This window comes from Streptomyces sp. NPDC005962 (genome assembly GCF_040629205.1).
Classification (GTDB): domain Bacteria; phylum Actinomycetota; class Actinomycetes; order Streptomycetales; family Streptomycetaceae; genus Streptomyces.
The window spans coordinates 1-56,396 of record NZ_JBEXVE010000024.1 but is presented as its reverse complement, the minus strand read 5'-3'; the positions used below and the strand labels follow the sequence as shown (position 1 = coordinate 56,396).

At 69.3% G+C, this 56,396-nt stretch carries 57 protein-coding genes (1 of these 57 running past the window's edge); 15 read left to right on the top strand and 42 right to left on the bottom strand.

All coding sequences use genetic code 11. The features are described from left to right. Nucleotides 1–276, top strand: partial view of a hypothetical protein gene (locus tag ABZ370_RS31440; RefSeq protein WP_358627463.1) — the end only. The gene continues 975 nt to the left of window position 1, outside the view; only the last 276 of its 1,251 coding nucleotides appear in the window; its start codon lies beyond the left edge, outside the window; its stop codon occupies nt 274–276. Between the two features lie 100 nt (nt 277–376). On the opposite strand, the gene ABZ370_RS31435 is transcribed toward ABZ370_RS31440, so the two are convergent. Genes ABZ370_RS31435 through ABZ370_RS31420 form a run of 4 tightly spaced genes read right to left on the bottom strand, consistent with a single transcriptional unit; the run spans nt 377 to nt 6,439 of the window. Then, complete coding sequence (locus ABZ370_RS31435; protein WP_358627461.1) at nt 377–2,560, bottom strand: TniQ family protein; 2,184 nt, start codon at nt 2,558–2,560, stop codon at nt 377–379. Then, nucleotides 2,557–3,675 (bottom strand): TniB family NTP-binding protein, encoded by a 1,119-nt coding sequence (locus ABZ370_RS31430; protein WP_358627458.1) that lies wholly within the window; start codon nt 3,673–3,675, stop codon nt 2,557–2,559. Before ABZ370_RS31430 ends, ABZ370_RS31435 begins: the two co-directional genes overlap by 4 nt. After that, nucleotides 3,672–5,798 (bottom strand): helix-turn-helix domain-containing protein, encoded by a 2,127-nt coding sequence (locus ABZ370_RS31425; protein ID WP_358627456.1) that lies wholly within the window; start codon nt 5,796–5,798, stop codon nt 3,672–3,674. The genes ABZ370_RS31430 and ABZ370_RS31425 overlap by 4 nt, the downstream gene beginning before the upstream one ends. Then, nucleotides 5,795–6,439: a TnsA-like heteromeric transposase endonuclease subunit gene (locus tag ABZ370_RS31420; protein WP_358627723.1), complete on the bottom strand. Its 645-nt coding sequence runs from the start codon at nt 6,437–6,439 to the stop codon at nt 5,795–5,797. Before ABZ370_RS31420 ends, ABZ370_RS31425 begins: the two co-directional genes overlap by 4 nt. Before the next feature lie 390 nt (nt 6,440–6,829). Here ABZ370_RS31420 and ABZ370_RS31415 point away from each other — a divergent pair, with 390 nt between their 5' ends. From ABZ370_RS31415 to ABZ370_RS31405, 3 genes are all read left to right on the top strand, one after another. Further along, a complete protein-coding gene (locus tag ABZ370_RS31415) occupies nt 6,830–7,183 on the top strand; it encodes a DUF317 domain-containing protein (protein ID WP_358627453.1) in 354 nt (117 codons plus the stop codon). A 102-nt stretch (nt 7,184–7,285) separates the two neighbouring features. Next, entirely contained in the window at nt 7,286–7,576 is a 291-nt protein-coding gene (locus ABZ370_RS31410) for a hypothetical protein (protein WP_358627450.1), read from the top strand. A 14-nt stretch (nt 7,577–7,590) separates the two neighbouring features. Then, entirely contained in the window at nt 7,591–8,412 is an 822-nt protein-coding gene (locus ABZ370_RS31405; RefSeq protein WP_358627447.1) for a DUF317 domain-containing protein, read from the top strand. Nucleotides 8,413–9,147: 735 nt separating this feature from the next. On the opposite strand, the gene ABZ370_RS31400 is transcribed toward ABZ370_RS31405, so the two are convergent. The 12 genes from ABZ370_RS31400 to ABZ370_RS31345 all read right to left on the bottom strand — a co-directional run bounded on the left by ABZ370_RS31400 (nt 9,148) and on the right by ABZ370_RS31345 (nt 19,217). Continuing rightward, a complete protein-coding gene (locus tag ABZ370_RS31400) occupies nt 9,148–9,843 on the bottom strand; it encodes a hypothetical protein (RefSeq protein WP_358627445.1) in 696 nt (231 codons plus the stop codon). 79 nt (nt 9,844–9,922) lie between these two features. Further along, on the bottom strand, nt 9,923–10,366 hold the full coding sequence (locus ABZ370_RS31395; RefSeq protein WP_358627442.1) for a hypothetical protein: 444 nt from the start codon (nt 10,364–10,366) through the stop codon (nt 9,923–9,925). Nucleotides 10,367–10,852: 486 nt separating this feature from the next. After that, entirely contained in the window at nt 10,853–12,016 is a 1,164-nt protein-coding gene (locus ABZ370_RS31390; RefSeq protein ID WP_358627439.1) for a sigma-70 family RNA polymerase sigma factor, read from the bottom strand. After that, nucleotides 12,009–12,212: a hypothetical protein gene (locus ABZ370_RS31385; RefSeq protein ID WP_358627436.1), complete on the bottom strand. Its 204-nt coding sequence runs from the start codon at nt 12,210–12,212 to the stop codon at nt 12,009–12,011. The genes ABZ370_RS31390 and ABZ370_RS31385 overlap by 8 nt, the downstream gene beginning before the upstream one ends. Nucleotides 12,213–12,416: 204 nt before the next feature. After that, complete coding sequence (locus tag ABZ370_RS31380; protein ID WP_358627433.1) at nt 12,417–14,144, bottom strand: mobilization protein; 1,728 nt, start codon at nt 14,142–14,144, stop codon at nt 12,417–12,419. Further along, nucleotides 14,141–14,722, bottom strand: coding sequence for a hypothetical protein (locus ABZ370_RS31375; RefSeq protein ID WP_358627430.1), 582 nt, complete (start codon nt 14,720–14,722; stop codon nt 14,141–14,143). The genes ABZ370_RS31380 and ABZ370_RS31375 overlap by 4 nt, the downstream gene beginning before the upstream one ends. Before the next feature lie 41 nt (nt 14,723–14,763). Next, a complete protein-coding gene (locus tag ABZ370_RS31370; RefSeq protein ID WP_358627427.1) occupies nt 14,764–14,961 on the bottom strand; it encodes a hypothetical protein in 198 nt (65 codons plus the stop codon). A gap of 90 nt (nt 14,962–15,051) precedes the next feature. Further along, entirely contained in the window at nt 15,052–15,243 is a 192-nt protein-coding gene (locus ABZ370_RS31365) for a hypothetical protein (protein ID WP_358627424.1), read from the bottom strand. After that, nucleotides 15,240–16,826 (bottom strand): hypothetical protein, encoded by a 1,587-nt coding sequence (locus ABZ370_RS31360; protein ID WP_358627421.1) that lies wholly within the window; start codon nt 16,824–16,826, stop codon nt 15,240–15,242. The genes ABZ370_RS31365 and ABZ370_RS31360 overlap by 4 nt, the downstream gene beginning before the upstream one ends. Further along, nucleotides 16,823–17,464, bottom strand: a complete 642-nt coding sequence (locus ABZ370_RS31355; RefSeq protein WP_358627419.1) for a WhiB family transcriptional regulator — start codon at nt 17,462–17,464, stop codon at nt 16,823–16,825. The genes ABZ370_RS31360 and ABZ370_RS31355 overlap by 4 nt, the downstream gene beginning before the upstream one ends. A 161-nt stretch (nt 17,465–17,625) precedes the next feature. Next, entirely contained in the window at nt 17,626–18,324 is a 699-nt protein-coding gene (locus ABZ370_RS31350) for a hypothetical protein (RefSeq protein ID WP_358627416.1), read from the bottom strand. 2 nt (nt 18,325–18,326) lie between these two features. Then, on the bottom strand, nt 18,327–19,217 hold the full coding sequence (locus tag ABZ370_RS31345; protein ID WP_358627413.1) for a helix-turn-helix domain-containing protein: 891 nt from the start codon (nt 19,215–19,217) through the stop codon (nt 18,327–18,329). A 998-nt stretch (nt 19,218–20,215) separates the two neighbouring features. On the opposite strand from ABZ370_RS31345, the gene ABZ370_RS31340 reads away from it, so the two are divergent. The 6 genes from ABZ370_RS31340 (at nt 20,216) to ABZ370_RS31315 (ending at nt 24,570) form a co-directional block, all read left to right on the top strand. Then, nucleotides 20,216–20,659 carry a helix-turn-helix domain-containing protein gene (locus ABZ370_RS31340; protein ID WP_358627410.1) on the top strand — a complete coding sequence of 148 codons (444 nt, stop codon included), beginning with the start codon at nt 20,216–20,218 and terminating at the stop codon, nt 20,657–20,659. A gap of 47 nt (nt 20,660–20,706) precedes the next feature. After that, entirely contained in the window at nt 20,707–21,216 is a 510-nt protein-coding gene (locus ABZ370_RS31335) for an ImmA/IrrE family metallo-endopeptidase (protein ID WP_358627407.1), read from the top strand. A gap of 1 nt (nt 21,217) precedes the next feature. Beyond that, the gene (locus ABZ370_RS31330) at nt 21,218–22,411 is read left to right on the top strand and encodes an MAB_1171c family putative transporter (protein ID WP_358627405.1); all 1,194 of its coding nucleotides are present in this window, start codon (nt 21,218–21,220) and stop codon (nt 22,409–22,411) included. Then, a complete protein-coding gene (locus tag ABZ370_RS31325; protein WP_358627402.1) occupies nt 22,408–23,841 on the top strand; it encodes an amidase family protein in 1,434 nt (477 codons plus the stop codon). Before ABZ370_RS31330 ends, ABZ370_RS31325 begins: the two co-directional genes overlap by 4 nt. 62 nt (nt 23,842–23,903) lie before the next feature. After that, the gene (locus ABZ370_RS31320; RefSeq protein WP_358627399.1) at nt 23,904–24,035 is read left to right on the top strand and encodes a hypothetical protein; all 132 of its coding nucleotides are present in this window, start codon (nt 23,904–23,906) and stop codon (nt 24,033–24,035) included. Nucleotides 24,036–24,144: 109 nt separating this feature from the next. Beyond that, the gene (locus ABZ370_RS31315; RefSeq protein WP_358627396.1) at nt 24,145–24,570 is read left to right on the top strand and encodes a hypothetical protein; all 426 of its coding nucleotides are present in this window, start codon (nt 24,145–24,147) and stop codon (nt 24,568–24,570) included. 700 nt (nt 24,571–25,270) lie between these two features. Here ABZ370_RS31315 and ABZ370_RS31310 read toward each other — a convergent pair. The 19 genes from ABZ370_RS31310 to ABZ370_RS31220 form a co-directional block, all read right to left on the bottom strand. Continuing rightward, nucleotides 25,271–25,954, bottom strand: a complete 684-nt coding sequence (locus ABZ370_RS31310; RefSeq protein ID WP_358627393.1) for a 2'-5' RNA ligase family protein — start codon at nt 25,952–25,954, stop codon at nt 25,271–25,273. Then, complete coding sequence (locus tag ABZ370_RS31305) at nt 25,954–26,778, bottom strand: endonuclease/exonuclease/phosphatase family protein (RefSeq protein WP_358627720.1); 825 nt, start codon at nt 26,776–26,778, stop codon at nt 25,954–25,956. Before ABZ370_RS31305 ends, ABZ370_RS31310 begins: the two co-directional genes overlap by 1 nt. A 131-nt stretch (nt 26,779–26,909) precedes the next feature. Next, nucleotides 26,910–28,016 (bottom strand): NUDIX domain-containing protein, encoded by a 1,107-nt coding sequence (locus ABZ370_RS31300; RefSeq protein WP_358627390.1) that lies wholly within the window; start codon nt 28,014–28,016, stop codon nt 26,910–26,912. Nucleotides 28,017–28,178: 162 nt separating this feature from the next. Continuing rightward, nucleotides 28,179–28,616 (bottom strand): GFA family protein, encoded by a 438-nt coding sequence (locus ABZ370_RS31295; RefSeq protein WP_358627387.1) that lies wholly within the window; start codon nt 28,614–28,616, stop codon nt 28,179–28,181. Further along, nucleotides 28,613–29,809: a methyltransferase gene (locus tag ABZ370_RS31290; RefSeq protein WP_358627384.1), complete on the bottom strand. Its 1,197-nt coding sequence runs from the start codon at nt 29,807–29,809 to the stop codon at nt 28,613–28,615. The genes ABZ370_RS31295 and ABZ370_RS31290 overlap by 4 nt, the downstream gene beginning before the upstream one ends. A gap of 86 nt (nt 29,810–29,895) precedes the next feature. After that, nucleotides 29,896–31,491 (bottom strand): NUDIX domain-containing protein, encoded by a 1,596-nt coding sequence (locus ABZ370_RS31285; protein ID WP_358627381.1) that lies wholly within the window; start codon nt 31,489–31,491, stop codon nt 29,896–29,898. Further along, nucleotides 31,488–33,350, bottom strand: a complete 1,863-nt coding sequence (locus ABZ370_RS31280; protein ID WP_358627717.1) for an ABC transporter ATP-binding protein — start codon at nt 33,348–33,350, stop codon at nt 31,488–31,490. Before ABZ370_RS31280 ends, ABZ370_RS31285 begins: the two co-directional genes overlap by 4 nt. Nucleotides 33,351–33,946: 596 nt before the next feature. Continuing rightward, a complete protein-coding gene (locus ABZ370_RS31275; RefSeq protein ID WP_358627378.1) occupies nt 33,947–34,861 on the bottom strand; it encodes an endonuclease/exonuclease/phosphatase family protein in 915 nt (304 codons plus the stop codon). Between the two features lie 94 nt (nt 34,862–34,955). Further along, the gene (locus ABZ370_RS31270) at nt 34,956–35,801 is read right to left on the bottom strand and encodes a protein phosphatase 2C domain-containing protein (RefSeq protein ID WP_358627375.1); all 846 of its coding nucleotides are present in this window, start codon (nt 35,799–35,801) and stop codon (nt 34,956–34,958) included. Nucleotides 35,802–35,860: 59 nt separating this feature from the next. Next, entirely contained in the window at nt 35,861–36,205 is a 345-nt protein-coding gene (locus tag ABZ370_RS31265; RefSeq protein WP_358627372.1) for a helix-turn-helix domain-containing protein, read from the bottom strand. A 22-nt stretch (nt 36,206–36,227) separates the two neighbouring features. Next, nucleotides 36,228–36,701, bottom strand: a complete 474-nt coding sequence (locus ABZ370_RS31260) for a hypothetical protein (RefSeq protein WP_358627369.1) — start codon at nt 36,699–36,701, stop codon at nt 36,228–36,230. Next, on the bottom strand, nt 36,688–37,269 hold the full coding sequence (locus tag ABZ370_RS31255; protein WP_358627366.1) for a hypothetical protein: 582 nt from the start codon (nt 37,267–37,269) through the stop codon (nt 36,688–36,690). The genes ABZ370_RS31260 and ABZ370_RS31255 overlap by 14 nt, the downstream gene beginning before the upstream one ends. Before the next feature lie 50 nt (nt 37,270–37,319). Next, complete coding sequence (locus ABZ370_RS31250) at nt 37,320–37,889, bottom strand: hypothetical protein (RefSeq protein ID WP_358627363.1); 570 nt, start codon at nt 37,887–37,889, stop codon at nt 37,320–37,322. Between the two features lie 53 nt (nt 37,890–37,942). Continuing rightward, nucleotides 37,943–39,208, bottom strand: coding sequence for a cytochrome P450 (locus tag ABZ370_RS31245; protein WP_358627361.1), 1,266 nt, complete (start codon nt 39,206–39,208; stop codon nt 37,943–37,945). A gap of 15 nt (nt 39,209–39,223) precedes the next feature. Then, a complete protein-coding gene (locus tag ABZ370_RS31240; RefSeq protein ID WP_358627358.1) occupies nt 39,224–39,811 on the bottom strand; it encodes an ATP/GTP-binding protein in 588 nt (195 codons plus the stop codon). Beyond that, on the bottom strand, nt 39,798–40,163 hold the full coding sequence (locus ABZ370_RS31235) for a DUF742 domain-containing protein (protein ID WP_358627355.1): 366 nt from the start codon (nt 40,161–40,163) through the stop codon (nt 39,798–39,800). The genes ABZ370_RS31240 and ABZ370_RS31235 overlap by 14 nt, the downstream gene beginning before the upstream one ends. Continuing rightward, the gene (locus ABZ370_RS31230) at nt 40,163–40,600 is read right to left on the bottom strand and encodes a roadblock/LC7 domain-containing protein (protein WP_358627352.1); all 438 of its coding nucleotides are present in this window, start codon (nt 40,598–40,600) and stop codon (nt 40,163–40,165) included. Before ABZ370_RS31230 ends, ABZ370_RS31235 begins: the two co-directional genes overlap by 1 nt. After that, nucleotides 40,597–42,963 carry a nitrate- and nitrite sensing domain-containing protein gene (locus ABZ370_RS31225; RefSeq protein WP_358627349.1) on the bottom strand — a complete coding sequence of 789 codons (2,367 nt, stop codon included), beginning with the start codon at nt 42,961–42,963 and terminating at the stop codon, nt 40,597–40,599. Before ABZ370_RS31225 ends, ABZ370_RS31230 begins: the two co-directional genes overlap by 4 nt. 243 nt (nt 42,964–43,206) lie before the next feature. After that, nucleotides 43,207–43,653, bottom strand: a complete 447-nt coding sequence (locus tag ABZ370_RS31220) for a DUF6415 family natural product biosynthesis protein (RefSeq protein ID WP_358627715.1) — start codon at nt 43,651–43,653, stop codon at nt 43,207–43,209. 411 nt (nt 43,654–44,064) lie between these two features. On the opposite strand from ABZ370_RS31220, the gene ABZ370_RS31215 reads away from it, so the two are divergent. Beyond that, a complete protein-coding gene (locus ABZ370_RS31215) occupies nt 44,065–45,459 on the top strand; it encodes a Tat pathway signal protein (protein WP_358627346.1) in 1,395 nt (464 codons plus the stop codon). Nucleotides 45,460–45,534: 75 nt separating this feature from the next. After that, entirely contained in the window at nt 45,535–46,029 is a 495-nt protein-coding gene (locus tag ABZ370_RS31210) for a TrmO family methyltransferase (RefSeq protein WP_358627343.1), read from the top strand. A gap of 179 nt (nt 46,030–46,208) precedes the next feature. Here the strand turns inward: ABZ370_RS31210 and ABZ370_RS31205 are convergent, their stop codons facing one another. Beyond that, nucleotides 46,209–46,637 carry an ATP-binding protein gene (locus ABZ370_RS31205; RefSeq protein ID WP_358627340.1) on the bottom strand — a complete coding sequence of 143 codons (429 nt, stop codon included), beginning with the start codon at nt 46,635–46,637 and terminating at the stop codon, nt 46,209–46,211. A gap of 483 nt (nt 46,638–47,120) precedes the next feature. On the opposite strand from ABZ370_RS31205, the gene ABZ370_RS31200 reads away from it, so the two are divergent. Both ABZ370_RS31200 and ABZ370_RS31195 read left to right on the top strand, forming a co-directional pair. After that, on the top strand, nt 47,121–47,987 hold the full coding sequence (locus tag ABZ370_RS31200) for a helix-turn-helix transcriptional regulator (RefSeq protein WP_358627337.1): 867 nt from the start codon (nt 47,121–47,123) through the stop codon (nt 47,985–47,987). Beyond that, nucleotides 47,984–48,226 (top strand): DUF397 domain-containing protein, encoded by a 243-nt coding sequence (locus ABZ370_RS31195; RefSeq protein WP_358627334.1) that lies wholly within the window; start codon nt 47,984–47,986, stop codon nt 48,224–48,226. Before ABZ370_RS31200 ends, ABZ370_RS31195 begins: the two co-directional genes overlap by 4 nt. A 331-nt stretch (nt 48,227–48,557) precedes the next feature. Here the strand turns inward: ABZ370_RS31195 and ABZ370_RS31190 are convergent, their stop codons facing one another. Then, nucleotides 48,558–49,841 carry an O-antigen ligase family protein gene (locus ABZ370_RS31190; RefSeq protein WP_358627331.1) on the bottom strand — a complete coding sequence of 428 codons (1,284 nt, stop codon included), beginning with the start codon at nt 49,839–49,841 and terminating at the stop codon, nt 48,558–48,560. A gap of 226 nt (nt 49,842–50,067) precedes the next feature. Between ABZ370_RS31190 and ABZ370_RS31185 the strand changes: the two genes are divergently transcribed. Continuing rightward, nucleotides 50,068–50,460 (top strand): gamma-glutamylcyclotransferase family protein, encoded by a 393-nt coding sequence (locus ABZ370_RS31185; RefSeq protein WP_358627328.1) that lies wholly within the window; start codon nt 50,068–50,070, stop codon nt 50,458–50,460. Between the two features lie 295 nt (nt 50,461–50,755). Here the strand turns inward: ABZ370_RS31185 and ABZ370_RS31180 are convergent, their stop codons facing one another. The 5 genes from ABZ370_RS31180 to ABZ370_RS31160 all read right to left on the bottom strand — a co-directional run bounded on the left by ABZ370_RS31180 (nt 50,756) and on the right by ABZ370_RS31160 (nt 56,201). Further along, complete coding sequence (locus ABZ370_RS31180) at nt 50,756–51,853, bottom strand: methyltransferase domain-containing protein (protein ID WP_358627325.1); 1,098 nt, start codon at nt 51,851–51,853, stop codon at nt 50,756–50,758. Between the two features lie 502 nt (nt 51,854–52,355). After that, nucleotides 52,356–53,390, bottom strand: a complete 1,035-nt coding sequence (locus tag ABZ370_RS31175) for a sporulation protein (protein ID WP_358627322.1) — start codon at nt 53,388–53,390, stop codon at nt 52,356–52,358. A gap of 318 nt (nt 53,391–53,708) precedes the next feature. Next, on the bottom strand, nt 53,709–54,455 hold the full coding sequence (locus ABZ370_RS31170; RefSeq protein ID WP_358627319.1) for an ABC transporter: 747 nt from the start codon (nt 54,453–54,455) through the stop codon (nt 53,709–53,711). A 7-nt stretch (nt 54,456–54,462) separates the two neighbouring features. Then, nucleotides 54,463–54,996, bottom strand: a complete 534-nt coding sequence (locus tag ABZ370_RS31165) for an NUDIX hydrolase (RefSeq protein ID WP_358627316.1) — start codon at nt 54,994–54,996, stop codon at nt 54,463–54,465. A gap of 161 nt (nt 54,997–55,157) precedes the next feature. Further along, on the bottom strand, nt 55,158–56,201 hold the full coding sequence (locus ABZ370_RS31160) for a serine hydrolase domain-containing protein (protein WP_358627313.1): 1,044 nt from the start codon (nt 56,199–56,201) through the stop codon (nt 55,158–55,160). Nucleotides 56,202–56,396: the final 195 nt, after the last annotated feature.

Here is a 56,396-nt window from a genome sequence, read left to right as displayed (position 1 = left end):
GATCGGTTCCTTACGGCTGTCGACGACCGGGAGAATGCGCACTGGCGCATACACCGGGACAAGCCTTGGTTCGACGAGTGGTTCACCAACCGGCCAGCAGACATTGCGGACACCACGGAATTTCGTCGGCTGCTCCTTGCCGGGCCCGACCTGCTGTCCGAGGAGGCCGCCGAATGGTGCGTGGATGGCGCCATCCGCTACGTCTGCCAGGACGACCACGCGAACGACTGCTGGCGTTGCGGTATCCCGCTGGCAACGGAGTCCCCCAACGAGTGAATGTGTGCACCAGCATAGAATGGGCGTCACACAACTATGCCGAAGCCCTGCGTTCCGCGCTGCCACGGAGACCGGCAGCGTTGCCTGACCATCGCTCGGCTCACTTCCGTCTCGGTCGGCCTGGACGGGAGCCGGCGGGGCGCAGTTGGGTGCCGTTCTTGAGGAGTGCGAGGCGGATGGTTGCGAGGGTGGTCTCCTCCAGGTCGGCGATGGCCTGGAGGGAGAGGCGGTCGCGTTCGTACCACTGGCGCCACTGTGCTGTCCGGGTGGCGGTGTGCTGGGTGCGGCGGAAGCGGGGTGGGCTCCAGTCGACGGGGTGCTCGGAGAGCAGGTGGACGACATGTGCGGTGGTCGTCTCCAGGGTGCGGGCGAGCTGGGCAATGGAGAAGTCGCTGCCGGGTACGGCCTGGTGGAGCCGTTCAGGGCTGATGCTGTGTGGGTCGGGCCCGGGCAGATGGAGGCCGTGCAGCGCACGGTCGGGGAGCTGGGGCGTCCACTGGACGGGCTCGTCGATGCCGTGTTCGTCGAGGAGACGTCGTGCGGTGTGGTGGAGGAGTTCGGCCTCGGCGGGCAGGATCCGCCAGCGGAAGCGCTGGTAGTGCTGGCGTTGAGCGGAGGTGGAGGGCGCGATGTCGGGGTGGGCGAGGTGGGCGGGTGAGCCGGTCAGGGTGTGGAAAAGCCAGCGCTCGGCGTGTACTGGGTTGGGGCTGGGGTTCGAGCGCAGCCGCCGCTGCAGCTCCAACCATGCTCGCGCGTCGATGAATTGGGGGCGGGTGGTGAACAGTGCGCGTCGGCGTGCGTAGTCGATCGGGGCGCCGTGCGCGTCGAGGTGGTCGGCGAGCAGGATGAGCGTGCGCAGGATGTCGGCGCTGTGCGGGTGGCGGGTGAGGGTGGCGAGGAACGTGGACACGTTGTGGCTGCTGACGGTGGTGCCGGTCAGGCGAACCTCCGCGCGAATCGGGGTGGTGTTCCCGGCCAGCAGGCAGGCGACGGCGAGGAGTTCGTCGGCGCGTTGGGCGGCGGGCCTGCCGCTGGCGTGCCGTGGAGTGAGCCGCAGCGTCCACTCCGGCCACAGGCCGGTCGGCAACAGGCGGGCTCTGGCGTTGTGGTCGGCCGGGGGCCGGGTGGAGTCGACGTCGGTCCGGTGACGTAGGCGTGCCACCGGCATCAGCTTGGTCTCCCTGCTGCACCGCAGCGCGGCTTCGAGCGCGGGCGAGATCGCGACGCCGGGGGCGACGACGTTGCCGGGGTACAGCGGCTTGCCGGAGGCGGCCATCCGGTCGGTCAGCCACTGCGCGGCCCGGGCCGCGGAGCGGATGTTCGCGGCGCGCAGGATACGGATCGCCGCCGTGACCGCCACGGCCGTCTCGGCGGCGTCGCCGGGAGCGGCATAGCTGTGCAGGTCACCGTGGCGGGCGTCCGGTGCCCGCGGGGAGCCTGCGGGCAGCGGGTCGGCGCGGTAGCGCTCCACACGGTCCAGGACATCGGGCGGCGCGAGCGGGCGAAGGTCGGTCGGGGTTGCGTGGTTGAGGACGAGTACTCCCAGGCTCTTCGTATCGCGCAGGACCATGTTCAACGGCGCGCCACCGGACCCGTACAGCGGCCAGTGCACCGGGCGGCTGGGGGTGGTGAGGGCGGTGTCGATGAGGCGTTGGGTTTCGGCCAGGGGTCCGTCGGCCGGGATCGCGGTGGCGGGGGTATCGGTGAGGGGGTGGTGGCAGCGAGGTGGCCGTGGTCCGCTGTCGGGGGCGGCGCTGGAGCACTGTCCCGGACGGGGTGTGTCCCGTCGGGGGTGGGAGCGCAGGCGGGGGATGCGGTGGCAGGCCGGGCAGCGGTCGGCCAGCAGGACGTGGTGGCGGGTGCAGGCGAAGGACCAGCTCAGCCGCCAGGTCACGGGCCAGCGCCCACCGGTGTCGGCCAGGCATGAGGGGCAGAACCGGGATCCGGCCCGTCCCCACAGCACCCGCCGGTTCACTCGCCGGTGCCGGGGCAGGATGTCCACCGCGTGCCCGTCGAAGGGCTGCAAGGTCATTGCCGTGAGCACGTCTTCGGCGATCCCGGTGACCTCGGTGATGGCCGCCCGTTCGTCCCGGGTGAGGCGGATGGTCCAGGCCGGCAGGACCAGGGCGGCCCTGGCCGTCTCCCGGTTGGGGAGGCCGAGCGCGCTGAGCACGTCGGTGAACGGGCAGGTCAGGCGTGCGGCGGTGAACTCCAGCCAGGAGTCCAGGGCTTCACCGGGCTGCGGTGCGCACCGGATCGGCAGGGCCCGCCGTCCGGTGCTCATCCGGCGGCCCGATCCCTTCGCGGACGGCTGGTGGCCCTCCCCGCCGCCAGGGCGTATTCGAGTTCGCGGCGGGCCTGTTCGGCGGCCTCGTCGTTCCTGACGCGGTCGAGGAGATCACGGGTGAGGCGTTCGGTGCCGGTGCGCTGGGCCCGCTGGCAGCCGCGGTTGACCAGGGTCATCAAGGAGCCGATGTGCCCGGTCGACCGGGCGAAGAGGTAGTCGGACAGGTCGTCGGCGAGCATGCCGGGATACGTGTCGGCCAGGACGATGCGCTGTTCCAGGGCCAACAGCAGCCGCCGCCAGTGAGCACGGCCCTGGTCGGTGTCGATGGTGAAGGGCGGCATGTCGAGGCGGGTGGTGCGCCGGCCGGTCTGCGCCACAACGATGTCACCGCTCGCCTCGCCCTCGCTGAACAGGCCCTTGTCCGCGAGTCCCACGCCGACCTTGAGGAGGGTGACGGGGAACTCGTTGGCGATCCACTTGAGGTGGTTGCTTACCTCGATGCCGCTGGTCTTGCGCCACTTCAGGAAGTGCAGGTCGTCCAGGATCAGCAGGCGAACCTCGCAGGACACCACGCAGTCCAGGGCCTGCAGACCGAGCTGGGCGGCCGTGGAGTTCTGACGTCCGGGATGGCCGAAGAACTCCAGCATGGCCCGATTGAGGTCCTTCATGCCGGTGTTGCCCGTCAGGCCCACCCGGCACACCGGCCACCGCTCATGCCCCTGCACGGTGAAGCTGCCGTGCTCGGCGATCTCCCGGCGGTGGAATGCGCGGGCGAAGGCGAGCACCGCCGTGGTCTTGCCCAGCCCCGGGAATGCGTCGACGGCCACAGCCCCCTTCGCCTTGTCGCCGTCCTGGAGGTTGCTGTCCACGATGTCCCACAAGTCTTCGTGCAGCGAAGCCAGTTGAGGAGTACGGATCGGACCCAGATTGGCGTGCCACTCCCGGCGCGCACGGTCGTAGGCGCTTCGCGCCGCCGTGTCCAGGGCTCCGATCTCGCTGCGGTTGAGCGTTCCGGGCTGGATGCGGCGCGGTGCGTCGGCGAACGCCTGGAAGTCCTCCTTCCGTGACAGAGCCAGATTCCCAGGATCCGGTCGGCTCGCCGGGGCACTCACACGTCCTCCAGAGCGTCGGTGTAGAAGTCGTCTTCGCCGGCGGGCCCGAGGTCGGCCTCGTCGTCATCACCCGCGTCAAGAGGCTGCTCGGCGACTGGAGGTTCGGCCGGCCGCGGGTCCTGGCCCAGCGCCCGGCGGACGGAGGGCAGGGCGGCGGTCTCCGGATCGCCGGTGCGGGGCAGGTCGAGGGCGGCCTGCTCGCGGGACAGGCGCAGGGCGATGCGCCGCTCCGTGAGCGTGGTGCCCAGCCCCAGGTTCCAGCGCTCCAGCAGGTCGGCGACGGCCAGCCGGTCGTCGGGATACCGGTACTTCGCGGAGGCCAGCTTCCGGGCGAAGACCAGGGCGTCCTCACTCAACGGCATCCCCGCCACCGGCGCATGCTCCCAGGTCAGGGTGTGCCAGAGGCGGGTTGCCGGGTCGCGGAAGTAGATACGGGTGATGTCGTCCGGGTCGACCTGGAACGGCCAGCTGTTCTTCACCGGCCCCTCGTACGGGCTGCGGATGCCGGGAGCGGGCAGACCGGGGCCGCGGTAGCGGCGGCGGTCGATCTCCACACTGTAGTGCTGGACCGTGCGCCATTTCGTCGCCAGGAACTCGAAGGCGAGCTCCGGATCCCGGGGCACCACGATGTAGCCGGCCCTCGCCATCCCGTGCTCGAACATCTGCGCAGGCGACATCCGCAAACCCGGCACACCAGGATCGACCAGACCGGCATGGGGACGGCAGTGGTAGACCACCGCGATCCACTCCCGGACGATCTCCTCCAACTCGTCGAGGAAGAAGAACGCGTCGGCCTCGGGAAGCTCGCCGCGCGCGTGGATGTCGGGACCCTTGTAGCCGGGCAGCACCTCCAGCAGACCCTCACGCAGGGTCCGGAAGAACCGCTCCACCGGCCCCTTGTCGCGTCCCGTCCGCAGCCGGGCCGGCTGGATCGAGATCCCCATCCGGCGGCACACGCTGGTCAGATGCTCCGACACATACACTCTGCCGTGATCCACCACCAAGGTCTCCGGCACCAGCGCCGGCGAGGCCAGCCCCTCACCGGCGGCGCCTTCGAGATCGACCAGGACCGTGCGCGGAACACCGTGCTCGGGCCACACCGCGCCGCGCGGCCAGTCCGCTCCCGCCGGACGCGGCCGGAAGCACTGGAACAGCACCGCGCTGACATCTACCGCCTTCGTCGACACCGGCGTCACCCGGATCCCCGTGACGCAGCGGGTGTACCAGTCCATCGCCACCGTCAGCTCGGCCTGCACCCACCGCAGCGTCAGCGGATCACACGCGAACACGTCCAACCGCGTGGTGTCCATCAACACGTACTCACCTGGACGCGTGGGACGCAGCTTCCCGTACGGCCCCTCGGACCTGTCGGCGATGTCCCGGTTCCGCTTGGTACTCAGCCGGAACAGCGGATGCCGACGCTCCAGCTCCTCCAGAATCCGGTAGGCCGTTGCCCGGCTCGGCAGACGAACCGCATCGGGGCCATGGCGGGCAATGACGCGGGCTCGGGTGCGCTCAATGACCAACTTGCGCGACGGCTTCGACTCGCCGGTGTGCTCGACCATGACTTCCAGAGCCGTATCCACCCAGCGTTCGTCGGCCTTCGCCGCTGCCCCGCCCGAGCGTTTCCTCTTCGCTGCCAGCCCGGCTTCGCCATGCCGTCGAAAGTCCGCGACCCATTGCTTGACCGTGCGGACGTGCACCCCGAGTTCCAGCGCCTTCGCCGCGTACTTGGGTTCCACTGGGCCGCCGGGCGCATAGTCACGCCGGGGTTCACCCTCGCCCGCCAGCTCCGGGCTCCCCGAGCGGAACCCGGTGAGCACCTCGCGGACGTGCTCCGCCCGTTCACGAACCTGGCGCCGTTCGCCTTCCCGCAGTTGGTCCAGAACCACGGAAGCGATCTCCTCGTCATCATCCGCCGAGGGACCGGGTTGTTCGGGAATCAAGACCGCGCGTTCGGAGAACATAAGCTCCCTCAGCGCCAAGCGCAGAAGGCGTCCCCTCCTGTCCTTGAGGACGACCTCGTTGCCTGCCGTTGTCGCTGTCATCTCCACCACCTCGACGATCTCGCCGTCGTAGCGGAATCGCGTACCGACTCCCGCCCGGGCCCCAGCCCTGCTCACGTCGTCCGCCTCAACAGCGCCGAAGCGCTCAGCGGTCGGCTGAGGTCTGTCCGCAGGTCGTGAGACCACAGCAGGTGGCAGACAGCAGCGCGAACACAGAACTCCGGCTGATGAGGGAGAACTCGGGGTACGTCACCCAGCGCAGTGCCGTCGAGGTCCGCCTGGCGGAGTTCGTCGAGAAGGCCAGACGGGAAGAGTTGGTGTCGCCGATAGCCGGCCAGGAAGCGGAGGTTCTCCAGTTCCACTGCCGCCGGTTCGCTCCAGACCTCGTACCGCCACCCCCTGGACTCGACCGCCTCCCTGGTCCAGCTGAAGGTGAACGCCACCTCGGGCTTGGTCAGCCGCCGGTACGGCTTGACGTCCACCAACACTGGCCCTTGGCTGGTGATCAGCAGATAGTCCGGGATGTGCTTGCGGATCTCTACCGTGCCTACGGTTTTCATCAAGAACGGTTGGGCCACAATCACGCGCACGAGCGGATCGAAATCCGCGAAGAGAAGCCTCGCCAATTCCAGCCGAGACTCGTAGATCACATGGTCACGCATCGTTGCCGACCAGTAACTACCGGAATGGTGCTTCTGCCCCCGGTACCAGCGAAACGTTCGCCACGACGTCGCTGACCTCAGTAGATCGAGGGACACTGCTGTCCACGGCAGGTCCTTGAGAACCTTGCCCCCATGTAAGCGGACGCTGACTGCTACGGCAGGACTGTCCACGGCGTACCCCTCAACGTGGGTGATGCCTTATACAGCCACGATGGTCGCTCACAGCGAGGCAGGCGGACAGAACCGGCCCTCATCGCTCAAAAGAGTGAGTCCGCTGAACTGTGGATCTCAGCACGGCGCCATAAGTGGTGCTGATATGTAGTCAGCACGGAGAATATGGCGCGGTTTTTGAGAACCTACAAGCTGACAACGGACAGTTCGCCGGGGGCAGACAGGACAGATCGCGGAAAGACTGGCCAACGCGGGCGGGGGCATGTCAACGTAGACGACCTTGCAAGAAACTCCAGGTCAGAGAGGTGATTGCCCGTGACTGTAGTGCCAGTGAGCCCCGGTTTCTCCACCACTATCGAGGCCCTGCGGCTTCGGGAATGGCAACTCGGCCCCGGCCAGCCCACGCTCGTGACAGACCAGTTCTCCGCGGACGACTTCCACCTGATCGTGGACGACCGCGCGGACGTGCACATCAGCTCGAAGGACGGCCGCTTCTACCTCGGCTGGTTTCCGAATGGCCGTCCCGGCACAGACGGCGAGGGATGGACGATCGCCGTCACCGGCACGACCAAGGTGCCCGGCTACCACCTGTCGTTCGACACCGAGACGCCGGCCGACATCGTCGCCGCTGCCGTGGCGCGCGTGCTGGAGACCTCACGTCGCGTGTGACCGTGCAGGATCCACAGGCAGTCCTCGCCTGGAGGACGGCTTGCGGCCGGTCACCGGCCGGTTCCATCGCCCATCGTCTTTCCTCACCCCAGGAGGCTGTTCGTGACATCCCCCGAGATGACCGTTGGCGATCTCATCGACCTGTTGTCCGGCTGCGATCGGAGTGCTCCGGTCCGCCAGGCCATGAACCCGTTCTTTCCGATGGCACACCGGCTGGCGCAGGTCGTGCAGTTTGTGGACGAGACCGGCCAGAGTGTCGTCTACCTCGCCGAAGGGCGGGACGAGGACGCGCAGCTCGGCCATCTGCCGCCCGAGGTCGCCGTCGCCCTGACCTGGCAGGGCCCCGTCCAGGCACCCCCACGACGCCCCCGCCGCCGTGCCGGCGGCAACTAACCCGCACCGAGCCCTTGGAGGCGCCCCTGTACCCCGACTTCCCGCTCGACCCGTCCACTTCGCGTGGCGGCCAGCCCGCGTTCTGGGTCGGCCCCCGGCATCTTGCCGGTGACGATGGGCGCCTCTACGACGCCGTCGCCGACACGCTCTCCGGCCTGGGCTGGACGAGCCTGACGATCGTCCGCGGACGGCACGAGCCGGACGAGGACCCGGAGGACCGCCAGGTCCTGCGCAGCACCGTCCTGCACATCAGCCCCGACGCCCTCCGATGGGCGCAGTGGAGCCTGGCGGACGAGCCGTTCCACCTGGGGGAGCTGCCGATCGCCTGGCAGATCTCCGCCCGCGCGGACACCAGCAGCCCGATCGCTCAGTGGTCGGCCTACTTCACCCCCGATGTCCCTGGCGAGGCCGTGTCCGACTTCCTCCTCGCGCTCGACGCCCGCGACCAGCCCGCCATGCCGCTCGCCGGCCCCGAGCTGGTCCTCGACGCCGTCGCCGCACACGGCTGGCTCCGCGACATCGACCAGCCCCAGGAGGCAGCGACGGACCCGACGTTCACCTCGCACCTCAGCCTCGGCGAGGTGCCACCCCTCATCCAGGACGCCGACCCGCGCGCCCTGACCACCGAAGCAGACGAGGCGGGACCGGCCGGATGGCAGGCATGGGCCGAGCCCGCGCTCGGCGGCCCCTGCCTGTGGGCAGCCTCCTTCGCCGCCAGCGTCCCGCACGACCTCGTGGCCGTCTTCGCCGCAGCCCTCAGCTCGACCGCACCGGTCCTGCGCCGGGTGCTGCCCGAAGCCACTCAGGAGCGCCTCCTGCGCGCCCCGGCCATCTAACGTCCCGTACCCGCCCCCGACGCACACAGCCCGGTACCTCCTAAATGGAGGGCCGGGCTTCTTGCTTCGCCGCCCACGACCGTCGCTGTGCACAAGAGGCTGCCGCTCCCTACAGCTGCGGCCGGACGGTGGGGTGCGGCACGCCGGAATAGGCCAGCAGACCTGCACCCCAGCAAACGGGATGGATACCGGCTCGGGGCGAGACGCTGTCGCCGGTCGGCCGGTCTTCGGCGTTTGCCACCCTGTGACGGCACGATGGAGGATGCGGCAATGCTCTCCAGCCCCGGCGTCCTTGTCGTCCTCGCACTCGTCGTCGCCGTGACCGTCGCGCTGAAAGTCCGTTCACACCGTAAGCGCACGGCTGCTCTCGCGGCACAATGGCAGGCATTCCAGCAGCACCGGAGTTCCGGGCAAGGGCAACTTCTCCAGATCACGAGGGTCTACCAGCACGGACGCCGAGGGTCGAAGGCGGTCGTGACCTGGTGCGACACTGGTCGGCAACAGGATGCCTGGTTCTGGAACTGGCACGTTCCCGTAGGCGCGTACCTACTCGTCAATGCCTCTAGCGGTTATGGGCCTCACAGCCACAACCCGGACGTGCTCTACGTACAGACCAGTCAGGTTCGAGCCTGGGTGCCCGGCCAGGCGGCTCGCGCTGCTCAGCGCGTCGGCCAGTAACGAGCTTCTGCTCCCGACCATGATGGTCGGGAGCAGAAGCTCTGCGCGCGGGCAAGGTCAGCTCGCTGCCGTGGCCTTGGCGAGGGCCTTGCCGAGGTGGCGGTCGACGAGGGCCGGGGAGCCGGAGACGATCAGTAGCAGACAGCCGTCGCGGATCGCGGTCTGCTTGACCACGGTGCTCCGCCTTCCGGTAGAGAACGTCAGGAGCTGGCTCCACTGCTCGTCACCGAGTCCGCGGGGTGCGGGAAGCTTCTGCGAGGCCATGTCGATCGGAGTGCCGCCCGCGACGACCTGATAGGTCGGGCACCCGGTCATGGCGTCGAAGATCCGCTCGATGCCATCGGACAGCTTGTTGGCGCTGTCGCTGTACAGCTCCTCGGAGACCTCCGAGGAACTGCCGCCGTAGGTGAAGGCCGTCTTCGCCTTGCGAGGGAAGGTGGGCGTGCCGCCGGTGGCCGCGTCGCCGCCCAGCTCGTTCAGGGCCGGGCAGCCGACGACGGTGACGTCGTCGTGCTGGGCGGGGCGCTCCGGCTTGCGCAGGTAGCCGCTGCCGAGGTCGCTCCGGTCGAGCAGGCGCGTCTCCAGCGTGGCCGACGAGAGCACGGCGGCCTTCTCGACCGCGCGAGTCGGCTTCCCGGTACGGGCGGAGGGGGCGGTGTCGGGTTTGGTGCCGGTGGTGTCGGTCGTGCAGGCGGGCAGGGAAAGGAGGGCGGCGGTGATGCCGAGGGCGGTGGTGGCGACGCGAACGCGCATGACGGAACTGACCCCTTGGTGCTAGGCGACGGGTGGTCAGTGCGGGCCCGCGGGCCCGGCGAGGTCGTAGGAGTGGGGGTCAGTGCCCGAGGTGGCGCAAGCAGTCCTCGAACGTGGCGTGCGTCGCGTCCGCCGGCCCGCTGTTCCGGTTGAACCAGACGGTGTCGAGGCGGGTCTCCTGCTGCTGGTGGCCGACCCGGCACCGCAGCCAGATCTGGTCGCGGGTGGAGAGGATAAGCCAGTCCCGGTACGACCCGCACTCGGCGCAGGCGGCCATCTCGCCGTCGAGGACGAGGGGCTGTTTCCACGGCATCATCTTGCCGTCGAGCTGGTCGTGGCTCGGCACGCGCAGCTCCGGCGGAAGGAAATCGTCCACCACGGCGGTCGGCTCGATGCGCTCCGGTTCAACCGCCGACGCCCCGAAACCCGGCGGGACCTGGTTCTGCAGCCGCGCCGACAGCTCGGCGAATTGGCGCTGCGCCTCGCTCGGCCCCTTGGTCCGGCGGCGTATCCGGTGAAACACCCTGGCGTCCTCCTTTGCCTCGTCCTGCTCGCTTCATGAGCGTGCCCGAAGTCCCTGGTGGTTTCAATTCACAAAGTCCACAGTCACCTTGGCCGGGTCATAGGGGGGCTCCTCGCTTCTTGGGTGCGGGGATGACGAGTTGGCCACGGCGCGTGTCTCCGCTCGGCGCAGTGACGTTCCCATGGTGTGCCTGAAAACACTTCGTCCCCTGCGGCCGCCCAACTTCGCCACGCCTACTGGCCCGACTCGCCGCATCTGCGCTTCTTGCCGCTGCCCCACTGCACTTGCCGCGTCGGTTGTGCCGTCCCACGGTGCCTTACGGCTTGCACGGCGGGCAGCTTCGTTTGTTGCCCCAGTGGTCCTGGTACACGCTCGGCGATCCTGAGCCGGGTGCCCTAGCTAGGAGTGCTGGGCCTCTACCCGATGCCGGCACTCGTTGCGGCGGATCGTCTGGGAGTGGAAGGACCACTCCGACTCCGTACCAACCTATTTCCTGGAGGGGGCCCTCGGATCCGGCCGTAGAGCTTCCGGTTGGCTGTCCATGGACCGGAGGTAGGTCGTGGCAAGGGAGACCGCGCCCCGCCCATCCGGGTCGACCCTGTCCTTGTCCGCAGTCATTCGGTGGACGCCGCCCATGATGTGAGCGGCTTCGACCGGCCACGCCAAGGAGTCCCCGTGGCCGCAGACCTGGCAGGCCGACGCGGTGTGCCGGGCTTGCGGCGTGAAGGCCGTTTGCCGCAACAGGGCATTCTGCTCATCCTGGGTCAGCCCTGCGGTGTCCATCCGCCGGTGGCAAGCGGGGCACAATCTCGCCACATGGGGCGATCGCCTCCCATTTCTGGCTTGCACGTCAGAAATGCGTTGCCGCAGCGCAAGGCCCCTCCTGCCGCTGAGCTGCATCAGCGCGTACAAGGCATCGACAAGCCGCCGCGCCAGCTGATGGCTTCGGCGTCTAAGGAGCCACACCACGCAGGCGCCGACGGTCAGGGTGACCGCCGTGACCATCCAGTTTTCGGACCACCACTGAGCCGACGGCAGCGCCGGGTCCCTGCGCGGGGCGTCGGCGGGAGTCGTGCGCTGAAGTTCGCCGCCGGTCGCGAGCCCGAGGGCCGTCAGGACACCCACGACCACGGCAGCGATGCTGGCACGAAGTAGGACTATCGCGCGCGTGCTGTGCCGGGCCACGGTACCGGGGTGCTTGCCCATGAGGACGGCCGTCTCGTCCCTGGTGTAGCCCAAGGCGTGGGTCGCCCACACTGCGGTGCGCTGCGGCACTGACAGTCCCCGCACCGCCCGGTGCACTGCCTCTCGGTTGTCCACCAACGCGCTGAAGTCTGCGACGTCCGGGATATAGCAGCACAGCGGGTCTGCGGCCCGCTTCTCGTCCAGGCGCTGGTGCTCTGCGCGGCGCGTGGCCAGGTGGACGATCTCGGTGCGGATCAGCTTGTACAGGTAGGCGCGCGGCTGCCGCACGGCACCCGGGGCTCGCAGCGCCGTGGCGAAGGCGCTGCTGACGATGTCGTCGGCGTCCGCCACCGATGGCGGTACGTTGGCGTCCTGGAGCAGCTGGCGCGCCTTGCCTGTCATCTCGCCCTGGCACTGTGCAAACACTCTGCCTAGCGTCTCCGGGGTCGCCTCCGGCTCAGCCACTCGCCTTCCCCTTCTCCTGCTTCTCCTGATTCCGCCTGCCGGACGGCACCTGGCGTGGGGTCCCGATGGCGTGCTTGGCGCGGATGATCTCGGCCTTGCCTCGGGCTCGGTTCCGGTATGCCACGCTGTCCAGCAGCTTCTTCAGACTCGGGACTAGCAGCAGGACCACCCCCACCACAATGCCAAAGAGCTCCACGACCCAACCTCCTATTCAGACTGCCGACCGTTGAGCGCCCCCGTACCGAGCGACGGCCGATCACCCTGAAGAGCCGCCATCCTGTCGTTCTGATGACACCTCTGCCGAGATTCTTCTTGCGTGTGTGGCTGAGGCCCTGTCATTTCGCATTTGTGAGCCCGTCACCGCGTCGCCGAACAGCACACTTGGTGGTGTCCTTGTGGCTTAGGAGCTACCCGAGCGCATTCGGTTGAGCGGCATTCTTCGATGGGACGGGACAGTACGGTGCGGGGACTGTTCGGCTGCGTTGCCGCCGCTCACCAGGTCGCTGGTGTCGGCAGGCAGGTCCACGGCTCGCCGCAGCCGCCACACCAGGACATCGCTCACGGACTCGGCCGAGTCGAGCTCTCGTTGCCCGGCGGCATCGGCCAGGAGCGGAGCAGCGTCGTGCCCGGCGGCTTCGGCGTCGGCGAGCGTGACGGCGAGCGCGTACCAGCGGGGCTCGGCGAGGATTCGCTCGGCCAACTCCGGCAGCGCCTCGCGCAGCACCGCCGTCTGCCGCTGGCGCAAGGGGCGGCCCAGACGCCGACCGCGTTGGTAGAGCACGCCGAGGGGGTGGGCGGAGGCGGTCTGGTAGGCGGTGCGCAGGTGCTCGGCGGCCCGGGTGGCGGCCTCGGCCTGCTGCGCGTGGTCCTTCTTCGCGTGCCAGTGTGCTGCGGCGGTGATGAGGAAGAACAGCATGTCGATCGCCATCGCGGTGGTGGCACCGTCCTCACCGCGGCCGAGGGCGGGACCCCCGTGGACGAGCTCGCGTGCGACCTGCCGCAGCGCCCGGTCGTGTCCGCGGACGGCGCGGACGTGGGAGCGCGAGGCCCGCTCGAAGGCCGTTGCGGCGTCGCGTAGTTCGTGGCGGATGTGGGCGGCGGACGTCTTCGCGAGGGCGTCCAGGACCTCGCCGGTCGCGGCGATGTGGGCGGCGGCAACCCTGTCGTCGCCATGCTCGACGACGAGCACGGCCTGCCATGCGGCCGATGCCGTCCTGCGGCGGGCGGCGGCCGGAGCGCCCGGCCCCGTACGGACCGCATTCTCCTGCTGGGGAGTCGGATCGTTTTGGGCGTCGGCGGACCAGCGTTCCCGGATGCGGGGCAGCGAGAGGTCGGGGGCGAGGCGCGCGCCGGGGTAGAACACCGGTTCGCCGTCCTTGTTCAGGTCGTCGGGCAGGGCGACCTTGTATCCGAGGAGGTCTCCGGAGGGCGCGACACGTTTGCGGATCAGGAGGCCGGCGGCGGCGAGCCGGTCGAAGAACTCTCCGTCGCTCGTCGCGCCGGTCACCGCGCGTCGTACGGTTTCGCGCAGTTCCTCGCGGGCGGTGCGCTCGCGGCCTTGGCGGTCGGCCTTGTGGCGTTCGGCGCTGGTGGGCCGTTGAGCGGCTGTGCCGTCGCCGGGCGCGACCTGGTGGAGGTCGAGTTCCTTTTCGATGAGTCGGGCTTCGGCCTGGGCGCGGGTGCCGGAGCGGTAGTCGTCGGGGCGGTGGCCGGCCTCGGTGACGAGGGTGGCGATGATGTGGATGTGGTCGTCGGCGTGTCGTAGGGCGGCCCAGCGGCAGCCGGGCTGTCCTTCGCCGGGGTCGATGCCGGTGGCAGCGACGATGCGGCGGGCGATGTCGCCCCACTCCTCGTCGGACAGGGGCCGGTCTCCTGGGTCGGCGCGTACGGAGGTGTGCCACACGTGCTTGGCCGGACGGGCGTGTTTGGCGAGGGCCATCACGGGTTGGTCCAGGAGCTGCTGGAGGTTTTTGAGGGTGGCGTTCGGGTCGCGGCCGGGGTCGGGGGACATGCCGTCGAAGGAGGCCACTAGGTGGGGGTCGGTGTGCTCCTCGTGCTTGCCGGGACCGTAGAGGTAAGCGAGGAGCCCGATGGTCCGGGAGCCCGACTCGTTGACGCTGGGGATCATGAGCCGTGGCGCTCGATCAGCCGTGCGGCGGCTTCGTGCGCGGCGTCGGCGGCACGCCGTACAGCGGCGACGGCCGCTTCGAGCTGGGGAGCGTCCGCACCAGAGTTGAGCGCCTTGACCGCCTGGTTGAGATTGCTCCCGGCCCAGCCGAGCCGACGCCGGCTCTCGAACAGGGCTGTGATCACCTCGCGTTCGTCGGCGATCTCGGCACTGGTGCGGTCGAGGTCGCGGGCGGCGGCGAGCGCGGAACGGGCGAGGAACCCGGCGACGGACAGATTGCACTGGTCGGCGGCGGACTTGATCAGAGCGAACTCTTCTTCGTTGAAACGTGTGGCGGGCTGGCGCAGGCGCTTCTTCTCGGGCGACTGACGCGGGCGCTGGCGGGCGCGAGGAGCGCGCTGTCGGCGTGCGCGGCGCTCAGTCTGCTTCTCCTCCTGCGCCGGCTTCGATCCGCCCTCGGTCGAAGCCTGAAGGACCTGCGCCCCCCGGTGCAGGTCCTCTCCCGCCCCCTCGGGGGCGGGTTCGGCGGAAGCTATGCTTCCGCCCCAACTTGCTCGCCCCGAGACCGAGTTGGACACCTGCTCACCTGGGGTCGGGGCGGGGCTCGGGGCCGGGTTCGTCACTGCCCACAACCCTGAATATCGCGGACGACATCCAGGATGCCGAGGACGAAGTCCACGGCACCCTCCGTCAGGTAATGCATCTGCTCCCCGGAGCGGTCTACAGAGAAGAGGAGCGGTCCGTACGGGAGGAACGTGAGCGGCAGAGCCCAGATCAGGCGGCTGTCGAAGCGGTCGGGTACGGCGGTATGCCGCATGGTGCTTTTCCTTGGAGTATTGCGGTGGCCCGGCGCTGAACCGGGCCACCGATCAGGGGGTCGGGGGCGGTGAGCTGCGGCTTCGTAGATTCAGCCGCACTCGGGGCAGCGCCCGAGGTGGCCGCTGAGCGCCCTGGCCATGCGGGCCTTCGTCGTTGTGGCGTGCTTCGCGCTGGCCTTCGCCGACGGCCTGCCGGCATGCCGCTGGGAGTGGGCGCTTAGGTAGCCGATCTCCCGTTCGTATTCCTCACGGAGGGACGCGAATTGGTGGCAGGTCTTCATCGAGTGGTGCTCCTTGTTTTCGTGGTGGCGTCCTCGCTCCGCAGTTCCTGGAGGACGAGGCTCAGTCGGTCGTTCCGGCCGCCCTTCAGGCCCTCGCGGCGGAGGATCTCCCGCAGCTGGACCCGGGTGACGGACTCGTTGCCGTCCCGTTCGAGCAGGGCGGGGACATGGGGACGGACCTGTTGGACGAGCTGGTCCACCGACTGCTCCGGATCGCGTGGCGGGCGCTGTGTCTGCGGGGTGCGGGGACGGCCGCGCTTCCCCTTGTTCTTCGTCCGGGGCTTCGTGGTCGCCTTCCTGCGGAGGGGGCCCTTGTGTCCCCGGTCCCCGGTGGTCCCGGTCCCCGTGTCGGTGTCGGTCGGTCCCCGGTCCCCGGTAGTCTCGGTCCCCGACTCGGCGGCGTTCGGTCCCCGATGCGTGTCAAGGCCCTGAGCAGGTGCTTCTCGCGTAGTGAGGTCGGTCCCCGTGCCTGCGGCGTCCCCCTCTGCGCCTTCCGGATTGGCGGGACCGGTCCCCGGGACCGCGCCCGATTCTGGGGCGGTCCCCGCTTCGTCGCCTTCGGTCCCCGAGCCCGCCGACGCGTTCGAGTCCGCAGGCTCGGGGGCCGGTCCCCTCGGGGCGCTCGGTCCCCGGTCCCTACCCGACTCGTCGGGACCGTGGGGACCGGCTACGGGGACCGGCGCCTTCGAGGTCGGCTGCGAGGGGGCCGTGGCTGCCGTTGCGGTGCTGTGCGCCGGGGACCAGGGAGAAGGCAGTGGGACCGTGGCGAGCGCGAGTGCGTGCCGACGCGCGGCGAGCTGGTCGAGGAGCTGCGCGCGCTGGGCGGGGTCGGTCCCGACCGAGGCCCTGCCGATCGCCTTCGACAGGCGTCGGGTGAGCCGTCGGCCGCGTTGGCTCCGCTGCTGTTCGGGTGTGCGCTCGGCGAGGCGGGCGGCCAGGGCGACCGCGCGGGTGGTGGCCCGGTTCCGGGTGATCTGCGCGGCGTCGCGGTCCCGCGCGGCGATGCCGAGGCGGGACAGTAGCCGCTCGCGCGCCTCCCGGCCCAGGACGGCGAGCAGCCCGTGGGAGGCGGCGCCCGGGGTGCTGAGGCGCAGTTCGATTCCCATGGCGAGATGCCACAGCATCGCTGCCATGACCGGCCCGACGAAGGCCCGGACCGTGCCGCCGATGGGACCGCTCTCGGCGTAGGCGGGGATCACCTGCACTCCGGTGATCACCCAGACCAGCGTGCCCGGCAGCCCGGGCGCCCCCTGGGCGGCCAGATTCTCCCGGGCCATCAGCGCGGTTGCGAAGAGCGCCAGCTCGGCAGCAGCGAACATGTTGGCGCGCTCGTCCCCGGCCATGTCGAGGTAGTGGCCGGCGAACTGCCAGCTCGTGTCGGCGCTGTAGGCGGTGCAGACGATCGCGGCGATCGCGGCGGTCTTGACCGCCGGACTGCCGAAACGATTCTGCAAATCCGTGTCACGGTGTCGGGTCGCCCAAGCGTTCAGGGCCAGCGCCAGGGCAGTGATGGGGACGCCGATGGCGAGGAGGACGGGCAGGTCCGGGACGGTACCGAGGGACAGACCAGTAGCGCGGGTCATGCGACCTTTCCGAAAGAGGCGTGCGCCGGAGTCGACGCTGCCGGGCGGGATACTGGCTGCTGTGTGCCGGGTACGGCGGGCGAGGGGCCGCCTGTGGTCGGGGTGGCCTTCTTCCGCTTCTTCTTGGGTCGCGGCACGCCGTAGGTGCGGTCGCGGTCGAAGACCTTGTCGGCGGCCTGCCGGAGCAGGTCACGGGCGTGCTTGTGGCTGATCTGCAGGGCTGCGGCGAGCCGGTCGGGCCGCCAGCCGCGCGCGTAGGCGTGGTTGATGACGACCTGCCGCTCGGCTTCGGTGAGATGGACGTCGCGTCCCCGGAAGAAGGCGATCACGCGTTGGTAGTCGAGGCGCTGGGGCAGTCCGTCGTGCCAGGGACGCCGCTCGGCCTCGGTGAGGCCGCCCCACACGCCTTCTTTGATCCCGTTGTCCAGGGCGAAGTTGAGGCAGTCGCCGCGAACGGGGCACCAGCCGCACAGCTCCTTCGCCTCCGCGATGTCCTCGTGATCCCGGGGCCCGGGGAAGAAGACAGCGTCAGCATCCTCGACGTCCATGCCGTAGCACGCTGCGCGGGTGTGCCAGCTGGTGTCTCCGATGCCGCGCAGGCCGGTGGCCGGGGCGTCGTGGGTGGTGATGTGGCGCAAGGGTGGTCTCCGATGTGCTGCCGCGTCGGCTGGCCGGGCGGTGCTCGGCGGGGGCGGCGTCGGGTGCCGGCTGCCACGCGCGGGCGTGCGCCGCAGCCGGGGCGGGACGGTGATGCTGGGTGGCGGTGCACCGGACGGGATGCACGCGCCGGATGCGCCGGTCAGGCCATGGCGGGCTGCTGGACCTGCTGGGCGGCGGCGAGGTCGAGACGGCCGGGATGAGGGGTATCGCGCGGGGCGGTTCCGCGCGCTCCGCCGTCGGGGCCGATCCGGCGGCGACGACACGGCGCGCCGGGCTGGGCCAGACACCACTCGCACCGAACGCTCAGGGCGTCGGGCAGCCCCTGCGCGACGGCGGCCTCACGGGCTGCTCGGGCGGGCCGGTAGGGCGCGAGGGCGGCTCGGGCGGCGGGCGGTATGCAGGAGCCGATCTCCCGCAGCCTCGCCTCCAGCCTCGGGTCGATGCCATCGCGACCGCTGGTGATCGCCCGGGCCTGCGCGGGCGGTGCGGTACCGGCGGCGACGGCGCGGCGGGTGCCGACCAGCTCGGCAGTCCAGGCCACCTGGTCGTCCGGGTCGACGGACGGCGTGGGGTCGGAGTGCCTCGCCAGACGGTCGCGCCGGTAGCTCTCCCAGGGACGGGCCACGTCCGCGGGCAAGATCTGGTACGGCGAGGTGCGGATGTGCCGGCGGGCAGCGACGCGGGCATCCCAGCCGTGCGCGGTGGCCATCGGCACGTCGCACAGCAGCTCGTGCCACTGAGCGACCTGGTCGCGGGCCTCGCCCTGGTCGGTACGGATGGTACGGGGGTCGAGACGGCCGATGTAGGCCAGCAGGGCGGCGATTTCGCGGCGGTCCACGGTCAGCTCTCCGTTCCGGTCGACTCGTCGAGGGCAGCGAGAAGAGCAGCCTGGTGCGCCTCGACGCGGGTCATACCGCGCGCCGCGCGGTGCCCGCCGTCGGGTACGGCATAGAGGTTCGAGCGACCCGGGGGGTGCTCTCGGGCGACCCAGGAGCGCCAGTCGGCAGCCCAGGCATCCGCCGGCCTCGGCTTGAAGTCGGCCCGGTGGGCACGCCACTTCGCGTCGGCGGCGGCGAGGCCCTGCTCGCCGAGGCGATCGAGGTGTCCCTGCTGGCGGGCCCAGGTGTGGGTGGCTGGGTCGACCTGCCACTCGGCAGCCGAGAGGACGGCAGCACCACCACTGCTGCTACTCCGGTTCAAATCCGGTTCACTACGGTTCTGTGTGCCGGTTTTCGGTACATCGCTGTGCCGGTTTCCGGTACGTCGGGGTGCCGGTTTCCGTCGGGACCTGCCGGATTCCGGTACTGCCGGTTTCCGGACCCTCGCTGGTGATTCCGGCACCTCGCGCGGGCGGATTCCGACCCGCCGCAGGGCCGAGATCCGGAGCGCCGGAGTGGCCTCGGGCACCGCCTCCGACACCTGCTCGGCGACCTCGTCGTCCTTAGCGGTCTCTGCCACGGCCTTGGCGGCGAGGGGGAGACGGTAGACGGTGCTGCGTTGGGGGCCGGCGAGGTCGTCGAGCTGCTCCAGCTCACCGGCGTGGACCAGGCGGTCGATGGCGTCGCGCACCGTGGAGACGGAGGCGTTCGTGCGCGTAGCCAGACTGGACAACGAGGCCCAGGAGACGCACTGCTCGTCGGCCACCCGGTCGGCGATCGACAGCAGGACCAGACGCGCGGTTCCCCGGCTGGAGCTGTGCTCCCACACCCACTCGCGTGCCTCGCTGCTCATCGGCCGCTCCTGATGAGCGGGCGGGGCCGGAGGCTCGCCGGGGCCGGGATGGTGTGTTCCGGCTCGGGGCGCTGAGGCGCCGAGGCGGAGGTGGCTGCCGCGCAGGCCAGGAAGGGCCTTTCGCGCAGGGCAGGAGGCATGCGATACTCCCCTGTGCTGTATTGCCACGCTGACGCGCCCCTTGGAAGGACTCAGCGTGGTGATGGTGGGCAACCCCGCCCTTGCCGGGGCGGTATGCCGCTTAGCGTTCGGCGTCCGTGAGTTACCGCTCTCGGGCGCCGTCGCTGTATCGCGGACCTTCTCGGTCCGGTCCGTGCTTGCTGACTCCTCGCTTCCGTCGTCGCGGGCGGGCTGCCCGGGGACGACGAACATACGCACGGACCCGTGTCAAGATCCAGAGTTGGTTCTTAATCTCTGTACTAGTTGCAGAGAGTGACGGGTGGGTCCGACAGCGCTGTCAGGGGTCGTGAGGGTAAACAGAGCGCCCATGAGTATGCGGCGGCCGCAGGCTTCGATGGTCGCGCCGCCGGAAAATGCCTTGCGTCACCCATATGCGGCTTGCGGTGCACAGCAGGTGAGACGCCCGGTGTCCGGGTCAGAAGGCAGGCGGATCCTGCGTGGCCATCGGGCCAATTTCCAGTAAAGCCGCGAAGTGGCGTGAGGCCCGGCGGGCGTGAAGAGGGCTGGCCGGGTGAGACGGCCTGGATGCCTGAAGTTCCCGAGGCATTCAGCCTCTCCGTCCTTTCTGATAACCCGTGAATTAATGGTCCATTAGCTGAGGTGAAGCTGCCCGCCCCGAACTTGTGCACCCGGTCACGTTCGGGAGGTGGCGGGGCGCATGCATACTGATTTGCGCACCCTGTGAGGGCGGATTCGCTAATCCCAGCTGTGCTGTTGAGGGAGACCGTTCCATAAATCGGGTGTAGGCGTCAACTGACGTTAATGGATCTTGTATGGTGGTGAGCTGTAGTTAATCGCTAATCGCAGGGAAAAGGATCATGGGGAACAGGGAAGAGGCTTCCTTTGGTGGCGAAGCAGCCACTTTGAGTTACCGGATCAACCGGCTGTTCGAGATCGTCCATCCGGCCGACCGGGGGCCCTTCAGTAACGCTGAAGTGGCGGCCCGTCTGCAGGAAGCCGGTGGGGAGACCGTGTCGGGCACCTATCTATGGCAGCTGCGCAACGGCAAGCGAGATAATCCGACGAAGCGTCATCTTGAGGCCCTGGCAACGTTTTTCGGGGTCCCGGTCTCTTACTTTTTCGATGATGGCGCGGCGGCCCAAGTCGATCAAGAATTGGCGACTATTCGGAATATGCGCGACGCTGGTGTCGAGCGGGTTGCCTTGCGTGCGGTGGGCCTTTCGGGCAAGAGCATGGAGGCGGTCGTCGCCATGATCGAAAGGGTGCGAGAGCTGGAAGGGCTCCCCTCTGATCCAGAGTGAACACCTGGCACTCCCGGGTGCCGGGGCAACGTCGTTAGGAATGAACCATGTGGCATGCGCATCGGCGGCGCCGTGACTCCCTCGCCGAGTTGAACCTCCCCAAGATCGGAAACATCCGGGAACTCGCGGGGGAGGTGTCCAGTAGAACGGGCAGGGGCGTCCACCTCGAACCCGCCTCGATCGGCTGGACCGCGCCATGCGGCACGTGCTGGGTGACCAAAACAGCGTTCTACGTCTTCTACGACCCGCGCACCAGCCCTATGCACCAAGACCACATCATCGCCCACGAGTTCGCCCACATCCTGCTGGGCCACTACAAGGTCAAGAGGCTTTCGGCCGGGCGGACCAGCGGCCTCACCAGCAATATTGCCCCGAGCACGATCGAGATGATGCTGGGGCGCAGGGGCTACGAGGTCGAGGAGGAGCACGACGCCGAAACCCTCGCCTCGAACCTCCAGAGCAAGATCCTCACTCAAACGCCGCAAGAGGGCCGCCCACCAGCGGATACTGTCCCGGAACGCGTCGCCCGGACCCTGCTGCGCCGCGGGACGAGCTGAGATGAAGGACATCCTCCACCCGATCAGCCTGACAGCCGCAACCCTCGGTTTCCTGTTCCTGCTGCGCGACCTGCGAGCCGGCCGCCGAGACACCGCCCTGGTCGCCCTGGCTGCCGTCTTCCTGCTGTCAGCCTGCAGCTTCGTCTTCGCCATCACCCCGATATGGCGCCGCGTCGATGCCACCTTCGGAACGACGAACCTCTCTGTCCCCCTGTCGATGAGCTGCGTCATCGCCCTGCTGGTCTGCCAGCAGATCGTCCTGGACCACTGGGCCAGACCCGCGGCCACCCGCAACCGTGACCGAGTGTGGCTCGCAGCCGGAGCCGCGGTCGTCACCGGCCTCGTCATCCTGTACCTGTGCCTGACGCCCGCCGTGCAACGGCCGACGGACTTCTCCCTGTACTACGTGCACGACCCCTTCTACGCCGCCTACATGACCCTGTACGTGACGGCCTACACCGTCGGCGAGGTCCTGCTCGCCCGCGCCTGCTGCCGTCTGGCCAACCAGACCAGCCAGCGGTGGGTGACCTACGGGCTGCGCGTGGTCGCCCTTGGCGCCGTTGTCACCCTCGGCTACAGCGCGGTCCGGATCGGCGGCGTTATCGCCGCGCCGTTCGGCGCGACCCTGGCCGGATGGGAAGGTTTCGCCTGGACCTGTGGAGACGCGGGTGCGATGATCACCTTGCTCGGCTGGTTCCTGCCCACCATTGCCGACCAACTGCATCGCGCTGGCGCCCGGGCTCGGATGTACCGGCAGCATCGCCAACTGCGTCCACTGTGGCTCGCCCTCTACCAGGTCGACCCGACCATCAAGCTCAAACCGGAACGCTCCAGTCTCATCGGACGGCTCCGCGCCCGGCCGATTTCGTTTCGCCTCTACCGCCGGGCCGTGGAAATCCGGGACGGCCAGATCAGCATCCGGCCCTACCTCGACGCGGCCGTCCGCGAGCGCTCCGAGCGCGGCCACACGGCCGCCGGACGAAACGGCAACGAACTGCACGCGGCCGTGACCGCCGACCAGATCCGCGCCGCCCTCCATGCTCAGGCTCATGACGCCAACCCACCCCGGCCGACCGAATACGCAGACACCCAGATCGAGGCCCCCGCCTCGCTTGAGGACGTGGACATCCTGTTGGCCATCTCCCGCCACTATGCAGCACGCGAGCACGAGACCCCGTTGGAAGCAGCCAGATGAACTCCCCCGACTACATCCACGCCCCCGCTCACGAGCACCTCCGCGCCTTGGCCGCCCGTGAGATCAGCAGCAGGGAACTCCTCGACCTGCACCTCGGCCGCATCGCGGCGTCTTCCCTCAACGCCGTCATCACCCTGGACGAGGAACGCGCACGTGCCCATGCCCACGCTGCCGACGAACGCCGAGCCCGCAACCAGCCCGGGGGAGTGCTGGACGGGCTGCCGATGACCGTCAAAGACTCCTTCGAGACCCAGGGCATACGCACAACCTGCGGCACGTCCGAACTCGCCGACCACATCCCCCACCAGGACGCGATTGCCATAGCCCGGCTGAAGAACGCGGGCGCCATCATCATGGGCAAGACCAACCTGCCCGCCTACTGCCAGGACCTGCACACGGACAACAGCCTGTTCGGCCCCACGCTCAACCCGCACGATCCCAAGCGCACCGTCGGCGGCTCCTCCGGCGGCCCCGCCGCCGCAGTCGCCGCCCACCTGACCCCCGCCGACCTCGGCAGCGACCTCGCCGGCTCACTTCGGCTTCCGGCTCACTACTGCGGCGTCTACGGCCTGCGCCCCACGCTCGGGCTCGTACCGGCTCGCGGCCACATTCCCCGCCCTCCGGGCTGGATCACCAGCAGCGACATGGTCACCCCCGGCCCCCTGGCCCGGCACCCCCGCGACCTCGACCTACTCCTCGACGCGCTGACGACACCCTCACCCGCCGAGAACAGCCCGTGGCTCGTCAAGCTGCCCACGGCACGCCGCGCAGTCGGCCAGCTCCGCGTGGCGGTATGGGCCGAGGACACAAGCTGCCCCATCGACCGCGACACTGCCGACGCTCTCGCCACCGTCGAGCAGACACTGGCCTCCACCGGCACGAACGTCCGCCGCACCACGGGACCGGTCGGCTTCACCGACTCGCTGCACCTGTTCGAACAACTCCTCCACGCCACCACGACGGCCGCCACCAACGACGAAGCCGGTGCGGCCGAACTCGCAGCAGCACGTGACCTACACGAGGATGAAACGAGCCCAAGGGCCACCTTCCTCCGCCACCGAACACAGACACACCGCTCCTGGCTCCGTGCCAACGAGGAGCGCCTCCGGCTTCGGGAGACGTGGCACCGCTTCTTCGCCGACGCCGAGCACGATGTCCTCATTACCCCCGCCGCTCCCACCGCGGCGATCCCGGCCGGCACTCGCTCTCTCACGGTCGACGGTGTCGAGCGGAGCTTCTTCGACCAGACCGGCTGGGCCAACCTCACCAGCCACGTCGGACTGCCCAGCCTGGTTCTACCCGTCGCACGGAACGAGGAGGGGCTCCCCATTGGCGTGCAGCTTGTGGGGCCGACTTACTCGGACCGGATCTTGCTCGCATTGGCTGAAGATCTGGCATCGCTTCTTGGAGGGACGGCCGGGGGAATCTGACGTCCGCTGGTTTCGTGAACGGCCATCGTCCATGCGTCACGGCGGAAGCGGAGCCACAGGCCATGGCCGAGGACGACGGATCGGCCTGCCCAGAGGTGCTGCACGAGTTGCGCGAGCATGGCTGCGCCGACGGGCGCATCTCGCCCGAAGGACATCTGCGCCGACGCTGCGGCATCCCGCCAGGGTGCCGTTGAGGAAGATCGAGGAAGCGGCGCAGCTGTCCCTTGCACGCCCGGAGCTTCAAGTCCACACCACGTTGGCGGACACGAACGAAGGATGCCACACAGTGATACGGGTCTCACGATGATCGTGGGCTGGGCCCTTCTCGGGGTCCTCGTCGCCTTGGTCAACGCGGCCGTCGGACGCGGAGTCATACGCGCGGCCCGGGTAATGATCAGGCAGGATCTGGTGGCGCTAGGCGAGATGCAGGAGTTCGCTGGAGCACTGGCGAAGTTGACCACCACTGTCTACGCCTTCGCGCCGCCTCTACTCAAGGAGCGGACATCTTGGATTGGCTGGCTGTGGTGGCGCACCCGGATTGGGCCGGACGGGAAGACCGAGCGGGACATGGGCTGGGCCCTGACGTACCGGCGGGCGCGGAAAGCGTCTGGGGCACCTCTCGGCTGGCGATTGCTCAGCGGAAGCGAGCTCGTTGTCGTCCCCAGGGACGCCCAGTTGCTGGCATCGGCCGAGGGGGAGCCGAACGACGCCCCCTCACAGGGGCGTTGAAGCACCAGACACCGGCACTCTCACTCGGCCCGAAACCTCCGGCCCACCGCTCGCGTCTTGCCTGAGACCAGCGGTGCCGTGCATCACTTCCTGACCGCCTACCTGGACCAGCAACGCAACCTTCTCGCCGCCACCGCCGATGACCACCCCCAAGCACTCGCCCTGATCACCGATCCCGAGCTTCGCCGACGCCGACACGATGTCCACACCGAGGCCCTCAGCCTCTCAACCGACGTCCGCACGGCATGCGGTGCCTACGCGGGCGAGTATCCCTCCTCCACGCTGGGCGTACGGGTGCTCGCCGTGCGGACGTCGGTTGAGCTCCGGCCGGCTCACGAGAACGAACCCGTGGTGCCGGCGAAGTCCGTCGCGGGGCGGGTGAATCCCCTTAAGTTCGTCCAGGAGCTGAGCAGGCGGTCCGCCTTTGACCTTGACGCCTTCTGCATGATGCGCTCGCGCCACCTAGCATGCACGCCACCGTGTCTCGCCGATTCACCGCCGGGCACCGGGGGGTGCCCTGCGCCGACACCCGCGCGTTCTCATGTTGCTGAGGGAGTATCCGGAGTTCCGGCCGACCGAGGTCGATGGAGGCGTGGAACCGTTCCCCGGGGGAGGCAGGAAGTGGCCATGCCCCCGAGGGCACCCGGTTACGCAAAGGGGATAGCCACGGGCTGGACGCGCGTGGGCCTGGGCATCGCCCTCAAGGCCGGATCAGCTCAGAGCCTCGCAAATGCAGGATGTGCTTGCGCTCGAAGGTGTAGGTGCTGCGCTGTGGGTGCTGCTGCTCCCATACCAGCCACACCTTGTTGATCTGGGCCAGCGCGCGGCCACAGAGGATGCTTTTGCCGATCTTCGAGGCGAACTTGTCCGAACGGGCTGCCAGCTCCGGGGTGTCAGTGTCCTGCACCCCGTACCCGCAGGACATGTGGCACCAGAAGACCTCCTCGGCTGGCGGCAGCGCCATCCCGGCTGCCTCCAATCCTGCACGCACCCGCCGGTTGAGTTCCGCCGGGCCCGCCTGCGGCCAGATGTCCACAACGCTGGCGGAGCCGACTGCCCGGGCCGGACCGATCTCGATGTCGAACGGCGCCATCCCCTCCAGCTCCCGCTGGATCAGGCCGGCGGCGAGGGCCAACTGCTCATCGTCCACCCGCGCGCCCTTAGTGTTGAACTGGCGGACGGACTGGATCGTCATGTGGACGTCCTCGTCAGCGATCGGCGCGATCACGTCCGGGAAACTGTCCACGACCTGACGCAGCCGACCGAAATACCCCATGACCTGGGGCTGGTCCTGGGGGAGCCATAACACGTGAGGCTTGACCCAGTCCTTGTCCGGCCCCTCCTGGCTGCCCCACAGCCGACTCGGGCCCATGAAGCGCCGCATCACCGCTCTCCGCTGATCTTGCTGGGTACGAAGTCCGCGTAGACCGGGAGGTGGTCGGATGCTTCCTTGGCGGCGGCACTGAGATGAGCCTGGTAGCCGGTCAGCGCGGGCGCGACGGATCGGCTGGCCAGGATCAGGTCGATGCGCCTGGGCCCCCATGGGTCGGGGTCACCGCGACCGTCCTCCCAGCGCCCGACCGTCGGCTCCCACGGAGCACCGAGATGTGCAGCGGCATCGACCATGTATCCCTTGCGCAGCAGCGCCTCGGTTGGCCGACGGGCCGCCAGCTGCGTCGTCCCGATCGTTCCAACCCGCACCTGGGACTCCATGTCGTCATGGTGCATGTCGGTATACGGCTCGGTGTCGTAGTACCGGCGACCGCCTCGACCGTCGTTGACCTGGGCGGCGGAGAGGATCGGTTCCCTGGCGCCGACGTCGAAGCTGGCCGTGGTACAGCCGTGCCAGTAGTCCGGCGCGCCGAAGGGGCGGTAAGAGCCCTCGACCAGTTCCACGGTGTCGGGGTTCCACATCAGAGCCGTCCACCACGGCCGGTGCCAGTTCGCGGCCATGGCGGTGCCGTGCGGGTGGCCGTCGCTCGCCTCCACGCTGGTGGTCAGGCCGCACTGCTCGGCCAGGTCCTTGATGAGCGAGGCGGCTTCGTCGTCCCAGGAATCGCGGCTGGTGGTGTTCTCGTCGATGACGACTTCCTGGAGGGCGAGGATGTCCGGCGAGATCTCCCGGATGGCGGTGGCTTGGGTGTTCCAGGAGCTGGTGCCTCGGGTGGCGGGTGTGAGCTTGTAGGCGTTGAGGTTGGCGAGACGCATCGTCCGCACGATCCCCTCCTTGTCATGGACGGCTGTTCGCTGGGCAGAGCGCCGAAGTCGCCCCGCCGGGGTGGTGGGTCGATCTGGCGGTGGCGGGCGGGCAGTGTCCCGGACCACGGGCGTTTCCACGGTCACGTTGACGGGAGTTCGGTGATCGGCGCCGGAGTGGGGCGGGGGATGCCCCAGCGGTCTTCGGCCAGTCGGGCTGCCAGTTCGGCCTGCTGGTAGCCGGGCTCGCCCCAGCCGAGGAGAGCGGCTGCCTGGTCGGGGGTGGCCAGCAGCCGCGCGAAGGTGCGACCGGTGGCCGGATCCACTGCGGCCGGGCCGACGGAGGTGACGGGGGCGGCCAGCCGGAGGCGGGCGCAGGGCCCGATCCCGCCGTACACCTCACCGGTCGCGTCATAGACCCAGCCCAGGCGCACTGGTTCACCGATCGTCGCTTGGGCCTCCTCCACGGCCTCACGGCACAGCGTGTCCTCGGGCGAGGTGTCGGCGGCCTCAATCGTTCCGCCCGGCAGCGCGGGGAGCCTGTTCTTCGGGTCGACCACCAGGACGACCCGGCCGTCCGGCACGAACAGCCATCCCCACGCCTGCTTCACCTCCAGGCCGGCGGGCACCGGCTCGGCGTGCCAGGGCAACCCCCCGCCGGCCCGCGGCCGCACACGGACGTCGTACCGGTCCAACGGTGGTTCCTCACCCACGTGCCGACCGCCCTCCAGGTGCGCGGTCGTGCCGGACAGCCGCGCCCGCAGCGCGGCGAGGAGGATCCGCGCGTCGACCGGGATCATCCGCTGCTCCACCTGGGTGAAGTCGACGAACTCGAAGCCGGTCAGCTCCTCCGCGGGGGTGCGCACCGCGGCGATCTCCTCATGGGTGAGAGTGCCGCCGTCGAGGATGTAGCGGATTTCGCCAGGTACTCGCATGCCCGGGGTGATGTCGGGGTGATCCGGGGGCAGCCAGTGCACGGCCAGGAGCCGCCCCGGTTCGCGCGTCAGGCCGAGCTCCTCGCTGATCTCGCGTCGGCAGGCATGTGCGGGGCTCTCCCCGGGCTCAGCGGCACCGCCGGGCAGCAGCCACTGCTCACGGTAGGTGGGCTTGACCAGCAGAACGCGGCCGAGCGGGTCGGTGACCAGGGCAGCGGCACTCAACCAGACCGCGTGCTGGGATCGGGCGTACTCAGCCGCCGACATAGGGGGCTGTTTGGGGAGAGCGGGGGCGGTCTCGTGCTCCGCGTCCATCAAGGACTCCTTTTCCACGTGCGGATCTGGGGCATGACGAGTTCCGGCTTGGCCGGGCCCTGCTTCAGGCCGAGCGCGGCCGCTCGCCTGTTAGCCGGGGTGAAGTAGCAACGGCGCCCGGGCAGCAGGACTTTCGCCGAAGCTGGTTGAACGGGTGAGGGGTCACGACGAGGCTGTATGCGGGGCGCGCGGATCGGGGGCGAGGGTGATGGCCATCCACGGCACTCCTTCCTCGCGGAAGGAGTGCCCGACAGGGTCGGTGCCGCTGCGGTCGTCGAGGCTGAAGCCGGTCACCATGATCATGTCCGAGTCGTCGGCGACGGAGACGAGGTGGCTTCCGCAGCGGGGGCAGAAGCCGCGGCGCAGCGTGGGCCAGGTCGCGTACCAGGTGGGCTCGCCACCGGGTCCGGTCCAGACCAGCGTGGCCTTCGGGAAGCCAACCCACAGCACAGCGGGCCCGCCGGAGAGGCGTTTCTCGTGACGGCACGAGCACAGATGCGGATCGTCCGGGACGCCGATCACCTCGTAGGCGATGTAACTGCACTCGCAGCGTCCTGTCCGCACCTCGGACCTCGGAAGGGGCATGTCGGGATAGGTCACGAGACAGCTCCCTCATCGGTCGGGCGGGGGACAGGAAGCTCCCAGGACAGGCGGCCACATTGCGATGCGGCCCGCTGCCCACCGTCTGGATCAAAGGAGAGGCGGTAGCGGTCGGGAGAGCCTCCTGCCCGCCACGGGGCGGCGAGGTCCTGGATCTCTCGCCAGATGTCGCGCGGTCCGTGCGTGATGACGGTCCAGCGCCGAGGGCCCACCGGCTTCACGCGCAGCCACGAACCACAGCCGGGTGCCCCGATCACCAAGTGCTCGGCGCCGAAGTCCCGCACCAGGCCGCCGAGGAGATGGTCTGCCGCCAGCCACAGGCCCCGGTCGGTGTCCGCGGGCAGGGCCAGCGTGCTCCGCTGCGTCCACGCGCCCACCTCGGTGGTGATGCGCTGCCGGAACTCCTCGGTCAGGAAAATCCGCTCCACGCCGTGCCCGGCCCGGTGGGCGAACTCCACGGCCCGCAGCTCCGCTTGGAGTTGCCCGTCGGCGGTTCGCTCGACGACGGCGAGGGCGGGCCACGAGGGGGACGCGGTCGTCACGTGTACGAGCAGCTTGCCGCCGGGGGCGAGTTGCTCGACGAGGGCTGCTGGCACGCGCTCCGCCGTGTACGACACGAAGATCCGGTCGAACACCCGGCCTGGGCAGCCCACTTCGCCCGATCCGTACACCACCTGCGACCGGAAGCCGAGGTCAGCCAGTCGTACCGCTGCCGAGTCGGTCAGGTGCCGGTCCCGGTCGAGGGTGACCACCCCCTGGTCACCGCAGACCTGGCATGCCACCGCGGCGGTCACCCCCGCACCGGTGCCCACGTCCAGCACTCGCTGACCGGGCCGGAGATCCAGCTCCTCCAGCAGCGCGGCGGTCAGGCTCATCACGGTGGACATCGACGTGATCGCCGCGCCCGACCGGGACCCGCGCGCCCGGCCGAGCAGCGGCTCCCCGTCGTGCTGGACGAGCACACTGGCTCCGCCGTACAGCACCTCCAGCAGTGCGGGGCGGTCGCGTGGCGTCGCCCAGTCCAACAGGTCCCACCGCGGCGTCTCGCCCGGGGCGCTGCGCCGTACGTATGCCTGCGGCATCAGCACCTCGCGGGGCAGCACCGACAAGGCATCTCGGACAAGCCCCGGGCCCAGCGCACCCGTTGCCTCCAGCCGGGCGACCATCGCCGCTCGCGCGACGGCCGGACCCACCGCCGCTCCCGGCGGCGCGGCGCCGTCGACCGGACATTCCGTTGGCGGCGTTGCCTGGCCAGCCCGGGCAGGGCCCGTGTTGCTCATCACTCGGCCCAGCCCATTTCTGAATACCGGTGCCCGGTGAGGATTCCGTGGATTGCCTGGCGGGTGTATGGCACGATCTCGGCCGGAAGGTCCTGTGGCTTCCACCACCGCCACTCCACGCACCGGTCGGGCTCCAGGATCTCCGGGGTGCCCGACCAGGAGTGGGCCCGGAAGACGAGCCCGATTCGCGGCCGTGCGACCGGTGAGTCGACGAGGTGAACCAAGTGCACCAACTCGACGTCGCAGGGCTTGATGATCAGTCCGGCCTCTTCCTTGGCCTCGCGCACCAGACAGCTGATCGAGGCTTCCCGCTCGCAGTGCCCGGCCAGAAAGCGCCACGTGTTCCCCGCGTAGGCCGAGTCGGGGTGGCGCAGTCCGAGGAGGACTCGCCCGTGCTCGTCCTGGAGGTAGAGGTGGACACCGACGATGTGCAGCTCGGTACCCTCCGGTGCCTCGTGGCGCAGCAGACGGACGCCGTCCGGTGGGCTGCTGGTCACTGGGTGCTGGGCCGCGTGGCGGCGGATCAGGTCACCGGTTCCCGGGCTCAGGCGCAAACGGTCCAGTGCGTCGGGAGTGAACCATCGCAGCAGCACGCCCGCTTGCAGGTCCACCGTGTCGGGGTCGCCGCTCCAGCGGCCCGCGTAGACCTGGATGGGCACCGCGAGGCCGTCGACGCTCGTCGCCTCCTCCACGGCGTACGGCGCCAGATCCGCCAGCGTCAGGCCAGGGGCCTCTTCGGCGAGCTCGCGCCGCAAGGTCGCCTCCAGGCATCGGTCGCCCATCTCGCGCCCGCCGCCGAGGAGGGCGAATACCCCCGGCTCCCAGATGCCCGGCCAGTTGTCGCGCAGGTGGAGCAGGTAGCGGCCCTGACCGTCGTGGATCACAACGGAGGCGTTGACGGGTTCCGGCCGCCCGTCGAGGCCATGAACTTCGGCGTCCAGGAGTTTGGCGCGCAGTGTCGGAGACCCGACGTCGGAGAACGGAAGCCACTGGGCGCCGGAGACCTCCTCGTCCTGGAGCACGAGCAGCGGCCGCTGCTCGGCTGTCAGGTAGAACGCGAAGCGGAAGTCGTAGTGCTGATGGGCAGGCTCGCCCTTGGCCGGGTTGGCGTCGATGCCGTGGACGTCGATGTCGATTGCCGCGCCGAGGAACTGCGGGGTCAGGCACAGGTGTCCGCTGTCGATTCCGGCTTCCTCGGACACTTCCCGCAGGGCTACAGCCAGGAGGGTCCGGTCGTCCTCCTCGACGTGGCCGCCTGGCGTGAGGAGCTTCCCCGACGCCTTGTGGCCGATGTGCAGCACACGTCGATCCCGGTCGATGACGACCGCGCTACAGGTGACGTGGCCGGGCAGCGTGGCACGGCTGGACGGATCGCCGGGGCCGTCGAGGACGGCCAGCAGCCCTGCCAGGCCCTCCCGCTCACGCGGATGCCGGGCCAGATACGCCTCGGTGGCTGCACGGATGTGGGAGTGGGCGGGCGGAACGTCATCACCTGGGGAGCTCGTGGAACAGGGGGTTGGTCGGTCGAAGGAGTGCGTGGCCGTCGGAGGGGCGTTCTCGGCTGGGGTTCCTGAAGTGGCGTCGGCGCGGCTCATGCTCGTGTCCCGTGTTGCTCGCCGTCCGGGTCGGAGGTGACCTGGTAGGACAGCAGCTGCTGGAACAGGCCCGGTTGCTGGACGAGCTGTGGGTAGGTGCCTTCCTGCACGACCCGGCCGTCGTCGAGGACCACGATCCGGTCGGCCACGGCGACGTTGGTGATGCGGTGGGTCACCAGCAGCACCACCCGGTCGCGTGCCAGGCCCCGCAGCCGCTGGAAGATGCGGAACTCGGCCCGGGGATCGAGGTTCGCGGTCGGTTCGTCGAGGACCAGCAACCCTGCCTCGCGGAAGAACGCCCGCCCCAGAGCGATGCGTTGCCATTGGCCACCGCTCAGCTCCTCCCCGTTGAGCCATTCCCGGGCAAGGAGGGTGTCCAGGCCGGCGCCGAGCTTGTCGACGACTTCGTCGGCGTCGGCGGCCGCGCACGCCTCACGCACCGCCGCGTCGCCGCGCGGCGAGGGCTGTCCGAGGGTGATGTTCTCGCGCACCGTCAGCGGCCAGTGCGCGTAGTTCTGCGGTACCAGGGCCACCTGCTGCCACAACGCCTGCGGATCGGCGTCACCGGTGGGGGTACCATCCCACAGCACCTGCCCGTCGGTGGGCAGGTACAGGCCGCTGACCAGCTTCGACAGCGTCGACTTCCCCGAGCCGTTGAAGCCCACCAGGGCGGTGACCTCGCCGCGACGCAGGGTCAGCGAAACCTCGGACAGCGCGTTCTGATCCTTCCCGGCGTAGCGGTGGGAGACCGACTTGATCTCGATCGTCTCCGGCGGCCGGGGCCGGCATGTGCCTCGACGCATACGGAACCCGCCGGCCTTGTCGAGGAACCCGCTCCAGTCATCCATGTACAGCCCCGTGCGTACGGCGCGCGCCCCGACGCCCACCAGCCCGCGGACCGACTGCCCGACCGTCTGCAAGGCGAAGATGGCCGTCCCGGCGTGCCCGACACTGATGCGGCTGGTGGCCATCAGCCACACCACCGCCCCCCACACGATCGCCGAACCCACGCCTCCGCACAGCGCGCCGACCAGAGACATACGCGCCCCCTTGTCGGCCGCGGCCCGGTCCTCGCGGTTGATCCGGGCGACCGTCTGCCGGTACCGGCCGGACAGGAACGGGGCCATGGTCCCGGCACGGATCTGGTCGGCGGCGTCCTTGGTGTAGATGTTCCAGCGCAGCACCGACAGCATCCTGAGATCGCCGTTGCTGCGAAGGTTCGCCAGGTAGCGCACCCGCGCGGCGCTGACCTGGGCAACGGCCTGCGGCAGGCTCGCCGCCACCAGCAGCGGCAGGAGCACCCAGTGCACTCCAGTCAGCACAACGGCCCCGGCCAGGAAGGACGCCGCCGAAGCGATCAGGTCCTGCCCCTCGTTGATCAGGTCCCCGGTGACCTGCGCCCCGCGGTCGGCGGCCTCCCGGTCGCGGTTGAAGTCAGGCTCGTCGTAGGCACACAGCTCCACCTCGGCACAGGCCGTCAGCAGCATCTGCTCCGCCTCCCGCGACATCAGCGGACCCAGCCGGGAAGACAGCCAGCCAACGGTGATCCCCAAGAGCGCCCGCACCCCGGACGCACCGGCCAGCAGGGCCACCGACGGCCACGCCTCCAGAAGCCGGTGGTAGACGTCTCCGCTGGCCAGCAGCGCCGTCAGGGTGCCGCTGATCGCGACCAGGCCCACAGCCTGCATCACGCCGGTGACCGCCTGACACAGCAGGAGGCCGACGGTCGCCGCCCGGTCGACCCGCCAGGCCAGCGCCAGTGACCGGCGCACCAACTGAGGTAACCGCCGCGCCATGTCGCTCATCCGGATCGAGCGGCCGGCCGCTTCACGGCTGCCCGTCACGTCCACGTACCGCATCTGCGACTCGGCAGCATCTGCCTCCGCGGCGGCGGCCGGCTGGGCTCCAGGAGGGACGGTCGGTCCGTCCTGTGCTCCAGCGGGCGTCGTCACGGGCGGCTGGGGGAGCGGGGCGGAGCGCGGCGCCGGAACGCCACGGTCGCCGGAGGGCGGTCCATCGTGACGGTCGCTCATGCCGCCCACCTCGTATCCGGTCGTGCCGAGCGGCGGCCAGTGGCGTCAACCTTCTGTATGCCGAGGACGAGAAGGGCGGCGTCGGGTTGCCGCCGTTCGAATCCGAGAGGCTGATGCACGAGGGCGAGTGCAGGGTTCATGGCGTCCTCCATGTGGGCGCACGAGGGGTACTGGTGCTCTAAGAACGGAGGCAGACGGGGTGCGGTTACGGCTAGTTGAGGAACAAATGTTCTGGAAGGTGACGGTTCGCTTGCCGCTGTGGGCTTGCTGCGGTCATGCACTTTCGAACGGGGCGCCATCACCCGACCGGGGGGTTGCCGCGCTCGCGGAGTCGGTGCACGGTGGTCGTCGATTTGCAGCACGCCTGGGACCCCCTTGAAGGCGGCGGCGACCGGCTGATGGCCGCGTGGATAGAAGTCGAGTCAGGTCGCCAGGGCGGGGGCGGTGGACTGCTGAAGGATGTCGATCAATCGGCGGGAGTCCAGCGTGACGCGCAGGATGTGGTGGTCGGAGAGAGCCGGGTCGACCTTGATCACCTCGACGTCGGTCAGCGCGGGCAGAAGCTCGGGGGTGGCGTACGCGCGGTCGATCCGGGCATCGGGACCGTGGGTGGGCCAGGCATTGACCGTAGGGGCGACGGCCTTCTCGTACCCCTGGCTGGCCCGGTAGCGGGCGACGTCTTCCAATCCGGCGGTACGCAGGACGTTGTCCGGCCGATCGTCCATGAGGCGGGTGCCGTCCGGGCCGATGTAGGAGCGGTGCAGCCGGTGAGGGCGGTTTTGGATCTCGTCGAGGTTCGGCAGAGCCGGGTCACCGGGCGTCCCGGGGGCCGGGTAGGAGTTGTTGTCCCCGCCCATGAGCGCAGGGAGCGTGACCTGTTGCCCGTCCGCTGTCGACCAGCCCTTGTCAGCCCACGTGGTGAGCCACTCGGCCTCGGTGAGCCGTTGGTCCGAGCTGGCGTACGCCAGGTGGTAGGAGACCATGACCAGGGGCAACGCGCCCCCGCCAGCGGGCAGGTAGCGCAGGGTCAGCCCGGTGGGCGGCATCACCCAGGCCGGGCCGCGGCTGTCCCTCCAGTCCCGGACGATGGCAAGCTTCGTGGCGTCGAAGAACAGGGCCGTGCACGAGCCCTTGCCCAGCTCACCTTCCATCCCCAGTGTTCGCTTCGCATCCGAGAAGATCTGCCGACCGTGGTCACCGGCGTCCCACATCTCCTGGACCAAGGCAACGTCGGGTTTGAGGGATCGGATCGTGCTGTAGCCCTTCTGCCGCCGGGTTCGGTCGCCCTTTCCGTTGTTCTCGAAGTTCCAGAGCACGATCGTCAAGGTGTTGTCCACAGCTGCGTTCCTTCGGTCCGGGACGCTCATGCCCTGATGCAGTGGGGCATGAGGCGTGGTTGATGTCCGGGGTCGAGTTGGTGCGGATTCCAGCTCACCCAGCGGCTGGGAGGGTCACGGAGACGAGCGCCTTGTCGTCGTGGCGGGCTTCCCGGGGCCAGCGCCGACCCTGGTGGTCATCCAGTTCGGCGTCGCGGATCCTGTCCAGAACCAGGGCGGGGCCGTGCGTGCGGCATACGCGGGCCATGTCGGCCCACGACATGAGGCCGTACTCCTCGACCGCGGCGCTCACTCCGTCAGTCATGATCAGAATCGTGGAGAGGGATGCCGCCGACCAGGACCGCACCAGCGCGTGCCGGGCGGCCTCCGGGACGGCCTGGGCCATCCAGTAGCCGCCCTCGCCGCGGTTGAGATGGCGCATCCGGTGGTCACTCAGCCGGGCCAGCAGGTCGCGGTGGTCGGCGTCGAACCCGCCGGGGCCTGTTCGGAGTCGAGCCCGGTATTCCTCATATTCCGGGCAGGTGGCCTTCACGCGAGCTGGACGGTCATCTCGGACTGCCTCGACCACCGTTCCGTCCGCCGCCATCGCGACGACCGTGCAGTCGCCCAGGACGAGCGCGTCGACTGCACCGTCGTGGTGGCGCACCATCGCGACCGAGGCGGTCGAATGTACCGCCTTCACCCCGTGCGGGACGGCCAGTTCACCGATGGCCTCTGCCAGTACCTGCCGCAGGTCGGCGTCCGGAGTGGCGGTGAGAGCCTTCGCCGCCACCTCCCCCAGGTCGTACGCATACCAGCCGCCGGACGGCGTCGCGTCGTACACGTGGGACTCACCGTCCAGCACGATGACGGCTCCCGGTGTATCGAAGATCTTGTCCTCGGACGGCTTGGTCCCGCCAGCTACGTTCACTTTGCATACGACCATTTCGTGACTGGTCATGGTGCTCCTGGTTCGGTGTGCGCTCCACCGTGCTGGTGGTTCGGGGATTCGCGATCGCGTCATGTGAGACGGTGCGGTCGGGGCCCGGGGGCGGGGCCCTGGTTACCGGCGGCGGGTACGCCGAGCGCTGATGGCGACACCTTCGGCGCGTAACCCCTGGGGCGCATCGGGACGCCGCGCTTGCGCAGGGTCCGGTGGATGCATCCGTAGGAACGGCCAGACTTCTCGATGATGAAGCTGATGCTGGCGCCACGGCGGTATGCCTTCTCGATCTTCGCGCCGAATTCCTCGGCTGCCGCGTCGGTCAGCCGGGTGCCTTTGGGGATGTGCGGTATGTCGTAGTCCTGCGCGGCCGTCGGCTCGTTCTCGGCCGCTTGGGTCGGCTCATGGAAGGTGCTGCTCACGAGTACTCCGTACGTCGTGGGGTTACTGGGTGGTCTCGTCGTGGGCGAGTACGAGGAAGCCGCCGCACGTACGAATGCGCGTCAGGGTGTCTTCGTAGATGTCGTGGAAGGTCGTGATGTCGGTCCGGGAGGCGGCAACGATGCCGTGCAGCTCGCGACGGCGGATTGCGGCGTAGAGGCGGGCCAGGTGCGGGCGCGTGGCCGGGTCGGTCATGCCGGTGTCGTCGTAGGTGGTCATGACCATCTGCCAGCTCTCGCGGACAACGAGGGCACGCGTCTGGGCGAGACGATCCGCAGGGTCCTGGCCGGGCCGGACGAGGGCGTACTCGGCCACCCGGACGGGAGGCGAGGTGATGCCGCGCATGACGTCGGCGTAGATCGCCAGACGCATCGACCGCAGTCGTGCGGCGTTGGACCCCCGCCGTGCGGTACCGCCGATCGGGACGGCGGTCTGGAGATCTGCCGCCGGAGCGAGACCCTCATCACTTCTGGGCATATGCGGTGAATCCGTTCGTTGTGGGCGCTGTTTGGGGTGCAGCGGGTGGCGTTGGGGCCAATCCGTTCCGTTTCGGACGGTCGCCCTGCGCGGCGGTCAGGGCGACGGCTCGGGCCAGGCGCCACGGTGTGCTGCCGGAGCCCGGCGGGGTGGTGTCGGCAAGGGAGAGGTGGTGGAGCAGGGCGTCGACGGCGTCGGGATCGCTATGCCGGGTGTGGTCGAGCCTGGCGCGGTACTCGACGAGCGCGGCATGCCTCTGCGTCCAGTGGGATTCGAGGAGGGCCTGCCCGCCGGGCAGCCTGCGCAACGCGGGCCAGGCCGCGGCGGGGACGGCGAGCGTGCTTGCCTGGGGCAGCAGATCGCGCCCCAGCGCCGGGCTCGCGTGCCGGACCGCCTCGGCCACTTCCGCGATGCCCCAGATCCCCCGCATCCACGTGCACCAGGACCGTACGCCCGCAGGCGTGGCGTCGGCGAGGTCTGGCCATGATGAGACCTGCACCCCGGTGTGGTGCGCCGCGCGCACCATGAGGTTGCGCCTGGCGCTGTGACGCGGCCGAGGGGAACCCATCTCTCTCCTTCTTGCGGATGTCTTGCTGCTGGTGGTGGTTGTTCGCGGGTTCAGGGGGAGTCGAAGAAGGTCCTGAAGGCATCGGCTGTGCCGGGCACCTCGGCCTCGTGTACGTCCAGTGCGACCGCCAGGGAGCGGAGGGCGTCTGCGTCCGCCCGCGCCTCGTCGCGGCCAGGGCCAACCGCGGGGGGCGGCGGCTTCACCGTGATGTCCTCCCGCGAGCAGCCGAGGGCCCGTATCGGGCGACGGCCGCCCCGGGGGCAGCAGAGGGCCGCCACGATCGGGTGGAGCATCAGTGGCGGGGTGAGCAGATGCCCATCACTGCGGCTCCGTACCCACCCAGACCCACTACCGGACTGATCCCGCGTCCAGCACGAGGGCGGCAGGGTGACCTGGGAACCGGAACGGAGGTACTGGACACGCGCGGGCCAGGGCGGGATATCGGACTCCGGTGGCAGGAAGAAACCCCAAACGCCATGAATGGCGAAGACGGCGCCCACCGGGTTGGTAGACAGGGCACCGAGAGCCACTACGGCCCGGTGGGCCACCTGTTCGGGCACCAGGACCACGTCCCAGCCAGGGCCCACCTCCCGCTGCCAGGGGGCGTCGTGCAGGTTCACGGTCGGCAGACGAAGGGCCCGAGGCCCGCTTGGAGGGGAGACAGGGACGTTGCTCATGAGGCTGTTCCCCGCTCGCAGGCGTGTTCAGCGGCGTTCATGGACACGCTCGGCCCGCGAGGGCCGAGTTCGACGGCGACGGGGAGCTGTCCCCAGCCGTGGAGAACGTTGTTCAGCACGCGGACGGGCTCTCGGCAAATGGTGAGGCGGGTGCAGCGCGCGGCCAGCGCGCGCAGGACGGCGCGGGCCTGGAGCTCGGCCAGGGGGATACCGGCGCACAGGTGCGGGCCTGCGCCGAAAGCGAGGTGGCGTTCAGGCCGGAGCCGGAGGATGTTGAAGGCGTCGGCCTCGGGGCCCCAGAATTCCTCGTCCCGGCCCGCGGAGCCGTACAGCAGCCAGACCTGCTCGCCTCGTTCGATGCGCACACCGTCCAGCTCGGTGGGCCGGGCGGCGCGCCGCCCGAAACCCTGTATCGGGGCCTCCAGACGGAGCGCTTCGTGGAAGGCGGGGGTGGCGGCCCGCGTGGGGTTGCGGCGCAGCAGGTTCCACTGGTGGGGGTGTCGGGCGAGCTGGGCGATGGCTTCGGTGATGCCGAGGATCGTGGTGTCCATGCTCGCGGCGGTGTAGGCGGAGGTGAGGGGGATCGCATCGCTCTCGTCGAGGCGGCCGTCGTCGACGGCCTGGAAGATGGCGCCCATCCAGGACTCGGGCACGACGCTCTGGCGGGTGATGGTCTGGTGGAGGAACTCGACCATCTGGCTGGCGATCGGCAGAGCGCGCTGGAAGCGGGCGTTGTCGGGCCCGAACGTGTCGAATGTGGGTGCGGCTCCGGCGAGCAGGGGCTCGCGCGCCTCCTCTTCCAGGCCCATCTGAGCCATGACGGTGTCGCTGACCATTTGGCGGGCCAGCTCCGCCGCGTCGAACTGGCCCCCGTCGGCAAGGGCGGCATCCACCAGCCGCTGCGCGCGGTCGGTGACGGTCCCGACCAGGTGCCGTATGGCGCGGGGAGCGAGCTGCGCGGACAGTACGCGGCGCAACTGCGCGTGCTTCTCCCCGTCCGAGGCCAGAACAGTTCCGGCGAGGATCTGGGTGTTGGCCATCTCGGTGAGGGCGACGCCGTTCTCGGACCGGTAGGTGGTGGGGTCGCGCAGCACCGACTCGACCGCCCGGTGTCGGGTCACGGCCCATACGCCATAGGTGTCCAGCCGGACGACGGATCCGGTCGCGCGCAAGGCGTCGTGGAGGGGGTAGGGGTCGCGCAGGGCGGCATCGGTGAACAGGTCGACGCTGGAGGAGGGAGCGACACCGGCTGTGTGGGGCACGGGAGATTGGCCTTTCTACGCGTGGGCGGGCTGTGACCGGTTGATGAGGCGGTCCAGGAAGGCGAGCAGCACGTTGCGGACGTCCTCGTGTGTGCGGGCGTCGACCATCAGCACCGGGATGGCGGGGTCGATGTCCAGGGCGGAGGCGATCTGCTCCTTGGTGTAGTCCTGCTGGCCGTCGAAGCAGTTGGCCGCGATGACGTAGGGCAGGCCGTGCTTGTCGAAGAAGTCGACGGCCGCGAAGGACCGCTCCAGGCGCCGGGTGTCGACCAGGACGACCGCGCCGACGGCTCCCTTGGTCAGGTCCTCCCACATGAACCAGAAGCGCTCCTGTCCGGGGGTCCCGAACAACAGCAGTTCGGCGGCGTCCAGCGTGATCCGGCCGAAGTCCATCGCCACCGTCGTGGCGCTCTTGTCCGGGGTGCCGGTCAGGTCGTCGACACCGACTCCGGCCGCGGTCAGCCTCTCCTCGGTGCGCAGCGGCTTGATCTCGCTGATGGCGCCGATGAGGGTGGTCTTCCCGACGCCGAAGCCTCCGGCTATGAGGATCTTGAGCGTGGGGGGTGGTGTGGCGGCTTCCGCGCCTGCTTCAGATTTGCGCAAGACCGTTCCTGACTCTCCAGAGGAATGCGACGTCTGCCGCCTGGTCGGCGGTCATGGACGGTTGATGGGTGACCAGACCGTGGGCTCGCAGCTCGGCGAGCATCACCGTGGTCGGCGTGAGCCTCATGTGCAGGCGGGCGCTGATCTCCGCCACGGCGATGCCGGTCCCGGTGCACCACCGCAGGACCGTCTGCCACTCCTCCGGGATGCTCCCGGCGGCTTCGACGGGAACAGCTGCGCAGATCAGGGATTGCATGGTGATGCGCTCACCGGCCCCTTGGCCGCCCTGGACCGCCGCCTGCGCGGCGGTCAGGGCGAAGGTCCGCGTCCGGCGCGGCCGCGGGCCGGTCATCACTGCGCCTGGGCGTCCGGGCGGTGGCTGGTGCTCAGCTGCGGGCCGAAGGCGCGGGCGACGCGGACGGTCTCGCGGATGCTCACGCCGATCGCGCCGTTCGGCTTGATGTAGGCGACGAGGTTGCTGCCCTCGCCGCAGGCGGTGACGACGACGTGCGCGTGCTCCAGGGTCACGTTGGTGTGCGTCACCGCCCCTCCGTCCACAGGGAGAGAGAGCCCCTTGCCGAGGCTGGCCAGGCCGGAACAGGCGGCCGCGACCGTCTGCACCTCGGCCAGGGAGAGGCCGTAGCCGCACTGGGCGATGCCGTCGTTGGACAGCAGCACCAGGGCGAATACGTCGGGCACGTCGTCGAAGTGGTCGCGGAGGCCGTCGTACGTGGCGGCCCACCCGGGCGTTTCGGCGGGGATGACGTTGGTCAGCGGCTTGAGGCTCATCGGGTCTCTCCGTTTGGGGTGTGCGTGATGTCGTCGAAGGCGCTGAAGATGTCTTCGATCTCCTCCAGCGGGCGTGTGTCCACCGCCTGCCGGGATATCTCCGGCGGGGTGGCGTCGCCCCGCAGCTGCTCCACCAGGTGGGTACCGCGTCGGCGCTGCGGCAGCCTGGGAGGAGCCTTCGCGCCGGGCACGGACTCGGCCATCGGCGATGCTGCCTGGGCCGTCGGCGGGGCCGGGTATTCCCGGCGTCCGGACTCCCGCGGTGCCGGGCGCGCGGGCGGCTGATGAGGAGCACCACGAGATGACATGCGCTTGACCAGGCCGCTGGCAGTGGTCGGCACCTCCGGCACCGGCTGACCGCGCTCCGCACCCTCCCCTGCTGTGCGGGTGGGGACGGGCATCTGATCCAGCGGCTCAGGGGCCTGTGTGAGCAGGGCGTAGGGCACCAGTACGGTGGCCAGGACGCCGCGGTAGCGCGACTCGCTGAGGGTGACGGTCACGCCGAGCCGCTGGGCAAGGTGGCCGACCACGAACAGGCCCAGCTGGTGCGAAGCCTGCGCGAGAGCGCCGTAGAGGGGAAGTTCGCGCAGGCGGGTGTTCAGCACGTCCATCTGCGCGGGCCGGACCGGCTGCCCGCGGTCCTCGACCTCGATGGCCACACCCGCGGACGCCTGAACCGACCGGACGGTGATCTCGTACGGCTCGGGGCAGAAGGTGGTGGCGTTGTCGATCAGCTCGGCCAGCAGGTGCGTCAGCTCCCCGGCCACTTCCGGGGCGAGCCAGGCTTCGACACGGAAGTCCTTCACGACGCGCTTGAAACCGATCGACTCGCCTGCCGCGTCCATGAGGAGGTTCGCGACGTGGACCGGCCGCTCGTGGGGGTGTTCGAGCTGGCCGCCCGAGAGGATCTGGAGGTTCTCGATCAGCCGCCGCATACGCACGGTGTGGTGGTCGAACTCGTAGAGGTGGGCCATGAGCTGGGGGTCATCGCCGTAGGTTTCCTGCAGCTGGTCCAGCAGCGGAAGGAGCTTGCGGCCGACGATGACAACGGCCCGGGCGCTGACGCCTTCGGTGAATGCGGCGAAACCGCGCCGCTCGTCGTAGACGGTCTCCGCCGCGTCGGCAGCCTGCTGCGCGAGGAGAGCCACCGCGTTGGTGACGTGGTCGAACTCATCGCGGGTGTGCGGCTGCGGTTGCGGCAAAGGGGAGCGATCGGCTCGCCGGCCGTGCTGAAGCGCCCGCACGATGCCCGGCAGCACGTCCTGGGCGACGGTCAGGGCGCTGGTGCTGACCTCGCTGGTGCGGCGGATGACGGTGCGGATGATCCCGACGATGAGCACGGCCAGCGCGACCACGATGGCCAACGAGACGCCGAGCTGCACGTACACCTGAGTGCGGATCTCGTCCGCCCGCTCATACCCGTGGGCCAGCAGGCCCTGCGTCCGCGAAAGGTTCAGCCCGGCGACCTGCCGAGCCACCCTCCCGTAGGCGGCGTCCCACTGCTCCACCGAGCGCGGCAGCCTCTCCACAGAGCCGTTGCTGTTGTTGGTGGGGGCGTTGATCAGGTCCCGCTCGATGCGCTGCACGGTGCGCCACGCCTTGCTGGAGACGATCCGGTCGTAAGTGGCGCGGTCCTTCTCAGGCAGGTATGGAGCGATCCACCGCCGGTACATCACCTGCTGCGACCCGTATGCCGCGGCGAACGCGCGGCGGTGTTCCGCGCTCATCCCGCCGGCGGCCCGGGCCTGCGCCACCAGAGCGTCCTCCTGGCTGGCCCCCTCGGACGCCCAGAAAAGCGCCACCAGCGGCCGGGTCTCCTGCGTGAGCCCGGCATCATCCATCGCCGACAACGCCTGGTAGAACTCGACCATCGTGGACAGCAGATCCGTGTAGTACCCGACGGCGGCGTCCGGATCGCCGCTGCGCAGATCGACTGCCCGGCGGTTCCCCCGCAGCGCGTCGAGCTTGGAGTAGACCCGCTCCACGTACTCCCACTTGTGGCGACGGCTGGTCTCCAGCTCCGTACCGGACAGGTGGCGGAAAGAAGCGACGCCCCGGTCAGTCGCGGCGCGCTGCTTGCCGAGTGCCTTCTTCGCGGCCGCCGTGGGATTGCCCAAGTAGGCTGCGGTCAAACGCCGTTCAGCCTGCGCCCCGACGAACAGCGGAAGACTGGCTTCTCCTCCCAGCTCGCCCGTCGCCGAGTCGTTGCGCAGCCGGGTCTGTTGCTGCCAGTCCCCCCACGCATCCACCACCACGAAGCCCAGGAGGGCGGTGATGGAGACGCCCGCGATGAGAGTGAGGCGGGTTCGTACGGTCAGCCGACGGCGCGGCGCCCGGTGATCGGAGCGGTGCGTGGAAGTCATGAATCCTCGGAAATCGGAATGCGGGAGGTGCGAGCTGGGGTGGTGGACCGGCTCCCGCGGGGAAGCCCCTGGCGCCTGCGGAGGCCGGGAGGGTGCGGCACCGGGGGTGCGCCGCGTCTCGCTCGGGCTTCCGTAGCCGTCCCGGTGACGGCCGATCACCGGGGCGCTTCCAGGGGCGGAAGCCCGAGCCCACGAAGGGGAGCCGAGCTTCGGCACAGGTGTGCCGGACCTGGCTCAGGCGGCTTACGCGACGGGCGGTCTCTCATCGCGCAGAGAACCGACGGCCGTCTGGACGGCTTCCGCGAGGCGACTGGTCCGGCGGCGCAGGGCGGCCGGCAAGGCCCGCGCGGGAACGGGGCGCAGCTGGTGCAGCCGATGTGCGAGGTGAGGCGGCTTCGCAGAGGTAGGAGCGCCCATCACGTGGTGCCGACCTTTCAGTACGCCGCGGATCGAGGAAGAGGAAGGGGGAGCGTGCTGGGCCGGACCGAGGAGATCCTGGGTGACCTCCGCCAGCCGGATCACGTGAATGCAGGACGGCAGGTATCCAGCGGGTATCGGGGCGCGGCACAACCCGCGCGCCTGCCGCAACAGGCAACGGTCAACCGGGCGCTCGGCGCGAGCCGTAGCGAGGACGGCCGTCCGGGCGAGGGGCCGCAGATGACGGCGCAGAGCTTCCGCGAGGTCTTCCATCTCGCCCCGGTCGCGGGGCAGCGGCGTGTCGATGGCCAGGACGCGGTGGGCCAGGAGGCGGACCTCATGCTCGTCGGGTGCTCGCACAGACCGGCGCGCACCAACCGCCTGCCGCAGTCGCCGCCAGGCCACCACCGCCGCGGCGTCGGCAGGCGAAGCCTGGCCGACCCGAGGTACGGCGGGTGCTTGAGTCGGTGACACTGGGATGTCTCCAGAGGTAACGGTGGAGCGGTGGCGGTGTGGCCCGGAGGCCGCGCGGTGGGATGAACTCGATGCTCTTGTCCGGCGGTTGGGCCGTGGAGGAATATCGTCTTGACCAGCGAACCGTGAATCGCGGCGCCGGAACATCCCGTCGAGGGCGTGGATGCCGTCAAAGCCGTCAAAGATCATTTCGGGACCGGGGGGCGCACCATGGCGCGCACACGCAACACCCTGCTTGCGGCCGTCATCAAGGAAACTGGCTGGCCGCAGACCCAGGCGGCCACCCACTTCGTACGGGTTGCCGCCGAGCACGGCGCGGACGAACTGTTGTCGGTAACGCGCTCGCATATCGCGATGTGGATCAGCGGGACACGCCCCGAGGGCCGGGCAACCCATATCTTGTGCGAGACACTCTCGCGCCGCCTTGGGCGCGTCGTCACGCCTGCACAGATCGGGCTCGCACCGGTTGAAGCGGCGGAACCGACAGCCGCGCGCGGCTGGGACGTCGGCAGGGACACGGTGGCCGCACTGGTGGATCTCGGGGACGCATACATGGACATGAACCGCCGACAGGCACTGAAAAGCTCCGCGTACTCGCTCGCGGGAGCCACACTTCCGCCGGACCGCTGGTGGGACGAGACCCTCGACAGAGCGCAGGCTCGCAGGGCCGTCTCCCGGCTCACCGTCACCCCAGCCCACGTCGAGGGCGTCCGCGACGCGATGCGGTTCTACAGCCGCCAGGACCAGCGACTGGGAGGCCGTGCAGGCCGCGACGCACTCATCGCCTACATACGCTCCGATGTCGCGTCCTACATGAGCGCGTCCTTCCCGAGCGAGCAGATCCGCCGGGAGTTCATGACCGCTGCTGCCGAGCTGGTGTACCTGGCTGCCTGGACCGCCTTCGACTCCTCCGAGCACGCCCTCGCCCAGAACACCTTCGACCTCGCCCTCCAACTGGCGGCCGAAGCCGACGACGCCCCTCTGGCGGGGCACATCCTGCGGGCAGCCGCCCACCAGGCCGTCGATCTGGGACACCCCGCTCGGGCGATGGAACTGGCCACCGGCTCGATGAGCAGCCGCCGCTACTCTCTGGCCAGCCCGCGGGAGAAGGCGCTGCTGGGCGTGGTTCACGCCCGGGCTCTGGCCGCGGACCGGCAGAAGACCGCGGCGCTCGCGGCCCTCCGTTGCGCCGAGGGCGACCTCGGCAACGCCGACGGCACGGAGGACCCGGCCCGCGTCTTCTTCTTCGCCGAAGCCTCGCTCGCCCACGAGACCGCCTGCACCCTCCGGGACCTGGGCGATCTCAAGGGCGCGGAGGCCGAGTTCAAACGCAGTGTGCGCACTCGGGCCCTGCCCATCGCGGCACGGACCCACGCGGTCACCCTCGGGTACCTGGGCGATGTGCAAGTGCGGCAGGGGCACCTCGACCTCGCCTGTACCACCTGGTCCACGGCCCTGGACACCATGACCGGCATCCAGTCCGGACGGGCGCGCGACACCGTCGTCCAGATGCGCCGAGCGCTCTCTCCCGTACGCAACCGAGGAGGCAGCGCCGCCGCTGAACTGGACGCACGGGCACGGGAAATGCTCCGCAGCGTAGGCTGACACCACCAGGACGACCTTGCGGCGCGCGCAAGACCACGCAGTGCCCCACCAGCAGCAGGAGATGAGGGAGCGCTTGTGAGCGAGCAGTTCATCACGGTGCCCGTGATCGGTACGGTCGTCGGCGGCCACACCGGGCGCCTCGATGACTACAAGGGGGGCGTGGAGTCGATCATCCGGCTCAACCCGGACTACCCCTTGGAGACGCTCCAGGGCGCGAACGAGTTCTCGCACCTGCAGGTCATCTGGCACTTCAGCGAGAGTTCGCCGGATGATGTCGCCTTGCACGCCCGAAGCCCGCGCGATAATCCCGATTGGCCGGCGACCGGCACCTTCGTCCACCACAACCACCGCCGCCCGCCACAGCTTGGGGTTTCCTTCCCGAAGTTGCTGCGCATCGACGGCCACGATCTCCACGTCACCGACCTCGACGCCGACGACGGCACCCCGCTCATCGACCTTGTGGTGGTCTTCAAGGAGTTTCTGCCGCGCGGCCCCGTGACCCAGCCCACCTGGCCGACGGAGATGCTCGCGGACTACTGGGCCGACGCCAGCCAGCGCCCCAGGGGATAGCCACAGAGCGCGGCCGGGACCGCTGAAGCAGCCCTTCCAGGTGATGGCGGACACCGTCGAGAACGGGTGGCACAGGCCCTTGGGCACCGGTGGCCGAAGGGTGATCCCCTTCTCCCGGCGGGGACTGGCGAGGGCCACGAGGACGAACCGCGTGACACCGGTATCGCTGGCTGCGCCCATCACGCCCTCCCCTCAGGAAGGGCGAGGGTGGCCCAGACCATCTTTCCGTCGCGGCTGCGGCTGACCCCCCAGTCTTCGGAAAGTGCGGCGACAAGCCTCAGTCCACGACCGTTCTCGTCGGCCACGCTTGCGGTCCGCATGAGAGCCGGGGCCGGGCTGCCATCGGTGACCTCGATGCGCACGGTGTTACCGCAGCACATCACCTTCAGCTCCACCCGCCCGCGACCATGCTGGATGGCATTGGTGACCAGCTCGGAAACGATGAGCGTGGCGCTGTCGACGAGCGTTGCCAGGCCCCAATGCCGAAGCCGAGCTGTAGTGATCCGCCGCATCTGCGGAACGCGACGATCCTCCGGGAGGAAGTCCTCCTCGAAACAGCGCGGCACCGCCTGGCGTGCAGCTGAGGGCACGGCTGGCGTGGCGGTCATCGGGGGCCTCCCGCTTTCGACAGCTCCAGCCGCTCGATGTCCATCCAGCTAGCGGCCCTGCAGGTGGTGATCGTGCTGTGGCACATTGCTAGTCTCGGCTCATCAGGGGGCGGTGGGATTACCAGTGCGCCCCGGTCTCTCAGGTTCCTGGCCCGGGCCCCACAGAGGGCGGGACGCACGCGACTTGGGAGCGCACGCCCCCAAGTGCCGCCGGAGAATGGCTCCGGTTCGACTACTGCACCTAGCTTGATGCGCGCGCTAATTAACATTCAAGGGAATCCCCGCACGAGTGCTAATTGGCATGTGCCCCTGAGTGGACAAGGGGTGTTGCAGAGAGGACAGGACGTGTCAAACTCCGAACAGCGCCCTTCTCCTGACAGACAGAAGCCTCGTTCTGCAGGACAGGGACTCCGATCTAGCGAACAGCGCACTGAAGTGAGGGGACAGGTGGCGGCACGACGGGGAGCAACATACCTGCGGGTCATGCTCGGCAAGGAGCTGCGTGAACTGCGCGAGCGGAAGAAGGAGCATGCCGAGGAGACGGCCGGGCCTGCCGATGAGGTGGACTCGTCCACGGCCGAGGCGGTCTCCCAGAAGCTGGGCTTCTCCCGATCGAAGCTCAGTCGCGTGGAGGCTGGCGAGATCCCGTTGCCCAAGTTGGCGGACCTCGAAGCACTGCTGGACGAGTACAACGTCATAGAGCCCAACGACCGCGAAGTCCTGCTTCAGATGCAGCGCGATTCGCTCAAGAGTGAACCCCTGACGACGTTTCGGAACGTGCTCCCCTCCGGCATGCCGCGGTACCTGGGTCTTGAGCGTGAGTCCGTGCGCATCCGGGGCTTTGAGAACAACGTGGTGCACGGCCTGCTCCAGGACGAGCAGTATGCGAACGCCCTCATGGGTTCGGCCAAGATTGTGGAGGAGCGAACGACCGACGCGGTTGAGCGCAGCGTGCAGGCTCGCATGGAACGCAAGAAGCTGCTGGACGGCGACCGCGAGGTTCACATCATCCTGACCGAGGACACCCTGCGTACGAAGATCGGCAGCCCCGAGGTGATGCGCGCGCAGTACGCGGAGATCATTGGCCTTTGCGAGCGAGACAACGTAGAGGTGCAGATCATCCCTGAAGACCTGTCTACCTATCGCGCGGGGTTCTGCTTCACGGTGTTGGAGTTCGACGAGCTGGACCCTGTGGTTCAGAGCGACGGCTATAGATCCATCACCATGTGGTCGAAGCCTTCCGATGTTGGGCAGTACCAGCGGCAGTTCGATGCCATGGTCAAGGCGGCGCCGGGGCCCTCCCAGACGCCGTCATTCCTGATGGAACTCGAAGAGAAACTGTGGAAATGACTGATCACACGAAGGCCGTTCCCTCTACGGAGTTCGCTCCGGATGGGGTGTGGTTCAAGTCGTCGTACAGCGACCAGGGCGGCGGCAACTGCGTCGAGGTCGCCGACTGCAAGACCAAGGTCGGCGTCCGTGACTCCAAGAACACGGAGGGCCCAGCTCTGACCCTTCCCCGCGAGACCTTCCTGTCCTTCATCGACTCGGTGAAGTCCGGCGCCATCACCTCCGGCGTGGTGGACTAAGCGCCCTGCACCAACAAGATCGTGGCGTGTTCCTCCCCAGGGGTTTTGGGGAGGAACACGCCACAGCCTGTGTTCATCGTGCTGCCCTGGACTCTGAGCAACAAGGGCGCATCACGAGCGTACGTACGAAACATGATGTTGCCCTGGCCCCTGCGGTCCCCACACCGTCCCGAGATCGTGGCGAACCTGGGCGGCGGCGGGAAGTCCGCCTCTTGATCGTGGACACCGACGCGCGGCGACCGCCGTGCCGTTGGGCGGCCCGGTTCCCCGGACGCAGGCCAGGCTCCGAAGGCCCTGGTCGGTGACAAGCAAGCGGGTTCTCGCCGCACCCCTAGGGGCGGCGGGCGCGGCGGCCCGACGGGCGGTGGGATGGGGCCGGTGTGCTGGACTCGCGCCAGCCGGGCGGGGCCTCGGCCATGACGAGGGCGAGGACGAACCAGAAGATCATGGCGATGCGGTCCAGGTTGGCCGGGTGGTCCACCGTGGCTGCGAGGAAGAACCCCGTCAGGGCGGCGAGTCCGACGACGCCGGTCACGGACTTCTCCCGGGCGGCGCGGACCGCCGAGGCGAGGGAGATCACGGTCACCAGCACCATGCCGAGCAGACCGGCCACGCCCGCTTCGGCCAGCCAGTTCAGCCACATGTTGTGCGCGTGGACGAAGGTCCTGCCGCTGGGTACGGCCGCGGAGATGGCGGCGCCCGCGCGGCCCAGCCCGACGCCGAGTGGCTGGTCCACGGCGAGGTCGACGACCGCCTTCCACGCCTGGCCCCGGACGCCGAGCGCGTCGCCGGCCCGCGACACCGTCCACAGCGCCACCATCCCGGCCGCGAGGCCGGCCAGTCCCAGGGCCGTCAGCGTACGGACGCCCCAGCGGCCGAGGCGGGGGGCGAGCCAGTACGCGCCGCCGAGTACCAGCAGCCCGGCCGCCGCCGCGACGCAGCCCGCCCGGGAGAAGGTGGTCAGCACCGCGCCGTAGCCGATGAGTCCCACGGTCACGACGGCGACCCGGGCCGTACGCTCGGCGACCGCCACCGCGGCCAGCAGGGCGACCGGGGTGAGGAGTACGAGGAACGCGGCGAGCAGGTTGGGGTTGGCGAAGGTGCCCGTGGCGCGGATCAGCGCGCCGGGCCCACCGCCGCTGTCGCTGTCGCAGTCGACGTCGGTGAAGAGCCCGGTGCGGCAGAAGCCGGTCGGTATCTCGTTGGTCACCTGGGCGAACGCCGACGTGGCGGCGGCCGCCACCGCGGCCAGCGCGAGCAGCGCGACCGCCCGCCAGGACTCGGGCTGCGACCGCCGCACCCCGACCAGCAGATAGAAGGTGGCGACGGCGGTCAGCAGGGTGCGAAGTGGCGCGTCGGGGTGCCCGCCTGCGTACGTGGTGGCGACGGCGGCGAGGAGCAGCAGCGCGACGGCGGGGTCGAGCCGGGTACGGAACGTGGCGAACCGCGGCGCCGTCACCGCCGTCGCGACCAGCCCCGCAAGCACGGCCAGGCGCACCGGTGTGAGGACGCCGACGAGCGGGGCGTCCGGGAAGAAGTCGGTGGCCGCGTCGAGCATGACGATGGCCGTGGCCATGAGCGGAACGGCCTGAACAATCGCGCGCACAGGTGCCATGGCGCCCAAGCGTGTCCGCCCGCGGATACCGGCAGATGGCACGTGCGCGAACAGCGGACGGCGGACAGCGGCTGCGCGGACACCGGATCGGGGCGGGGCGGCCTACTCGTACACCGCTGAAAGAACGACGCCGCAGGGCTGAGACGATTCGTTTCCTTCCTCGTTGGAAAGAGGGTTCATGACGCGCGCCCGAGACCGACTCACAGCCGCCCCTGACATCTTGTACGTGTACGGCACACTGCAATTTGAGCCCGTCCTCCAGGCACTCCTGGGCCGAATACCCACCAGCACACCAACGACCGCCAACGGCTGGCGCGCCGCCGCGCTCCCCGAGCGCGTCTACCCCGGCCTCGTCCCGGCCGCCGGCGCAACGGCAACCGGGCTTCTGCTGGAAGACCTCACCTCTGCTGAATGGGGCGCTCTGGACGCCTTCGAGGACGACCGATATGACCTTCGGCAAGTACATCTGGCCGAGGGCCGACTCGGGTGGGCCTACCTCTGGCCCGACAACGAAGTACTTCCCGAGAACTGGGATGCTGAGGTCTTCGTAGACCGCCACCTCGCCGCCTACGCTGCACGCTGCGCATCGATTGCCGAACAGCGCAACGCCAGCTACTGATCAGACCACCGTGAAGCCCCGAACCGCCGGTTCCGGGGCTTCACCCATGCATATGGCGCGGGTCGTCCGCCGTCGGCGGTCCCGGGTCCGAGATCGTGGTTAACCAGGGCGGCGGCAATGGGAAGTCCTCCCCTGATCGTGGGCACCGACCCGCAGGGGGCGACGGACGCGTCTGGGCGAGCCCGATTCCGGGGACGCAGGTCAGGCCCCGCAGGCCCTGGCCGGTGACAAGCACGCGGGGTTCACGTCGCATCGCATCATGCCGTTGGTCGAACACAAGTCCGCACTTGATGCGTCAGCCGAAGAGCGGCCAGGACGGTCCACTCTCCCGGCTGTCGAGCCATACGGTGTGCTCGTCCGGGGAGATGGTGAGGCCGAAGTCGTGCACGCTCGGACGTCCGGCGTCCTCCCACCAAGCCGATGCCGCCGAGGCTTCACCGAACAGGTCTCGCGGTCCCCACTGGTGCACGGTGTCATCGTCAATGAGCGCCCATGAGTCGTCGCTGCACAGCCAATGGCCGGTGCCCGCTTGCTGCCAGTAGTGCACGCCCGGCAGACGCAGGCCGAGCCCGAACTGGGCGTCGTCGTCGCTCAGGAAGGCGGGGCGGCTGTCGAGATCCTGGTGCCGGGCTGCCTCCCAGTTCTCGTCCGTGAACATCTCCGCGAGGCGCGCTTGGTGTCGCTGTCCGCGCATCGTCATGAACGTCACCGGTGTGATGAACCGGCCTGACGCCTGCCCGTCGTGAACGGTGAGCCGTACCATGCCGTAGGGACACATCGAGGTCTCCCACGGAGCGACGATCACGCCACCCTCGACCGTCTGCTCCACCCATGCGTACGGGAGCCGCAGCATCGAGGCCGTGGCCAGCACGCGATCGAAGGGCGCGCGGGAGGACGTCCCGTCCTCACCGTCGGCGCAGACGGCGCTCACCTCCTGGTAGCCGGCAGCAGCAAGGGAAGCGCGGGCTTGAGCACTGACGCTCGGGTCGATCTCCACACTGGTGACGTGTGCCCGCCCGACCAGGTGAGCCAAGAGCGCGGCGTTGAACCCCGTCCCTGTCCCGATCTCCAGGACCCGGTGCCCTGGCTGGAGGCCGGCTGCGGCGAGCATGAGCGCGACCACGCTCGGCCGGGAAGCTGAGGAGGTCGGCGTAGCCCAGTGGTCGTCCAACGGTTCTCGTCCGCCGTCGTCGATCTGGGTGACCACGGAAACGTCGCCGTAGGCAGCCGCCCACCAGCGCTCCGGGTCACAGCCCCGATCCACCTGTGCGTAGCCCGTAGGTGCGGTGCTGTCGTCCAGCCACACGCGGTCTGGAAGGAACAGATGACGCGGCACCGTCTCGAACGCATCTCGCAACCGGCCGTCGTCCAAGTGGCCGTCCGCGGCGAGCACGGAGACCAGCCGTGCCTGACCGGCCCCCGCACTACCTTCGGTAACCGTCACTTCTTATCGCCGTTTCCCCCGCCGTGCTTCGGGCCGGGCGCTGGTCCGCTTCCGTCTGGGGAGGGTTTTGGCCCGATGATCGGGTCTCCTGGCTTTGAATGCCCGCCCCTACTGTGCTGCTGGGCCTGCACTGATTCCCCCTCCGAGATAGGTTGATTGAGAACTGGAGGGAGCAGTCTGGAGGAGTCCGCCTCCGCACGAAAGGGCGCATGCCGGCGCGAGAACAGCGCACGAACCGACTGCTCCTCGAATTCGGCGGTCACCTCGAACCGGGAGTCAGCACCCCCATGGGCCGTTGCTGGTTCCTCCTCGGCTGCCACCAAGTCGCTTTGGCAGTAGCCGCCAGCCGGGCCTGAGCATGTGGCCTGATGGATTGCGCCGAAGACTCCACAGCCCAGCGGTCGTCGCCGACTGGCTGATCCGACGGCGACGTCCCAGGTGCGTGCCCGGGTCATGCCGCGATTCCGAGTTCCGTGCGGGTTCGACGGATGAACTCGCGTACGGCCTGCTCCCGCCGCCAGGGGATGAGAGCGGCGTTGAATTCGCGTACGTAGTCCTGGGCGCGGGCGGACTGGACTCGGGCGAGGATATCGATGGACCGGTGGCCGAGCTCAAGACCGTGGTCGAGGTCGCGGGCTTGGAGGTGGGCGGTCCCGACAATGGCGAGCCGTATGCCGACGGAGCGGGTGAACACGCCCGGCGGCATCGCGGCGGCCCGCTGGTTCCAGGACAGGGCAGCTCTGGGGTTCCGCAGGTCGCGGAAGATCTCGGCGGCGTCGGCGGACAGCCGGGCGTGGGAGTAGAAGTCGATCCAGGCGGGTTCGTCGCCGCTGTGCTCATCGGCGCGGCCGAGGAGGTTCTCGGAGGCCGCCAGGGCACGGGAGGCAGCTCGGGGGTCGTTGGCGCGGGCGTGTGCGCGGGCTTCGATGAGCTTCGTAAACGCCAGCACCCTCGGTGCTGCGTGTCCCTTCGCGTGGGTGAAGGCACCCAAGGCCATGTCCACGGCCTCGGAGGCGAACCCCCGCATGAGGGACTGCATGGCCATGGTCGTCAGGACGTAGCAGCCGAACTGCATGTCCCCACCTGCGCGGGCGAGGCTGAGCGCCTGGATGAAGTGGCGTTGGGCGGCATCGTGCTCACCGACGTCAAACGCGGTCCAGCCTGCGAGCCGGGATAACTCGGCAGTGACGGAGAAGAGTTCGCGGCCGATTGCGTCGGAGAAGGGTCCCTCCAGCAGAGGGGCGGCCCGGCGGTCGAGGCAGTCGGTGACGGAATTGGCCTTCCAGTTGCCGCCGCCGTACTTGGAGTCCCACCGTCTCGCGTGGTCGGCGGCCTCGCGCAGGTCGTCGAGGTCGACGCGACCGACCTGGGGCCCGCCACGGCGGTCGGGGCTCTCGTCCGTGGGGGCGACGAGCCACCGGATGACGGGGGTGGCGAAGGCGGAGGGGGCGAAGCCTGATCCTGCCAGGAAGGAGCGGCGGTTCACGGAACTCCAGAACGAAGTGGCGGCGTGCAGGCGTCGGCGGGGTAACGCGGGAAATCCAACCCCACCGAGGCATCGATTGTCTCCGCCTGGCCCGAGAAACCGGCGTTGTCTCGTTGGGCGTCATCCGATACGGGCCTGCGTGTAGGTCTCGCGCATGCTTCTCATCACCATAGGTGCCCACGTGGCAACCAAAGGTACTTCCGACGGTACTGACCCCTGGCGGTGTGGTGGGTGTCGGTCGCAACGGCGGTCCATCTGCTGGGAGAGCTTGAGCAGCCGGTCGGCCATGGCGTGCGCGGGCGCCACGATGGCGTGCGGTCACGGGACGATGTGCCGCAGGTAGGCGGCCGGGTTGCTCATGTAGCGCCGCCAATGGTCGACCACTTCAAGGTCCTCCCATTTCACCTGGCGGAAGCCATCGGCTCCGATTTCGATGATGTCCGCGCCGGGGGTACTGGCGAGGATGGGCGAGTGGGTGGCGCAGATGACCTGCGCGCCGCTCTCACCCAGCTCGTGCATGAGCCCGACGAGCTGGAGGCAGGAGGTGAAGGACAAGGCGGCCTCCGGTTCGTCCATGACGTGGAAGCCGGGCGCGTCGAACATGGCGCGGAACATGGTGAGGAAGCCCTCGCCGTGGCTCATGCGGCTGGTGTCCTCGTCCCAGTACCCGGGGACGCCGCCGAGGTTCTCGGTCATGTCGAACGCGGTCTCGGCCCGGAGGAAGAAGCCCTTCTTGTTCTTACGGGGCCCGGCGAGCAACCGCGCCCCGGCCCGGGTGGTGTCCGCCCGCAGGACCTCGCCGAGCGGAGTCTTCGTCGGATCGGGCCGAACGCGGACCCGGGCCAGACGCCCACCGTAGGCGTCCAGCTTGAAGCTCTCCGCGATCGCCTCGACAAAGGTGGACTTGCCCGAACCGTTGTCCCCCACCAGGAAGGTCACCGGTCGGGCGAAAGCAAGGTCCCCTTCGAGGAGCTGGGCCACGGCTGGCACGGTGAATGGCCACCGCCCTCGCTCGGCAGGGCCAGGAACCAGGCCCGCCGGTACACGCACCCGGTCGACGAACATGCTGCTCCTAGTCCTGGCCGTCGAAGTAGGCGGCCACGCCAGTGCGGCGGGCCTCCACCACCACGCACAAGCGCGCGAAATCACGGGACGTCATCAGTGCTTCCCACTCGGCGAGCGGCAGGACGCGGAGCTCGTCGTGCTCGTCCGGGTCCAAGGCGATGCTATGGATCTGCGCCGCGGTGAGCTGACCCCCGTCGAAGATCAGGCCCATCGTGCTGTAGGGCCACTCGGCGCCGGGCGGGCCGAACACCGATGCCAGGAGGCGCGGTGGTCCGGTCGGGGCGATGCCTGTCTCCTCCCGGCATTCGCGGACGGCCGTCTGCCACGGGCGCTCGCCGGGTTCCATCGTGCCGCCCACCATCTGCCATGGGTGCGCGGAGGAATAGACGGAATGCAGGTGGAGCGGATGACCATCTTCGTTGGTGAAGAAGATGGTCGCGAAGCCGGTCGCCCGCATCACCGTGTCGGCATACTGCTCGGGCGGTGCCCAGGAAGGGCCGCCCACCCGCTCACGGGCGGCGGGCGAGAGGTCACGGTTCATGGTGTCTCCTCGCTGTGATCGGTGTGGGCAGCGTTCGGCCGGTCTGCCGGTGACCGGCCTGCCGGACGGGAGCGCTCGGCCGTTCCTGGGTCTCGTCCTACGATGTTCTGGCACTTCGCTCATCACGGTTGTCACCGCGTCTGGTGGAGCCGTGGGCTGCGCTATGCGAAGGCCAGTTGGCGGAAAATGTTGCGGATGTCGGTCAGCGGCTGCCTGTCGCGGGTGTAGTAAAGCTTGTTGGTCAGCAGAACCGCCCACTGGTTCTTGGCGGGGGAGATCCACATGCCGGTGCCGGTGAACCCGTAGTGGACCCATACATCCTCATCGTGGTGGGTCAGGGGGGCCGGGTGCCAGAACAGGCCGCGCTCGGGCTGGAGATCGCCGGTGTGGATGGCCAGCGAATAGTCGGTCCATTTCATTCCGAATCCTGCCCCGGCTGGGGAAGTTGAGGCGTCGAGCATGTAGCGCAGGAAGGCCGCGATGTCGGCGATGGTGGTGAAAGCGCCGGCGATACCGCACACCCCGCCCAGCAGACGGGCCGAGAAGTCGTGGGCTGTGCCCTTGAGATGGGCGTTGGTGTCCTGGTCGAGTTCGGTGGGTGCACACGTGGCGGCGATCGCGGGGGGCAGGGGGCCGAAACGGGTGGCGTTCATGCCCAGCGGCTGCCAGGTCCGTTCCGTGGCGAGCTGGTCCAGGCTTTTCCCAGAGAGGTGTTCGGCGAGGTAGCCGAGGATGAGGGCGGCTCGGTCGGTGTATTCGACGGCTTCGCCGGGTGGCCGGTGAAGGGCCTCGTGCAGTACACCGGCTCGGATGGTGTGCGGGTCGGTGCCGTAGAGGTGCTTCAGCTGGGACCGCAGCGGCACCCCGGCGGTGTGGGTCAGCAGCTGCCGGGCAGCCACCGCGCCGAGCGGGCGGCCGGCGACTTCGTCCCAGAAGGTGCCGAGCGGGGCGTCGAGGTCGAGGACGCCGTCTTCCCACAAGGCACCGATGGACGACCACACGGCGAGGATCTTGGTGAGGCTGGCGGCGTCGAAGATGGTATCGAGCCGCATCTTCACCTCCGGCTCGTCGGGGTCCAAAACGCCTGTCGTTCCGGAGGCGTGGATGCGGGCAGCGTCGCCGACGGCCCATACGGCGCCGGGGTAGACCTTCTCCCGGACACCTTCGTCCAGCACAGCTTCGATACGGTCGGTGCGATACGTCATGGTCTCGTCCTGTTCGCCGTCGGTGTCCCGCTGGGCAGCCTAATGATGCTGACGGGTCCTCACACGCAGTGGCGCGGCGTCTATCGGCAGCCGCGGCTGCCGATACACGAGCCCATGCCCCAGGGAAGGTCCCCCCACAGAAAACCACACAAGTAAATTAAAGTAGAGAGATGGGGGATGACATAGGAAAGACTT

Coding starts and splice junctions, on each gene's coding strand:
- ABZ370_RS31340 (WP_358627410.1), top strand. CDS start 20,216: ATGGGGAACAGGGAAGAGGCTTCCTTTGGTGGCGAAGCAGCCACTTTG.
- ABZ370_RS31205 (WP_358627340.1), bottom strand. CDS start 46,637: ATGACCGCCACGCCAGCCGTGCCCTCAGCTGCACGCCAGGCGGTGCCG.
- ABZ370_RS31300 (WP_358627390.1), bottom strand. CDS start 28,016: ATGGACGCGGAGCACGAGACCGCCCCCGCTCTCCCCAAACAGCCCCCT.
- ABZ370_RS31370 (WP_358627427.1), bottom strand. CDS start 14,961: ATGCGGCATACCGCCGTACCCGACCGCTTCGACAGCCGCCTGATCTGG.
- ABZ370_RS31320 (WP_358627399.1), top strand. CDS start 23,904: ATGGCCGAGGACGACGGATCGGCCTGCCCAGAGGTGCTGCACGAGTTG.
- ABZ370_RS31360 (WP_358627421.1), bottom strand. CDS start 16,826: ATGACCCGCGCTACTGGTCTGTCCCTCGGTACCGTCCCGGACCTGCCC.
- ABZ370_RS31365 (WP_358627424.1), bottom strand. CDS start 15,243: ATGAAGACCTGCCACCAATTCGCGTCCCTCCGTGAGGAATACGAACGG.
- ABZ370_RS31160 (WP_358627313.1), bottom strand. CDS start 56,201: ATGACGTATCGCACCGACCGTATCGAAGCTGTGCTGGACGAAGGTGTC.
- ABZ370_RS31260 (WP_358627369.1), bottom strand. CDS start 36,701: ATGCCCAGAAGTGATGAGGGTCTCGCTCCGGCGGCAGATCTCCAGACC.
- ABZ370_RS31310 (WP_358627393.1), bottom strand. CDS start 25,954: ATGCGGCGCTTCATGGGCCCGAGTCGGCTGTGGGGCAGCCAGGAGGGG.
- ABZ370_RS31325 (WP_358627402.1), top strand. CDS start 22,408: ATGAACTCCCCCGACTACATCCACGCCCCCGCTCACGAGCACCTCCGC.
- ABZ370_RS31235 (WP_358627355.1), bottom strand. CDS start 40,163: ATGACCGGCCCGCGGCCGCGCCGGACGCGGACCTTCGCCCTGACCGCC.
- ABZ370_RS31195 (WP_358627334.1), top strand. CDS start 47,984: ATGACTGATCACACGAAGGCCGTTCCCTCTACGGAGTTCGCTCCGGAT.
- ABZ370_RS31305 (WP_358627720.1), bottom strand. CDS start 26,778: ATGCGTCTCGCCAACCTCAACGCCTACAAGCTCACACCCGCCACCCGA.
- ABZ370_RS31270 (WP_358627375.1), bottom strand. CDS start 35,801: ATGACCAGTCACGAAATGGTCGTATGCAAAGTGAACGTAGCTGGCGGG.
- ABZ370_RS31435 (WP_358627461.1), bottom strand. CDS start 2,560: ATGAGCACCGGACGGCGGGCCCTGCCGATCCGGTGCGCACCGCAGCCC.
- ABZ370_RS31170 (WP_358627319.1), bottom strand. CDS start 54,455: ATGTTCGTCGACCGGGTGCGTGTACCGGCGGGCCTGGTTCCTGGCCCT.
- ABZ370_RS31215 (WP_358627346.1), top strand. CDS start 44,065: ATGGCGCGCACACGCAACACCCTGCTTGCGGCCGTCATCAAGGAAACT.
- ABZ370_RS31330 (WP_358627405.1), top strand. CDS start 21,218: ATGAAGGACATCCTCCACCCGATCAGCCTGACAGCCGCAACCCTCGGT.
- ABZ370_RS31280 (WP_358627717.1), bottom strand. CDS start 33,350: ATGCGGTACGTGGACGTGACGGGCAGCCGTGAAGCGGCCGGCCGCTCG.
- ABZ370_RS31200 (WP_358627337.1), top strand. CDS start 47,121: ATGCTCGGCAAGGAGCTGCGTGAACTGCGCGAGCGGAAGAAGGAGCAT.
- ABZ370_RS31380 (WP_358627433.1), bottom strand. CDS start 14,144: ATGATCCCCAGCGTCAACGAGTCGGGCTCCCGGACCATCGGGCTCCTC.
- ABZ370_RS31230 (WP_358627352.1), bottom strand. CDS start 40,600: ATGAGCCTCAAGCCGCTGACCAACGTCATCCCCGCCGAAACGCCCGGG.
- ABZ370_RS31335 (WP_358627407.1), top strand. CDS start 20,707: ATGTGGCATGCGCATCGGCGGCGCCGTGACTCCCTCGCCGAGTTGAAC.
- ABZ370_RS31220 (WP_358627715.1), bottom strand. CDS start 43,653: ATGGAAGACCTCGCGGAAGCTCTGCGCCGTCATCTGCGGCCCCTCGCC.
- ABZ370_RS31315 (WP_358627396.1), top strand. CDS start 24,145: ATGATCGTGGGCTGGGCCCTTCTCGGGGTCCTCGTCGCCTTGGTCAAC.
- ABZ370_RS31190 (WP_358627331.1), bottom strand. CDS start 49,841: ATGGCACCTGTGCGCGCGATTGTTCAGGCCGTTCCGCTCATGGCCACG.
- ABZ370_RS31285 (WP_358627381.1), bottom strand. CDS start 31,491: ATGAGCCGCGCCGACGCCACTTCAGGAACCCCAGCCGAGAACGCCCCT.
- ABZ370_RS31225 (WP_358627349.1), bottom strand. CDS start 42,963: ATGACTTCCACGCACCGCTCCGATCACCGGGCGCCGCGCCGTCGGCTG.
- ABZ370_RS31255 (WP_358627366.1), bottom strand. CDS start 37,269: ATGGGTTCCCCTCGGCCGCGTCACAGCGCCAGGCGCAACCTCATGGTG.
- ABZ370_RS31165 (WP_358627316.1), bottom strand. CDS start 54,996: ATGAACCGTGACCTCTCGCCCGCCGCCCGTGAGCGGGTGGGCGGCCCT.
- ABZ370_RS31400 (WP_358627445.1), bottom strand. CDS start 9,843: ATGCGCGTTCGCGTCGCCACCACCGCCCTCGGCATCACCGCCGCCCTC.
- ABZ370_RS31345 (WP_358627413.1), bottom strand. CDS start 19,217: ATGAGCAGCGAGGCACGCGAGTGGGTGTGGGAGCACAGCTCCAGCCGG.